General features: G+C 73.4%; 55 protein-coding genes, 1 tRNA gene, 1 pseudogene and 1 riboswitch (2 of these 58 cut by a window edge). Of the genes and pseudogenes, 31 read left to right on the top strand and 26 right to left on the bottom strand.

The window, feature by feature from the left end:
• Positions 1-197: the beginning of an MFS transporter gene (locus BMY61_RS26790; protein WP_052438883.1), read on the bottom strand. Its footprint begins 1081 nt before the window's first position; 197 of the gene's 1278 nt are visible here — the first part of the coding sequence; the start codon lies at positions 195-197; the stop codon falls past the left edge of the window.
• A gap of 148 nt (positions 198-345) precedes the next feature.
• Here BMY61_RS26790 and BMY61_RS26785 point away from each other — a divergent pair, with 148 nt between their 5' ends.
• Together BMY61_RS26785 and BMY61_RS26780 are read left to right on the top strand one after the other, a co-directional pair.
• On the top strand, positions 346-1173 hold the full coding sequence (locus BMY61_RS26785; protein ID WP_042450504.1) for a site-specific integrase: 828 nt from the start codon (positions 346-348) through the stop codon (positions 1171-1173).
• Positions 1174-1247: 74 nt separating this feature from the next.
• The gene (locus BMY61_RS26780) at positions 1248-1769 is read left to right on the top strand and encodes a PTS sugar transporter subunit IIA domain-containing protein (protein ID WP_342342538.1); all 522 of its coding nucleotides are present in this window, start codon (positions 1248-1250) and stop codon (positions 1767-1769) included.
• 6 nt (positions 1770-1775) lie between these two features.
• Here the strand turns inward: BMY61_RS26780 and BMY61_RS26775 are convergent, their stop codons facing one another.
• The gene (locus BMY61_RS26775; RefSeq protein ID WP_042450506.1) at positions 1776-2222 is read right to left on the bottom strand and encodes a MarR family winged helix-turn-helix transcriptional regulator; all 447 of its coding nucleotides are present in this window, start codon (positions 2220-2222) and stop codon (positions 1776-1778) included.
• Between the two features lie 124 nt (positions 2223-2346).
• Between BMY61_RS26775 and BMY61_RS26770 the strand changes: the two genes are divergently transcribed.
• The gene (locus BMY61_RS26770) at positions 2347-3270 is read left to right on the top strand and encodes a quinone oxidoreductase family protein (RefSeq protein WP_042450508.1); all 924 of its coding nucleotides are present in this window, start codon (positions 2347-2349) and stop codon (positions 3268-3270) included.
• Positions 3271-3451: 181 nt separating this feature from the next.
• On the opposite strand, the gene BMY61_RS26765 is transcribed toward BMY61_RS26770, so the two are convergent.
• Together BMY61_RS26765 and BMY61_RS26760 are read right to left on the bottom strand one after the other, a co-directional pair.
• A complete protein-coding gene (locus BMY61_RS26765; RefSeq protein ID WP_042450510.1) occupies positions 3452-4474 on the bottom strand; it encodes an NAD-dependent epimerase/dehydratase family protein in 1023 nt (340 codons plus the stop codon).
• Between the two features lie 43 nt (positions 4475-4517).
• Positions 4518-5018: an NUDIX hydrolase gene (locus tag BMY61_RS26760; RefSeq protein ID WP_042450511.1), complete on the bottom strand. Its 501-nt coding sequence runs from the start codon at positions 5016-5018 to the stop codon at positions 4518-4520.
• 269 nt (positions 5019-5287) lie between these two features.
• On the opposite strand from BMY61_RS26760, the gene BMY61_RS26755 reads away from it, so the two are divergent.
• Entirely contained in the window at positions 5288-6190 is a 903-nt protein-coding gene (locus BMY61_RS26755) for an O-antigen ligase family protein (protein ID WP_042450659.1), read from the top strand.
• A gap of 36 nt (positions 6191-6226) precedes the next feature.
• Here the strand turns inward: BMY61_RS26755 and BMY61_RS26750 are convergent, their stop codons facing one another.
• Complete coding sequence (locus BMY61_RS26750) at positions 6227-6922, bottom strand: TetR/AcrR family transcriptional regulator (protein WP_042450513.1); 696 nt, start codon at positions 6920-6922, stop codon at positions 6227-6229.
• A gap of 175 nt (positions 6923-7097) precedes the next feature.
• On the opposite strand from BMY61_RS26750, the gene BMY61_RS26745 reads away from it, so the two are divergent.
• The gene (locus tag BMY61_RS26745; protein WP_425314711.1) at positions 7098-7598 is read left to right on the top strand and encodes a nitroreductase family deazaflavin-dependent oxidoreductase; all 501 of its coding nucleotides are present in this window, start codon (positions 7098-7100) and stop codon (positions 7596-7598) included.
• 17 nt (positions 7599-7615) lie between these two features.
• On the opposite strand, the gene BMY61_RS26740 is transcribed toward BMY61_RS26745, so the two are convergent.
• Positions 7616-8188: a nucleosidase gene (locus tag BMY61_RS26740; protein WP_174514511.1), complete on the bottom strand. Its 573-nt coding sequence runs from the start codon at positions 8186-8188 to the stop codon at positions 7616-7618.
• Positions 8189-8254: 66 nt separating this feature from the next.
• Here BMY61_RS26740 and BMY61_RS26735 point away from each other — a divergent pair, with 66 nt between their 5' ends.
• Complete coding sequence (locus tag BMY61_RS26735; protein ID WP_042450663.1) at positions 8255-8929, top strand: O-methyltransferase; 675 nt, start codon at positions 8255-8257, stop codon at positions 8927-8929.
• A 77-nt stretch (positions 8930-9006) separates the two neighbouring features.
• Here BMY61_RS26735 and BMY61_RS26730 read toward each other — a convergent pair whose 3' ends face one another.
• Positions 9007-9903 carry a spermidine synthase gene (locus BMY61_RS26730; RefSeq protein WP_425314710.1) on the bottom strand — a complete coding sequence of 299 codons (897 nt, stop codon included), beginning with the start codon at positions 9901-9903 and terminating at the stop codon, positions 9007-9009.
• 238 nt (positions 9904-10141) lie between these two features.
• On the opposite strand from BMY61_RS26730, the gene BMY61_RS46465 reads away from it, so the two are divergent.
• Positions 10142-11050, top strand: a complete 909-nt coding sequence (locus BMY61_RS46465) for a polysaccharide deacetylase family protein (RefSeq protein WP_174514512.1) — start codon at positions 10142-10144, stop codon at positions 11048-11050.
• Between the two features lie 13 nt (positions 11051-11063).
• Here the strand turns inward: BMY61_RS46465 and BMY61_RS26720 are convergent, their stop codons facing one another.
• On the bottom strand, positions 11064-11705 hold the full coding sequence (locus tag BMY61_RS26720) for a TetR/AcrR family transcriptional regulator (protein WP_042450517.1): 642 nt from the start codon (positions 11703-11705) through the stop codon (positions 11064-11066).
• A 108-nt stretch (positions 11706-11813) separates the two neighbouring features.
• Here BMY61_RS26720 and BMY61_RS26715 point away from each other — a divergent pair, with 108 nt between their 5' ends.
• Positions 11814-12248 carry a DUF4345 domain-containing protein gene (locus BMY61_RS26715; protein ID WP_042450519.1) on the top strand — a complete coding sequence of 145 codons (435 nt, stop codon included), beginning with the start codon at positions 11814-11816 and terminating at the stop codon, positions 12246-12248.
• A gap of 19 nt (positions 12249-12267) precedes the next feature.
• On the opposite strand, the gene BMY61_RS26710 is transcribed toward BMY61_RS26715, so the two are convergent.
• On the bottom strand, positions 12268-13026 hold the full coding sequence (locus BMY61_RS26710) for a glutamate racemase (protein ID WP_042450521.1): 759 nt from the start codon (positions 13024-13026) through the stop codon (positions 12268-12270).
• Positions 13027-13216: 190 nt separating this feature from the next.
• Between BMY61_RS26710 and BMY61_RS26705 the strand changes: the two genes are divergently transcribed.
• Positions 13217-13645 (top strand): DUF4234 domain-containing protein, encoded by a 429-nt coding sequence (locus BMY61_RS26705; protein WP_236656092.1) that lies wholly within the window; start codon positions 13217-13219, stop codon positions 13643-13645.
• A gap of 79 nt (positions 13646-13724) precedes the next feature.
• Entirely contained in the window at positions 13725-14930 is a 1206-nt protein-coding gene (locus BMY61_RS26700) for a glycosyltransferase (protein WP_082015166.1), read from the top strand.
• A gap of 80 nt (positions 14931-15010) precedes the next feature.
• On the opposite strand, the gene mshC is transcribed toward BMY61_RS26700, so the two are convergent.
• From mshC to BMY61_RS26675, 5 genes are all read right to left on the bottom strand, one after another.
• The gene (gene mshC, locus BMY61_RS26695; protein WP_042450523.1) at positions 15011-16237 is read right to left on the bottom strand and encodes a cysteine--1-D-myo-inosityl 2-amino-2-deoxy-alpha-D-glucopyranoside ligase; all 1227 of its coding nucleotides are present in this window, start codon (positions 16235-16237) and stop codon (positions 15011-15013) included.
• 119 nt (positions 16238-16356) lie between these two features.
• Positions 16357-17100, bottom strand: coding sequence for a DUF6585 family protein (locus BMY61_RS26690; protein WP_042450524.1), 744 nt, complete (start codon positions 17098-17100; stop codon positions 16357-16359).
• A 110-nt stretch (positions 17101-17210) separates the two neighbouring features.
• On the bottom strand, positions 17211-18047 hold the full coding sequence (locus BMY61_RS26685; RefSeq protein ID WP_042450526.1) for an SCO1664 family protein: 837 nt from the start codon (positions 18045-18047) through the stop codon (positions 17211-17213).
• 20 nt (positions 18048-18067) lie between these two features.
• Complete coding sequence (locus tag BMY61_RS26680; protein WP_042450528.1) at positions 18068-18634, bottom strand: DUF3090 domain-containing protein; 567 nt, start codon at positions 18632-18634, stop codon at positions 18068-18070.
• Positions 18635-18741: 107 nt separating this feature from the next.
• A complete protein-coding gene (locus tag BMY61_RS26675; RefSeq protein WP_042450530.1) occupies positions 18742-19464 on the bottom strand; it encodes a histidine phosphatase family protein in 723 nt (240 codons plus the stop codon).
• A 69-nt stretch (positions 19465-19533) separates the two neighbouring features.
• On the opposite strand from BMY61_RS26675, the gene BMY61_RS26670 reads away from it, so the two are divergent.
• From BMY61_RS26670 to BMY61_RS26650, 5 genes are all read left to right on the top strand, one after another.
• Complete coding sequence (locus BMY61_RS26670; protein WP_042450533.1) at positions 19534-20079, top strand: DinB family protein; 546 nt, start codon at positions 19534-19536, stop codon at positions 20077-20079.
• 14 nt (positions 20080-20093) lie between these two features.
• Complete coding sequence (locus tag BMY61_RS26665) at positions 20094-21155, top strand: toxin glutamine deamidase domain-containing protein (RefSeq protein ID WP_052438885.1); 1062 nt, start codon at positions 20094-20096, stop codon at positions 21153-21155.
• 68 nt (positions 21156-21223) lie between these two features.
• Entirely contained in the window at positions 21224-22180 is a 957-nt protein-coding gene (locus BMY61_RS26660; protein WP_042450537.1) for a GlxA family transcriptional regulator, read from the top strand.
• 128 nt (positions 22181-22308) lie between these two features.
• Positions 22309-23310, top strand: a complete 1002-nt coding sequence (gap, locus tag BMY61_RS26655) for a type I glyceraldehyde-3-phosphate dehydrogenase (protein WP_042450540.1) — start codon at positions 22309-22311, stop codon at positions 23308-23310.
• 88 nt (positions 23311-23398) lie between these two features.
• Entirely contained in the window at positions 23399-23800 is a 402-nt protein-coding gene (locus tag BMY61_RS26650; protein ID WP_042450542.1) for a VOC family protein, read from the top strand.
• Between the two features lie 12 nt (positions 23801-23812).
• Here the strand turns inward: BMY61_RS26650 and BMY61_RS26645 are convergent, their stop codons facing one another.
• Positions 23813-25261, bottom strand: coding sequence for a cellulose binding domain-containing protein (locus BMY61_RS26645; protein ID WP_042450543.1), 1449 nt, complete (start codon positions 25259-25261; stop codon positions 23813-23815).
• A gap of 225 nt (positions 25262-25486) precedes the next feature.
• On the opposite strand from BMY61_RS26645, the gene BMY61_RS26640 reads away from it, so the two are divergent.
• The 5 genes from BMY61_RS26640 to BMY61_RS26620 all read left to right on the top strand — a co-directional run bounded on the left by BMY61_RS26640 (position 25487) and on the right by BMY61_RS26620 (position 30989).
• On the top strand, positions 25487-26791 hold the full coding sequence (locus BMY61_RS26640; RefSeq protein ID WP_063773288.1) for an extracellular solute-binding protein: 1305 nt from the start codon (positions 25487-25489) through the stop codon (positions 26789-26791).
• Positions 26792-26793: 2 nt separating this feature from the next.
• On the top strand, positions 26794-27771 hold the full coding sequence (locus BMY61_RS26635; protein WP_082015168.1) for a carbohydrate ABC transporter permease: 978 nt from the start codon (positions 26794-26796) through the stop codon (positions 27769-27771).
• Positions 27768-28598 carry a carbohydrate ABC transporter permease gene (locus tag BMY61_RS26630; RefSeq protein WP_042450545.1) on the top strand — a complete coding sequence of 277 codons (831 nt, stop codon included), beginning with the start codon at positions 27768-27770 and terminating at the stop codon, positions 28596-28598. The genes BMY61_RS26635 and BMY61_RS26630 overlap by 4 nt, the downstream gene beginning before the upstream one ends.
• Positions 28599-28659: 61 nt before the next feature.
• Entirely contained in the window at positions 28660-30189 is a 1530-nt protein-coding gene (locus tag BMY61_RS26625; RefSeq protein WP_042450547.1) for a beta-N-acetylhexosaminidase, read from the top strand.
• Positions 30190-30242: 53 nt separating this feature from the next.
• Positions 30243-30989, top strand: a complete 747-nt coding sequence (locus BMY61_RS26620) for a GntR family transcriptional regulator (RefSeq protein ID WP_042450549.1) — start codon at positions 30243-30245, stop codon at positions 30987-30989.
• A gap of 75 nt (positions 30990-31064) precedes the next feature.
• Here the strand turns inward: BMY61_RS26620 and BMY61_RS26615 are convergent, their stop codons facing one another.
• From BMY61_RS26615 to BMY61_RS26605, 3 genes are read right to left on the bottom strand one after another with little or no spacing between them, the layout of a single operon-like run.
• A complete protein-coding gene (locus tag BMY61_RS26615) occupies positions 31065-31811 on the bottom strand; it encodes an ABC transporter permease (protein ID WP_236656093.1) in 747 nt (248 codons plus the stop codon).
• The gene (locus tag BMY61_RS26610; RefSeq protein WP_042450551.1) at positions 31808-33355 is read right to left on the bottom strand and encodes a hypothetical protein; all 1548 of its coding nucleotides are present in this window, start codon (positions 33353-33355) and stop codon (positions 31808-31810) included. The genes BMY61_RS26615 and BMY61_RS26610 overlap by 4 nt, the downstream gene beginning before the upstream one ends.
• Complete coding sequence (locus tag BMY61_RS26605) at positions 33352-34290, bottom strand: ATP-binding cassette domain-containing protein (protein ID WP_042450554.1); 939 nt, start codon at positions 34288-34290, stop codon at positions 33352-33354. The genes BMY61_RS26610 and BMY61_RS26605 overlap by 4 nt, the downstream gene beginning before the upstream one ends.
• 120 nt (positions 34291-34410) lie before the next feature.
• Between BMY61_RS26605 and BMY61_RS26600 the strand changes: the two genes are divergently transcribed.
• Entirely contained in the window at positions 34411-35610 is a 1200-nt protein-coding gene (locus tag BMY61_RS26600) for a sensor histidine kinase (RefSeq protein WP_042450556.1), read from the top strand.
• Positions 35607-36284, top strand: coding sequence for a response regulator transcription factor (locus tag BMY61_RS26595; RefSeq protein ID WP_042450557.1), 678 nt, complete (start codon positions 35607-35609; stop codon positions 36282-36284). The genes BMY61_RS26600 and BMY61_RS26595 overlap by 4 nt, the downstream gene beginning before the upstream one ends.
• Before the next feature lie 361 nt (positions 36285-36645).
• On the opposite strand, the gene BMY61_RS26590 is transcribed toward BMY61_RS26595, so the two are convergent.
• Together BMY61_RS26590 and BMY61_RS26585 are read right to left on the bottom strand one after the other, a co-directional pair.
• Positions 36646-37359, bottom strand: coding sequence for an IclR family transcriptional regulator (locus BMY61_RS26590; protein WP_042450558.1), 714 nt, complete (start codon positions 37357-37359; stop codon positions 36646-36648).
• Between the two features lie 138 nt (positions 37360-37497).
• A riboswitch (SAM riboswitch) is annotated at positions 37498-37640 on the bottom strand.
• A 555-nt stretch (positions 37641-38195) separates the two neighbouring features.
• Positions 38196-39257: an LLM class F420-dependent oxidoreductase gene (locus tag BMY61_RS26585; protein ID WP_042450559.1), complete on the bottom strand. Its 1062-nt coding sequence runs from the start codon at positions 39255-39257 to the stop codon at positions 38196-38198.
• A gap of 263 nt (positions 39258-39520) precedes the next feature.
• Between BMY61_RS26585 and BMY61_RS26580 the strand changes: the two genes are divergently transcribed.
• Both BMY61_RS26580 and BMY61_RS26575 read left to right on the top strand, forming a co-directional pair.
• On the top strand, positions 39521-40504 hold the full coding sequence (locus BMY61_RS26580) for an aldo/keto reductase (protein WP_042450561.1): 984 nt from the start codon (positions 39521-39523) through the stop codon (positions 40502-40504).
• Positions 40505-40589: 85 nt separating this feature from the next.
• Complete coding sequence (locus BMY61_RS26575) at positions 40590-42779, top strand: ATP-binding domain-containing protein (RefSeq protein WP_052438887.1); 2190 nt, start codon at positions 40590-40592, stop codon at positions 42777-42779.
• Between the two features lie 366 nt (positions 42780-43145).
• Here the strand turns inward: BMY61_RS26575 and BMY61_RS26570 are convergent, their stop codons facing one another.
• Positions 43146-43736: a hypothetical protein gene (locus BMY61_RS26570; RefSeq protein WP_042450563.1), complete on the bottom strand. Its 591-nt coding sequence runs from the start codon at positions 43734-43736 to the stop codon at positions 43146-43148.
• Between the two features lie 214 nt (positions 43737-43950).
• On the opposite strand from BMY61_RS26570, the gene BMY61_RS26565 reads away from it, so the two are divergent.
• Positions 43951-44163 carry a DUF5703 family protein gene (locus BMY61_RS26565; protein WP_042381717.1) on the top strand — a complete coding sequence of 71 codons (213 nt, stop codon included), beginning with the start codon at positions 43951-43953 and terminating at the stop codon, positions 44161-44163.
• A 32-nt stretch (positions 44164-44195) separates the two neighbouring features.
• Here BMY61_RS26565 and BMY61_RS26560 read toward each other — a convergent pair whose 3' ends face one another.
• From BMY61_RS26560 to BMY61_RS26550, 3 genes are all read right to left on the bottom strand, one after another.
• Complete coding sequence (locus tag BMY61_RS26560; protein WP_052438888.1) at positions 44196-45077, bottom strand: chaplin; 882 nt, start codon at positions 45075-45077, stop codon at positions 44196-44198.
• A 245-nt stretch (positions 45078-45322) separates the two neighbouring features.
• A complete protein-coding gene (locus tag BMY61_RS26555; RefSeq protein WP_042450569.1) occupies positions 45323-45565 on the bottom strand; it encodes a chaplin in 243 nt (80 codons plus the stop codon).
• A 175-nt stretch (positions 45566-45740) separates the two neighbouring features.
• The gene (locus BMY61_RS26550) at positions 45741-47105 is read right to left on the bottom strand and encodes a M20/M25/M40 family metallo-hydrolase (protein WP_425314709.1); all 1365 of its coding nucleotides are present in this window, start codon (positions 47103-47105) and stop codon (positions 45741-45743) included.
• A gap of 224 nt (positions 47106-47329) precedes the next feature.
• On the opposite strand from BMY61_RS26550, the gene BMY61_RS26545 reads away from it, so the two are divergent.
• A tRNA-Leu gene (locus tag BMY61_RS26545) sits at positions 47330-47412 on the top strand.
• A 163-nt stretch (positions 47413-47575) separates the two neighbouring features.
• A complete protein-coding gene (locus tag BMY61_RS26540; protein ID WP_042450571.1) occupies positions 47576-49243 on the top strand; it encodes a SpoIIE family protein phosphatase in 1668 nt (555 codons plus the stop codon).
• 250 nt (positions 49244-49493) lie between these two features.
• Here the strand turns inward: BMY61_RS26540 and BMY61_RS26535 are convergent, their stop codons facing one another.
• Positions 49494-50837 (bottom strand): serine hydrolase domain-containing protein, encoded by a 1344-nt coding sequence (locus tag BMY61_RS26535; RefSeq protein ID WP_042450573.1) that lies wholly within the window; start codon positions 50835-50837, stop codon positions 49494-49496.
• A gap of 106 nt (positions 50838-50943) precedes the next feature.
• Between BMY61_RS26535 and BMY61_RS26530 the strand changes: the two genes are divergently transcribed.
• Complete coding sequence (locus BMY61_RS26530) at positions 50944-51618, top strand: PhzF family phenazine biosynthesis protein (RefSeq protein ID WP_042450574.1); 675 nt, start codon at positions 50944-50946, stop codon at positions 51616-51618.
• Positions 51619-51715: 97 nt separating this feature from the next.
• On the opposite strand, the gene BMY61_RS26525 is transcribed toward BMY61_RS26530, so the two are convergent.
• Entirely contained in the window at positions 51716-52534 is an 819-nt protein-coding gene (locus BMY61_RS26525; protein ID WP_042450575.1) for a TIGR02452 family protein, read from the bottom strand.
• Between the two features lie 80 nt (positions 52535-52614).
• Here BMY61_RS26525 and BMY61_RS26520 point away from each other — a divergent pair, with 80 nt between their 5' ends.
• The 3 genes and pseudogenes from BMY61_RS26520 to BMY61_RS26510 all read left to right on the top strand — a co-directional run.
• A complete protein-coding gene (locus BMY61_RS26520; protein WP_042450577.1) occupies positions 52615-53217 on the top strand; it encodes a histidine phosphatase family protein in 603 nt (200 codons plus the stop codon).
• 100 nt (positions 53218-53317) lie between these two features.
• Entirely contained in the window at positions 53318-54826 is a 1509-nt protein-coding gene (locus tag BMY61_RS26515; RefSeq protein ID WP_042450579.1) for a peptide MFS transporter, read from the top strand.
• 38 nt (positions 54827-54864) lie between these two features.
• Positions 54865-55404 (top strand): annotated as a pseudogene (locus BMY61_RS26510) (CocE/NonD family hydrolase) (it continues 1496 nt past the right edge of the window).

The raw sequence follows: 55404 nt of genomic DNA, 5'->3' as shown, positions 1-55404 counted from the left end.
ATCACCAGGCCCAGCGCGTCGGCGCCGCGGCCGGTGGCGAGAACGGCGAAGGCCAGGCCGACGCTCGCCATCGAGGAGCCGGTGAGCGAAGCGGCCTGGGCCCGGACGAATCGACGGAACGGGCGACCGGGACCCTGCGCCTGACGTGCCGACGGCACTGGTCCGGGGCGCCGGCGCAGCAGCGCGGCGAGATCCATACGGCGAGCATGCAGGGCCGGGAGCCGCCGCTTCAAGGGAGAACGAGGATTTTGTTCGCAATAATCGGATATTCTTTTACCGTATCTGGTGTGCCGCAGTAAATTCTCGAATTTACTGCGGCGGTGGAGTGGTGTGGGAGGAGTGCGGATGCCGGCGCCCGTGGAGTTCGCCGTCGCCGTCGAGCGGTATCTCGAGGCCGCCTCGCTGACCGAGGGGTCCCGGCGCGTCTACCGGATCGCGCTCACCGCGTGGGCCTGGACGCTGGTCGGGGAGGCGCCGCCCGCCGGTCGCGCCCGCCGCGGCGCCCGGCCGCCGGTGGTGCCGCTCGCGTCACTGGAGGACCCGTCCGCGGCCGGACGCGTCCGCGCCGCCCTCGCCGGGCGCGGTGCGCGGACGCGCGACCGGGAGCTCTCCACACTGCGCAGCGCGGTGCGTTGGTGGTGCGCCCAGGGCTGGCTGACGGGCGATCCGCTGGCGGCGTCGCGGCCGTCCACCGAACACGTGGCGCCGCAGCCCGGGCCCGCAGTCGAGCCGCTGACGGCCGCCCAGCTGCGGGCCGTCCTCGGCCTGCGGGCGACCCTGCGGGAGCAGACGCTCTGGCACCTGCTCCACGACACCGGCGCCGCGGCCGCCGAGGTGCTCGCACTGGACCTCGCGGACCTGGACCGGCGCCACCGCCGCACCCACGTCCGCACCCACGGGCGCGGCCTGCCCAGGCTCACCTGGACCGACACGACGGCACGCCTGCTCGGCCTGCTGCTCCAGGGCCGCACCTCCGGCCCGGTCTTCCTCACCGACCGCCGCGCGCCGACGGCCACGCCCGCGACGGATCGCTGCCCGCTGACCGGCCGTGGTCGGCTCTCCTACCGGCGCGCGGCCGAACTGTTCACCGCCGCCACACGCCCGCTCGACCCGGCCGGGCGCGGCTGGACCCTGCACCGCCTGCGCCGGCCGCCGGAGCCCGACGCGCCGTGAGCCGGTGCCGTGGCCGTGTCGCGCCGTCGCCCGATCCCCGGACCGCCGCACTACTCTGGGCACGGAGGTTCTGGGTGTCAGAGGACGGAAAAGCCGACGTGGTGCCGCTGCGGCCGCCCGGAGGCGAGGGTGACGGGGCGACCGGACGCGCACCGCTGCGGGTGCTGACACTGCCCGAGCGGGACCGGGTGGGAATCGTGCTGGTCTGCCGCAGCCGCGCGCTGGCGCAGGCGACCCTGGACGAGTGCGTCCGCCTGCTGCCGGGTGCCGATCCCTCGCCGGTCGCCGCCGTCGGGACCGCGCCGGAGGGTGTCGTCGCGGCCGCGCGCCAGGTGGACCAGGGCATCGGGGTGGCGGTGCTGTGCGACCTGCCGGAGACGGCCCGGTCCGTGCTGGAGCTGCTGGACCGGGCGGAGGAGCTGGCGCTGCCGTTCCCGATCCGGTTCTGCGACGCCCCGCTCGTGGAGGGTGCCGTCCCGGCCGTCGCGACGGCGACCGCCGGGGGCGACCTGGCCGCCGTGGCGGAGGCTGCCGAGGATGCCTACCGGGTCCGCAAGACGCCCCCGCACCACCCGCCGCACCTGCTCGGCAACTGATCCGGATCAGTCCTCCGCGACGCGGGCCAGCAGGGAGACGAGCGTGCGTCGCTCATCAGGGCCGAGCGAGGTGAGCAGGCGGTCGTTGGCCTCGTCGGCCAGGCGGGCGCAACGCTCCAGCACGGCGGCGCCCATCGAGGTGAGCGTCACCGCGTTCTTGCGCCGGTCGCGCGGATCCGGCTCGCGCACGAGCAGGCCCTGGCGCTCCAAGTGGTTGAGCATCAGCACCACGTCCTTGGCGTCGAACCCGAGCCGACGCACCAGATCGGCCTGCGCCATCGGCCCCTCGTCGGCGACGGCCGCGAGCACGGCGTGGTGCGGGAGTTTGAGACCCTCGGCCGCGATCGCCTCGGCGACCAGATCACGCCCACGCGCGGCCACCCGCCCGGCGAGCCAACTGGGGAGCGACTGGATGTGGTCGAGGGCGCGCGGTGGCGGTTCGGGCCGGCTCATGGGGAGAGCCTACTCGAAACCATTGGACCTCCCAATGAATCCCGGCCTAGACTGCGGATCACCGAAGCCGTTGGGGCTCCCAATGATTTCGACGTCCATCGGTCAGCCGAACCTGGAGGTACCCGTGCGCCGCGTCCGCTACGAGAAGAACGGCGGCCCCGAGGTCCTCTTCGTCGAGGCGGTCCCCACCCCGACGCCGGGCGTGGGCGAACTGCTCGTGCGCAACGAGGCCATCGGGGTCACCCTGCCCACGGTGCGGAAGGTCCGCGAGGGCTCCGAGCCCGGCCCGCTCGGCGGCGAGGTCGCCGGAACGGTCGTCGCCGTCGGCCCCGAGGTCACCGGCTTCGCGGTCGGTGACCTCGTCACGGGCCTCGCCTTCGCCGACGGCTACGCCGAGCTGACGCTGCTGCACCAGGCCATGTCCTCCCACGTACCGCAGGGCGCGACCGCCGTCGACGCGGTGGCGCTGGTCCGCAGCGGGCTCGTCGCCCGCGGCGCCCACGAGGCCGGCCGACCCCGGCCGGGCGAGTCGGTGCTCGTGACGGCGGCGGCCAGCACGGTCGGCGCGTTCGCCGTCCAGCACGCCAGGAACGCCGGCGCGACCCGCGTGGTCGCGGCCGTGAGCGACCTGGCCAAGGCCGATTTCGTGCGCGCCCTCGGCGCCGACGAGGTCGTTCGGTACGACGACGCCTCCTGGGGCGAGCCGGTGGACGTCGTCCTCGACGGTGTCGGCGGCGAGTTGCTCGGCCCCGCCGTGCGGGCGCTCGCCGCCGGCGGCCGGCTGGTGGCGTTCAGCTCCGGCGGCGGCTCGGTCGACGCCTACGAGCTGCTGGTCCGCAGCGCGTCGGTCACCGGCTTCCAGATGGCCGCGATCGCCCGCAACCAGCCGGACCTGTACGCCCGCTGGCGCGACGAACTGTGGGCGGCGTTCCGCGCCGGCACCGTCCGCCCCTCCGTCCACACCACGCTCCCCCTCACCGACGCCGCCCACGCCCACGCCCTGATCGAGGCGCGGGCAAACCTCGGCAAGGTGGTACTGGTGCCATGAGCACGACCCGGTCAACACCCCGCCCCGGCGGAATCCCCACACCCGCACCCCTGCCCGGGGCCGGGGGCGGAGGCTCAGGCCCGAGACCATGGCCGGAGGCCGGGCCCCTGGCCGGACGCTCAGGGCCGAGGTGCAGGCCCGAGATCATGGCCGGAGGCTGGTGGGTGGGTGGGTCCGCGCGTTAGGTGGAAGGCGCGTCGATGGCCAGGGTGCGCAGCAGGTCGGTTTCTCGCTCGGGTGCGAGGCCCACCGGCGGGCGGTCCGGGCGCTGCGGGGCCGTGCCGCCGACGGACTGCAGCCAGGCCCACGTGTCGGCGACCGTCTCCGCGACCGGGCGCACCCGCAGGCCCGCCGCCAGCGCCTTGTCGACCGAGACGCCGTGGAGCGTGTCGTGCTCCTCCCCCGGCGGCAGCCAGATCGGCAGGTCCGTCCACGGCTCGATGCCGGCGGCGAGAATCGGCTCCGGATCCGTCCACCGCAGCCGGGCCGCCGAGCCGGTGACGGCGAGGCAGGTATCCAGCAGCTCACCCATGGTCGTCGCGCCGGGCGGACCGACCAGGTTGTAGGCGCCGCCCAGACCCGCCGCGACGGCGTCCAGCAGCCACGCCGCCAGATCCCGCGCGTCGATGTACTGCAACGGCAGCTCGCGCGGCCCCGGCGCGAGCACCGTGCCGCCGCGGGCGATCCGGCCGAGCCACCACGGAAGCCGGCCGATGTTCTCGTGCGGGCCGAGGATCAGCCCGGCCCGGCCGAACAGCGCCCGCTCGCCGAAGACCTCAAGCAGCGCCAGCTCGGCGCCGCGCTTCGCCTGGGCGTAGGGCGCCTCGGTCGCGCCCGGGTCTGCGTCGACCACCGGCGCGGACTCGTTCGCACCCGCCGGCTGCGGGAAGGTGTAGACGGACCCGCTGGAGACGTAGGCGTAGCGGTCGACGTGGTCGGCCAGCAGCCGCGCGGTGGCGCGGACCGCGGCCGGCGCGGCGGACCAGGTGTCCACGACCGCGTCGAAGCGGCGCCCGGCCGCCACCGCCTGTTCCAGGGCGGCGAGGCCCCCCGGGGCGATCCGGTCACCGTGCAGCACGTCCACGCCGTCCACGGGGGCGTGGTTGCCCCGGTGGAACAGCGTCACCTTCCAGCCTCGAGCCAGCGCGTCCTCGGTCAGGGCGCGGCCGACGAACTCGGTCCCGCCGAGTATCAGAAGATCCATGGACCCACCCTGCCCGAGGGAGGCGACGCCGCGCGGCCCGGTGTCACGACATGCCGGGCGTGATCGCCGAGAGCGCAAACCAGGTGCGGTCGGTGTCGGCCAGGCAGAGCCGGATCTTCTCGCGCTCGTCCGCCGTCACGTCGTCCGGCAGCTCGTCGAGCGGGAACCAGCGCACGTCCAGCGACTCGTCGTCGTTGACCCTGGCCTCGCCACCCAGGTGACGGCAGCGGAACACCAGGGCCAGATACCGTGCCTGGTCACCGTTCGGATAGACCGTCAGCCTGTCGTAGGCCATCACCGCGGCCAGCCGCTCCGGGAGCACGCGCACGCCCGTCTCCTCCATGGCCTCGCGCACCACGGCGTCGGCCGGCTGCTCCCCCGGCTCCAGGATGCCGCCGAGCAGCGCCCAGCGACGGGTGTCCGCACGGTGGGTGAGCAGGACCCGGCCGCGACCGTCGAGGATCACCGCGACGACCCCGGTCAACGACAGCGGGGCGTGTCCCACGTGGCGGCGCAGCTCGCGCACGAACTCCGGTACAGGCATGAGTTCCAGCCTAGACGCGTGCTCCCTGGCACCGCCAAGGCCACGCGGGCGGCGACGCGGGCGTCAGGACGGTGCCGGGATACTGCGGGGACGGTGACATCCGGCCAACTCCGGGTCTACGGTTGACCGGCCGGTGCAGGACGGGGCGATCAGGGGGAACGCCGATGCCGGACACGGCCATGCCGCTCGGACCTGACGTGCCCGCGTCCGACGTGTCGGAGACAGAGGGCACCTCCCGGCCGGGGGCAGGGGGAGAGACCGTCTGCGACGTGGCGGGATTCCTGCTGCTCGCGGCGTGCGCCGCATGGACGGACTACTGCGCCGCCGGGCGCGAGGCCCACCCCGAGGGCGTGCTGCTGGGCCTGCTGGCCGTCGCGGCCGGCTACGCGACCGGCAGGATCGCCGGCGCGCTGCTGCCGATCGCCGCGCTGCTCGTCCCGGCCGCGGCCGTGGCCGTGTTCGCGCCGACGGCAGGCCCGCACGTGCTGGACGGCGACAGCCTGGCGGCGCTTCTCGGCCTCGCAGTGGGCGCCGCCTGCTGCGGCGGCTACGCGGCACGCGCCCGCGGCCTGCGCTGGACCGCCCGCGCCTCCGTGCTGATCGCGCTGCTGCTCGCGGCGGAGTCGCTGCTGACCGATGCCACCGTCGGCGCGCTCGCCTGCGGCGGCGTGCTCGTGGTGGCCGGATCCGTGCATCGGCCCCGGCATCGCCGCCGGGCGCTCACCCTGCTCGCCCTGTGCGCGCTGCTGGCCGTGGCGGCGGTGCTGGTACTGGCCCACGGCAGCAACGCCGGCGGCACGCCCGCGGCCAGCGGGCCCGGTACGCAGGTGTCCGCGCAGCGGCTCAGCCTGTGGCGGGACGCGTTGCGAGAGGCGGAGCAGCACCCCTGGCGGGGCGTCGGCCCTGGCGACTTCGTCGACGGCAGCGCCTCCTCCGCGCCGCTGCAGCAGGCTGCCGAGCAGGGGTGGCCGGGGCTGGCACTGCTCGGCGCCGCCTTCGTCTGGAGCCTGTGGTCGCTGGGCCGCTCGCCGCGCCCGACCCCGGCTGTGCTCAGCGCGGCCGGTGCGCTGACCGCGCTCGGCGCGCAGGCCGCGGTGACGCCGGTGCTCAGCGTCCCGGCGGTCGTCGTCGGTACCGGGCTGCTGCTGGGCCTCGGCGCCGCCCGTCCCTGACGCGCCTCGCGCGGGCTCGCAGGAGCGGACTGCGCGTCACGGCAGGCCGACGAAGTCGGCCATCTCCTCGACGCTGTGGGCGAAGAACTCGTCGGCCGGGTCGAACGAGCCCACGAGGTGGCCGAAGAGCTCGAAGCTGATCATGCCGAACAGCTGCGTCCAGGCCACCACCGCGCGCGTGAGCACGCCGGCGCTGACCTCCGGGGTGAGCACGGCGACAAGCCCGGCGGCCTGCTCGGCGAGCGCGCCGCGCAGCGGGCGGACCGGGGTGCGCAGGTCGAGGTGGTGGGCGGCGCCGCGCAGCACGGAGAGCAGGGCGAGGATCACCCGCAGGGCGGCGGTGACCGTCTCCTCGGGCGCGCGGTAGCCGGGGACGGGCGTGCCGTACAGGAGCGCGTACTCGTGCGGGTGCTCCTTGGCCCAGTCGCGGACGCTGCCGCACAGGGCGCGCCAGCGCTCGCGCGGGTCGTCGGCGGGAGCGGCCGCGACAGCCGCCTCCGCGCGCTCGCCCAAGGCGTTGTAGGCGTCCATGATCAGCGCCGTGAGCAGGTCGTCCCGGCTCGGGAAGTAGCGGTAGAGCGCCGAGGAGGCCATGCCGAGCTCGCGGGCGACGGCGCGGAGGGAGAGGCGCTGGGCGCCCTCGTCCGCCAACTGTCGACGGGCCTCCCGCTTGATCTCGAGCGTGAGCTCCTCGCGGGCGCGCTCGCGGGCGGTTCGGATGACTGGTGCCATGCCGGACAGTCTGCCACAGCGGAGAGCAGTGCACCCATACAGGTGCACCGATCAGAAACGAGAGCACTGCTCTTGACACGGTGCACGGCTCGAGGGATAGTCGAAGCACGGAAACGAGAGCACTGCTCTCGAAACGGATCTCCGATCTCGCACATCGGACACGGGAGGAAGAATCATGAACGCCACCGCCGCCGCCAGCGCCACGCCGAGCACCACCGCCGCCCCGCGTCTGGTCAAGCCGCAGGGCCGGTTCATGGTCGCCCTGGACAAGGTCACCCGCGACCTCATCACCTGGCTCACCTACCGCGGCGTCAGCGTCTACGGCTCCCGGGTCCTCGCGGTCCGCGGCCGAAAGAGCGGCGAGTGGCGCACCACCCCGGTCAACCTGCTGGTCATCGACGGCCGGCGCTACCTGGTCGCGCCTCGCGGCCACACCCAGTGGGTCCGCAACATGCGCGCCGTCGGCGGCGGCGAGCTGCGCCTTGGCAAGAAGGTCGAGACGTTCGACGCGACGGAGCTGACCGACGCCGACAAGCCGGTCGTGCTGCGCGCCTACATGAAGCAGTGGGCCTGGGAGGTCAGCTACTTCTTCGGCGACGTCAACGCCGACTCCCCCGAGGCCGAGCTCCAGCGCATCGCCCCCGGGTTCCCGGTCTTCCGCATCGACGCCGCCTGACCACGGGCGTCACAGCGTCAGAGGTTCTCCGCCACCCAGAGCGCGAGCTGCTTCGCGCAGTCGTCGACCGACTCCCGCCAGCTCTGCGCGGCGCCCTCGCCCGCTTCGTCGCTCACGTGCTTCACCAGCCGCACCGGGAGCCCGAACTGACGCACCGCCTGCGCGACGGCATAGCCCTCCATGTCGACCAGGTCGGCCGCCTCAGCCAGCCGGGCCCGCGCCGCCTCGTCGGCGACGAAGACGTCACCGGTGGCGAGCACCGGCCCGCGGCCGGTCAGCCCGATCGGAGCACCGTAGGTCACCCCGGTGAGGGAGGCCAGCACCGCGGAGTCCAGGTCGTGCTGGATCACCGAGCTCACCTCGTGGGTCAGACCTCCGAAGCCCGGCTTGAGGGCCCCCGCCGTCCCCAGGTTGACCACCGCCGTCGGACGCGGGCCCCGCGCGAGCACCGAGGCCACCGCGGTCGCGGCGTTGACCTTGCCCATGCCGGTCAGCAGGACCGGAAGGCGGTCGTCCAGATGGGCCGCCTCCTCGGCGGCGGCGAGGACGAGCAGGGGACGGGTGGGGTCGATCTCTCCGACGATACGCATGAAGCCCATGCTAACGAGGCCGGAAATGCCCGCCGAACAGCACGTCCAGCGGCTAGCGTGGCCGTCATGAGCACCCATGAGACCTGGACCGCAGTCGACGCCTATCTCAGCTCCACTCTCGGCCTGCAGGACCCGGCCCTTGAGAACGCGCTCAAGGCCAGCGAGGCCGCGGGCCTCCCCCGGATCGAGGTGTCCGCGCCGGCCGGTCGGCTGCTGCGGCTGCTCGCCCAGATCCAGGGGGCGCGCCGGGTCCTCGAGATCGGCACCCTCGGCGGCTACTCCACCATCAACCTCGCCCGCGGCCTGGCCGAGGGCGGCCGCGTCGTCACCCTGGAGTACGACCCCCGCCACGCGGAGGTCGCCGCCGCGAACATCGCCGCCGCCGGCCTGGCCGAGCAGGTGGAGATCCGCGTCGGCAAGGCCCTGGACACCCTGCCTCAGCTGGAGCTGGAGGGCCGCGAGCCGTTCGACCTGGCGTTCATCGACGCGGACAAGGCCAACAACCCCCACTACATCCGTTGGGCGCTGCGGCTCTCGCGCCCGGGCGCGCTGATCGTGGTCGACAACGTGATCCGCAACGGTGGCGTGCTCGACCCGGACGGCAACGCCGACATCCAGGGCACCCGCGCGGCCCTCGCCCTGATCGCCGAGGAGCCGCGCCTGGACGGCACCGCCGTCCAGACCGTCGGCGCGAAGGGCTGGGACGGCTTCGCGCTCATCAGGGTCCTCCCGGAGAGCTGAGCCCCCACCACCTCACGCCCACCGTCCCGGCCGACGGGCTTCCGAGCCTGGCTGCGGGCCGTCGGGCCGTCGGGCCGTCACACCGCGAACGCACCCGTCGGAGGGGGCGGCGAGGGGACCGCGTCGGCGTCCGTGACGACGGGTGCGCGGCGGGCGAAGGCCACGAGGCGCTCGTCGGCGACCACGCGTGCGGGGAACGGGTCGCCCGCGGTGCGGCGGGTCAGCGCCTCGACCGGCAGCGGGCGGTGCGAGGCGACCAGGACGAGGTTGCCGTAGCGGCGCCCGCGCAGCACGGAGGCCTCGGCGACGAGGGCCAGCTCGGGGAAGACCGCCGCGGCCGTGGCCACCTGGCCGCGGACGAAGTCGAGGGGTGCGCCGTCGGCGAGGTTGGCCGCGTAGACGCCGTCGGGCCGGAGCGCGGCGGAGGCGGCGCGCAGGAACTCCAGTGAGGTGAGCGTCGCCGGGACGGTGTGGCCGCCGGAGCCGCCGAAGACGTCGGTGACGATCAGGTCGGCGCTCGCCGCGGGTGCCGCCTCCAGGCAGGCGCGGGCGTCCGCCGCCTCGACGGCGAGCTCGGCCGCGGCGTCCCACGGCAGGACCTCGCGGACCAGGGCGATCAGGCCCGCGTCCAGCTCCGCGACGCGTTGGCGGGAGCCGGGGCGGGTCGCGGCGAGGTAGCGCGGCAGCGTGAGCGCGCCGCCGCCGAGGTGGAGGGCGGTGATCGGAAGGCCCGGTTCCGCGCACAGGTCGACGACGTGGGCCAGCCGCTGGACGTACTCGAACTCAAGGTGCCGCGGGTCGTCGAGGTCGACGTAGGACTGCGGGGTGCCGTCCATCGTGAGCAGCCAGGCGCGGGAGCGGTCGAGGTCGGGCAGCAGCCGGGCGAACCCGAGGTCGACCTGGCGGAACACGGGAGTGTCCTCGGCCTCCTGCAGCGACTCCTGCGGAAGCCGCGCTTCTTCCGGTTCGCTCACTGCTTCCTGTCGATCCTGTCGCATGGCTTCCGCCCGGGCCTGCTCGTTCATACGCTCATTGTCCGCGGTCGCCGCGCCGGCGGGGAAACCGGCCGGAGAACCGGCCGCTCACGCTCCGCACACCATCCGCACACCGAGCCCCGACGAAATCGGCACGAAAAGACGTCGCACCGCGTACAACCATCAGCGGCCGACGGATGTCTTCCATGTGTCCGACGCACTGACGGAAGGAAAGCCTGTGCGACAGCCGACCCTCGCCTCACCTGTGCCGCTGCTGCGCGCACGGACCAGTCGGCGGCTCGCGGTGCTGACCTTCCGCGAGGTGCGCGACCGGGGCGTGTTCGCCGCCCAGCTGGACCGGGTGCTGAAGTCCGCCACGCCGGTGTCGGCCGGGCAGGTGCAGCGGGCGATGTCCGGCGGGGCGCCGCTGCCGCCGCACAGTGTGCTGATCACGTTCGAGCACGGCCACCGCGACGTGGTCACGCAGGCGCTGCCGGTGCTGGCGGCCCGTGCCGTGCCCGCCGTGGTGTTCGCCGTGGCGGGTCTGGTCGACACGGACGACCCGTACTGGTGGGACGAGGCGGAGTTCCTGGTCGGCGAGGGCGGCTGGGCCCGCAGCCTCTCCGGTCGCGCGGGCGGCTCGGTGGCCGCAGCGCTCGCGGCCCTGCCCGACCCGGACCGGCGCCGCAGCCTGGCCGAGCTGCGGGTGACGGCCCGCCACCGGACCCCCTCCGCTCCGCAGCTCACCAGCGCCGATCTGCACCTGCTGCTCGACGCGGGCATCTCGGTCGGCAACCACGGCCTGGACCACGCCCGCCTGGACCGTTGCGACGACTACACGCTGCGCGAGGAGGTGCGCGGCGGCCACGACCGGCTGGCCAAGCTGACGGGCGTGCCGATCACCTCCTTCGCCTACCCGGACGACGTGCACGACCTGCGCGCGGTGGCGCTGCTGCGCGAGCTCGGGTACGGCAGCGCGTTCCGCAACGACGGCCGCCTGGTCGATCCGACGTGCGGCCTGCCGGACCAGCTCTGCATCAGCCGGATCCGCGTCGAGGCGCGCACGGCCCGGGCCCGCCTGGACGCGGCCCTGTCGGCGTGGGCGCCGGCCACCTCCCGCCGCCTGCGCGGCGCCGAGGTGGTCTGAGACCCCCCGCCCCTCACTCGGGCGCCGGGGCCCCCGGCCGAACCGGTGGCAGCGCGGCGGCGGCCACGTGGGCGGGGAGCAGCGGCTGCAGCGCGCCGAGCAGGGAGCCGACGAAGACGTCGCGCAGCGCGGCGCGACTGCAGGTCTCCTCGGTGAGCCAGTCGACGACGAGGACCTGGACGAACACCAGCCAGGCGCGCACCACCGCGGAGACCGCGGCCCGGGTGGTCTCGTCGGCGAGGTCCAGGACGGTGAGCAGGCGTGCGCGCAGGGCGTCCAGCTCGCCGTTCATGATCGTCTGAATGACGGGGTCACCGGCCAGGACCCGGTTGGCGGCGAGCACGGCGTTGCGGTTGGCGATGAAGTAGTCCAGGTGCACGTCCATGCCCTGGACGATCTGGTCGAGCAGGGAGTCGGCCGGGTCGAGGCGCGTCTCGGTGAGCAGCCGGTCGGCGGCCTCCTGGTAGACGGCCGCGAAGAGCTCGTGCTTGCTGGAGAAATGACGGTAGAGCAACGCCCGGGAGACGCCCGCCTGCCCGGCGACCTCCTCCATCAGCACGTCCTCGTAGGGGTGCTCGGCGAACAACCGCGCGCCGACCGAGAGGAGCTGGGCGCGACGGTCGGCCGGATGGAGGCGCTGACGGGGTGACGGCACGCGACCACCTTACTTGACACGCGTCTACTTACGGGCCCACGCTGGAGCCAGGACTAGTAGACACACGTCAACTTAGTACGCCTTCGGGCGACGAACGGGGTGGTGGCCATGGCCCGGACTCTGCGCCTGCTCCTCCAGCTCATGGGCTGGTCCTGCGTGGCGATCGGCATCTTCCACGTCCTCCTCGGCAACGCCGCGATCCCGGGCGCCGCGCACGCGGGCACCACGGTCGACAGCTGGGGACGCTTCATGGGCGCGAGCTTCGTCGGCTACGGGCTGGCGTGGCTCTGGGCCGCCCGGCAACACCCGATCCCGGCCGCGGCGGTCCGCCTGCTGGCCGGGGTCTTCCTGCTCGGTGGGCTGGGCCGGCTGCTCTCCCTCGCCCTGCACGGCTGGCCGCAGTGGTTCCAGATCGCCCTGACGGTGATCGAACTGGGCCTGCCGCCGGTCTACTTCTGGCTCGCCTCGGCGGACGAGCGGGCCACCCACGACAAGACCGCCCGCCGACCGCGAACCGCCACGCCCACCGGGGCGGGCTCCTGACTGATCGGCCGGGTCGACCTCACGCCAGGAGCGCGCGGCCCTCGGGGTAGACGAGCGCCTCGGCGGGCAGCGACTCCTCGCGGCCGCTGCGCAGCACGGTGAGGCTCCCCTCCCCGGTCTCGCGGAGCGGCCGGGCCCGGCGCAGCGCCTGCTCGACGACGGCGCGGGCCGAGCCGAACAACTCCAGCCCCGGGCAGCTGTCGGCCAGCGCGGCGGCGATCTCGGCGGCGACCAGCTCGTAGTGCGTGCAGCCCAGGACGAGCGCGCGGGTGCCTGCGGGCGTCTGCGCCGCGGCGGCCGCGACGATCTCGGTGATCTGCTCCGGCCGCGCGTATTCGACGGCGTCGGCCAAGCCGGGGCACGGGATCTCGGCGACGTCCGCGCCGGACGCGAAGTCGCGGATCAGGCCGCGCTGATAGGCGCTGCCGGTGGTGGCCGGGGTGGCCCAGATCGCGACGGATCCGCCACCTGCCGCAGCCGGCTTGATCGCGGGGACGGTGCCGATCACGGGAATGTCGGGCTCCAGCTCCGCGCGGATCGCCTCCAGGGCGTGCACGGTCGCGGTGTTGCAGGCGACCACGAGCGCGTCCGGCTTCTGCTCGGCCGCCGCGCGGGCCACCGCGAGCGCGTGCTCGATGATGCCCTCGGTCGTACGGGGGCCCCAGGGCATGCCGTCGGGGTCCTGTGACAGCACGAGGTCGACGTCGGGACGCAGCGCACGCAGCACGGCAGCCGCGGGGAGCAGGCCGATTCCGGAGTCCATCAGTGCGATCTTCACAGCGTCCGACCCTATCCGATCCCCGCTCACGACGGCTCGTGTCGGACCTCGGCGGCGCTGCCACCCCGGCCAGAGGTGAACGTTGCACGACACCAAGATCACGTTCTGGCAACCTCGCACACGGACTCCCCGCGCAGCTGGAACGCTGAGCGCCGCCCATCAGAACGATCAACGATCCTTGGAGCAATTCGTGCAGCAAGCCACCACGACCACCCCCCTCACCGGCCTGGCGATGAAGCGCCGTGGCTCGGTGGCCGTCTGGCTCGGCCTTCCGATCATCACCCTCGGCATCTACCCGCTGGTCTGGTACTTCAAGATCCACAAGGAGCTGAAGAACTTCGACCAGCGCCTGGAGCTCAGCCCCGGCGGCAGCCTCTGCGTCCTGCTCTTCCTGGGCTGGACCTGCGTGGCGCCGCTGGTCTCGTACTACAACACGGGCAAGGCCGTGGCCGCGGCCCAGCGCGCGGCCGGCATCCCGGTCACCTGCAGCCCCGCCGCGAGCTGCTGGCTGGCCCTCGTCTTCGGCCTGAACGTCTGGTACATCCAGAAGGAGCTCAACCTGGTCGTCGACGCCTACCAGGGCGCCGCCGAGGGCACCCAGGTCACCCTCGCCGCCTGACCGACGGCCCCCGCGTCCGGCACGCCGGACGGGACGCACCCGGCCCCGACCCGGGGCCGGGTGCGGCATACTCGCGCGCGTGACGGTACTGACCTTGATCGCGTGCCTGTCCCTGCTCACCTGGCTGTGGCTGACCTTCTGCCAGGGCGGCTTCTGGCGCACCGACGTGCGGCTGCCACCGGGGCGGGCCGACGGCCCCCGCCCGAGCGTGGCCGTCGTCGTCCCCGCCCGCGACGAGGCGGAGGTGCTGCCGCTCAGCCTGCCGTCGCTGCTGGCCCAGCGGTACGCAGGCGAGGCCCGCGTCGTCCTCGTCGACGACGGCAGCACCGACGGCACCGGCGAGCTGGCCCGCCACCTCGGCGCCGCGCCCGGCGCGCTGCCGCTGACCGTCACCTCCCCCGGCGAACCGCCGACCGGCTGGACCGGCAAGCTCTGGGCCCTGCGCCACGGTGTCGAACTGGCCGGGGACGTCGACTACCTGCTGCTCACCGACGCCGACATCGCCCACGAGCCGGACTCCCTGGAACGTCTGGTCGCCTCGGCCGAGAGCGGCTACGACCTGGTGTCGCAGATGGCGCGGCTCAGCGTGCGCACCCGCTGGGAGCAGTTGATCGTGCCCGCCTTCGTCTACTTCTTCGCGCAGCTGTACCCGTTCCGCTGGAGCAACAAGCCGGGCTCGCGCACCGCGGCCGCGGCCGGCGGCTGCACGCTGGTGCGCCGCGAGGCGCTCGCCCGCGCCGGCGGGGTCGCCGCGATCCGCGGCGCGGTGATCGACGACGTCAACCTGGCCCGCCTGGTCAAGCGCGGCGGCGGCCGCACCTGGCTGGGCCTGGCCGACCACGTGGACAGCGTCCGCCCCTACCCCGAGCTCGGTCAGCTCTGGCGGATGGTCTCCCGCAGTGCGTACGCGCAGCTGCGGCACAACGTGTTCCTGCTGATCGGGACGGTGCTGGGGCTCGTCCTGGTCTACCTGGTCCCGCCGGTCCTGACCGTCGTCGGCGCGCTGGTGCTCGCACCGACGGTCGCCCTTCCGGCGCTGGCCGCGTGGGCCCTGATGACGTACACGTTCCGACCGATGCTCGCCTACTACGGCCGCCCGGCGCGCGAGGCGCTGCTGCTGCCGTTCACGGCCGCGCTCTACCTGCTGATGACCGTGGACTCGGCGATCCAGCACTGGCGCGGCCGGGGGGCCGCCTGGAAGGGACGGACGTACCCGGCGCCGATGCGCGAGGGGCGCGAGGAACTGCGCGAGCAACCACCGTGTGCGGATGGCCCTGCTCGCTGAGCGACTCACCACGCACGGTGGCTTGTCGCGCAGTTCCTCGCGCCCCTCGATCGTGCAACTACAGGCGGGAGCGAAACCGACTACAGGGCGACGCCCAGCAGCGCGTCGGCCAGGCGGGAGACGAGCCCTGGTGCGCTGGTGTCCTCGCCGCCGTCCGTGGACTGCTTCGCAGCCCAGGCGTCGATCAGGGCGAGCGCCCGCGGGGCGTCGAGGTCCTCGGCCAGGGCCGCGCGGACCTCGGCGAGGAGCGCGGTCGCGTCGGGGCCGTCCGGGCGGGAGACCGCCGCACGCCAGCGGGCCAGGCGGTCCTGCGCGCCGCGCAGGTCCCCGTCGGTCCACTCCCAGTCGCTGCGGTAGTGGTGGTTGAGCAGCGCCAGCCGGATCGCGGCGGGGTCGACGCCGTCCCGACGCAGCGCGGAGACGAAGACGAGGTTGCCACGCGACTTGGACATCTTCTCGCCGTCGAGGGCGACCATGCCCGCGTGCACGTAGTACTTGGCGTAGGGGTGCGTGTCGCTGTGCACCTGGGCGTGCGAGGCGCCCATCTCGTGATGCGGGAAGACCAGGTCGCTGCCGCCGCCCTGGATGTCGAAGCCCATGCCCAGGTGCTGCAGGGCGATCGCCACGCACTCGACGTGCCAGCCGGGACGGCCGTGGCCGAGCGCGGTGTCCCAGGCGGGCTCGCCGGGGCGCTGCGCGAGCCACAGCAGCGGGTCGAGGCGGTTCTTCTTGCCCGGACGGTCCGGGTCGCCGCCGCGCTCGCCGAAGAAGCGGAGCATCTGCTCCGCGTCGTAGCCGGAGACCTCGCCGAAGTGCTTGTCGGAGGCGACGGAGAAGTAGATGTCGCCGTCGAGCTCGTAGGCGGCACCCTTGGCCAGCAGGTCCTGGATGATCGGCACGATCAGCGGGATCGACTCGACCGCGCCGACGTAGTGGGCCGGGGGCAGCAGCCGGAGCGCCGTCATGTCCTCACGGAACAGCGCGGTCTCACGCTCGGCCAGCGCCACCCAGTCCTCACCGGTCGCGACGGCCCGCTCCAGCAGCGGGTCGTCGATGTCGGTGACGTTCTGCACGTAGACGACCTGGTGGCCCGCGTCCAACCAGATGCGCTGCACCAGGTCGAAAGCGTTGTAGGTGGCCGCGTGGCCGAGATGGGTGGCGTCGTAGGGGGTGATGCCGCAGACGTACAGCCGGGCGGTCTGCCCGGGTGTGGTCGTCCGCAGCTCGCCCGACGCGGTGTCGTGAATGCGCAGAGGGTGCCCCTTGCCTGGTAGCAGGGGCACCTCGGAAGCGGGCCAGGCATGCATATGTCTGACTCTAACCGGACGATCATTCGATCCGCTAACGACCTTCTCGGCCAATCGGCCCGGCGACCGGCCGAAACCGGACGAACACTCCCCTTCTCCCCCCACCCGGACGGGTGAGGTCAGCCCTGGGTGGCGCGGACGTTGCTGACCAGCGCCAGGAACAGCGCGAAGTTGGGGATCTCGTGGATCGGCTTGGCGACCAGCGCGGTACGGCGGCCGTGCACCATGATCCGGACGGTGCCCGAGGAAACCACGACGCGGTCGAGCAGCGGCCAGGTGACCGTGTGCTTCTGGCCGCAGACCAGCCCCTGCGGGGTGACCGTGAACGGGCCGAAGGTGACCGGGTAGCCGGCCTGCGCGGTGGCCACGGCCCGGCCGAACTGCGCGTCCATGACGCCCTGCTGGAGGGCCTGGGCGAGGTGGCCGATGTTGTCGTAGAACTGCGTGATCTTGGAGCTGCGGCCGTCCGCGCCGGTCACCGTCAGCAGGTAGGCGGTGCCGGTCTTGAAGCCGTTGTAGTAGTTCTCGGTGATCCGCTGCGCGACCGATATCTGGTCGAAGCGGTAGGCCGCCACCAGCCCCTGCTCCTCATGGAGGGCGATGCCGTGCTGGTGCAGGTCGATGCGCTTGGCCCGGGCCTTCCTGGAGAAGTTGGGGCTGCGGAAGAGCATGACGCCGAAGAGGATCGCGAGCGGGCTGAGGATGATCGAGACCAGCGAGATCACGATCATGAACCAGCCGGAGAACAACCGCCACTTGCTCCAGCGCTTGGCCCAGTAGGTGAAGACGCCCGGCCCGAGCTCGCTGACGTCGACGGAGGGCGGGTACGGGGAGGTGGCTGCGGGGACGTACGGAGCAGTCATCGGTCGGGTCTTCCTCGGGCTGGCACGGCCGTGTGGGCGCGGACACTATGCCGGACCGCACCCCGACGCCGCCAGTCGCCGGATCGGCCGCCCGTGGGATCGGCGCACCGTCAGATCGGCGGCCAGGGGACGGCCGGCCAGTCCGCCGAGGGGAGGGGGTGATGGCCGTCCTTCAGCAGGTGGTCCACCCGCGCGGCCGTGGCAGCGATCTCCTGCGGCGTCAGCAGCGGCGCCAGCGCCGCGCCAAGGGCGCCGTCAAGATCGGCACGCAGCCGTCCCAGCACCTCGGCGGCCTCGGACGTCAGCGGTTCGCCGGCCCAACCCCACAGCAGCGTGCGCAACTTGCCGGGGACGGCGAAGGTCACCCCGTGGTCGATCCCGTAGAGGCGGCCGTCGGCCGCCGTCAGCAGGTGGCCGCCCTTGCGATCGCCGTTGTTGAGGACGGCGTCCAGGACCGCGAGACGGCGCAGCCGCTCGTCGTCGGCGTGGACGAAGAGCGCGGTGCGGCCGGGCTCGATCTCGGCCAGGCCGATCGCGTGCCAGCCCGGCGCGGCCTCCTCGCCGGGCTGGAGGCTCAGTAGCTCGGGTGCCTCCGGGTCGGGCTCGACCCAGGTCTGGCACATGCCCAGGCCGAACGGCCCCTCGCGCAGCACCGTCGGCGGGACCAGGCCCCAGCCGGTCGCGGCGGCCACCAGGTAGGCCGCCGTCTCCCGGCGGGCCAGGGTGCCGTCGGGAAAGTCCCACAGCGGGCGCTCGCCGCGCACGGGCTTGTAGACGCAGATGGCGCCGGCGTCGTCGGCCCCGTCCGACACGCTGCAGTAGAACGCGGCGTTGGACGCGTCGGTGATCCGGCCGTGGACGGTCAACTCGCCGTCGCGCAGCAGCGCGAGGGCACGCGTCGGGTCGGCCGCGAGCGCCGCGCACGCGGCGGGGTCGGCCTCCGGCACCGCGACGGGCTCGGCGGCGCTCAGCGTCGGTAACCGTTCTGACGCGGGCACACGTGGCCCTCCGGATCCAGCGGCAGGCTGCAGAACGGGCACGGCGGCCGGCCGGCCGCGACCAGCTCCAGCGCCCGCTTGGCGAAGACACGGGCCATCGCCCCGTTCAGGCGCACCCGCAGCAGTGAGGGGCCCTCCTCCTCGTCCTCGTAGAGGGTGGCCTCGTCGGTCTCCTCCTCGCCCTCGACGGCCTCCTGGGCCTCGACGACGAGCATCTGCACGGTCTCGTCCCAGGCCAGAGCCATCGTCCCGACCCGGAACTCCTCCTCGACGGGCGAGTCCAGCGGGGCCGAGTCCATCATCTCGGGCGGGGCCAGCGCGGGAACGGTGGTGCTGCCGCCCGAGCGCCGGACCACCTCGTCCAGCAGCTCGTCGACCCGCTCGGCCAACGCCGCGACCTGGCCCTTCTCCAGCAGCACGGTGGTGATCCGGCCGCGCGCGCTGGCCTGGAGGTAGAAGGCGCGGTGGCCCGGCTCGCCGACCGTTCCGGCCACGAAGCGCTCTGGGGGGTCGTAGAAGAACACCTGGCGGGGCACGATGACTGCTCCACGGAGTCGGAGGTTGCGTGGGGAAGGGAGAGAGGGGCACAGGTCCGGGTCGGGGCGGCCGAGGATCACACCGCCGGTTCCACCCTACCCACTGGTCACCGGGTTCCGGTGTCGCCGCCGATCACCGCGTCGTCGCGACCACCGCCGTCCTCGTCGTCCGCGCCCCCGGCGGGACGCGGACGCGGCGCGAGACCGGCGAGGTCGCCGGTCTCACCGAGACGCAGCAGGTAGGGGCGGACCGGGGTGAACCGGATCGCGGTGACCGAGGCCGGCTCGACGGAGATGCGCTGGAAGAGGTCGAGGTGCAGGCCGAGGGCGTCCGCGACGATCGCCTTGATCACGTCGCCGTGGCTGCACGCCAGCCAGACGGCGTCCGGCCCGTGCTCGCGCTCGATCTCGGCGTCCCACTCGCGCACGCTCTCCACCGCCCGGTGGCTCAGCTCGCGCATCGACTCGCCCTCGGGCCCGGGGAAGGTCACGGCGGAGGGCTGCGCCTGCACCGTCGACCAGAGCGGCTCCTTGGCCAGCTCCGCGAGCGGCCGGCCGGTCCAGTCGCCGTAGCGGCACTCCCCCAACCGCTCGTCCATCCGCAGCGTCAGCTCCGGGCGGGCGGCGAGCAGGGGGGCGACGGTCTGCCGGCAGCGGTCCAGCGGGCTGCTGACCACGGCCTGCAGCGGCAGCCCGGCCAGGCGCTCGGCCAGCGCCTTGGCCTGCTGCTCACCGTGCTCGTCCAGCGCCACGCCCGGGCTCCAGCCCGCGAGCACACCCGAGGAGTTGGCGGTGGAACGGCCATGGCGGACCAGCAGCAGCGTCGGCATGCGGCCAGCCTAATGCCCCTCGCCACCTCACCCCGCGGGTTGTCGGTGCGGGCTGCTACGTTCACGCACATGACGACTCTCGGCACCTCGCCCCACACGGGCACGGAGAAGGAGATCCTCCTCCACAGCATGGAGCGCCACCGCGCGGCCGTCCGCTGGAAGCTGGAAGGCCTCGACGACGAGCAGCTGCGCCGGCAGCTGGTCCCGTCCGGCTCGTCGTTGCTCGGGCTGGTCAAGCACCTGGCGGCGGTGGAGTACGCCTGGTTCTGCCAGACCTTCGGCGTCGAGACGGAGCCCCTTCCGTTCGTCGAGGACGACGAGGACGCCGACCTGCGGGTCGATCCCGGCGAGACGACCGCCGATCTCCTCGCCTTCTACGACCGCGCCTGCGCCGCGGCCAACGCCGTCATCGAGGCCTCGGATCTGGACCTCACGGGCACGGTGTCCTGGACGGGCCGGACGGTCTCGATGCGCTGGGTCCTCGTCCACATGATCGAGGAGACGGCGCGCCACGCCGGCCATGTCGACATCCTGCGCGAGCTCATCGACGGCGCGGCGGGCGACCATCAGCGCACCCCGGCACCGGCCGAGGCCGCCGACGGGGCCTCGGCCTGACGGGAGCGGCACGGATGACCAGGCAGCAGGCGGTGGCGGCGGTCCGGGCGTTCCTCGGCACGCGGTACCCGGTGGCGCCGCCCACCGTCGTGGTGCGGGAGGAGTGGGCCGAGGAGTTCGGCTGGGCCTGGCGCGTCACCATGGACGTCCAGGAGTTCCTGGACACCGGCGACGCCCGGCACCGGCCGTTCTCGCGGGCGCTGTACGTGCGCAAGGAGACGGGCGAGGTCGCCTGGGTGCCCACCGCGCTGTCGACGGAGCAGTCCGCGCGCTTCCTGGAGACGGGTGAGTGGCCGTTCCGCCCGGCCACCGCCCCCGCTGCGCCGGCGCCCGCACCTGCGGCGCCGGCCGCCGCGGGCCCGCCCGACGAGCGGGCCCGCGCCTGGTTGCGGGAGGTGCACGGATCGGCGGTCGAGCTGGCCTCGCCGAGACCGGTCGCCGAGGGCGGTGAGGCGTGGTGGTTCGCGCTGCGGCCGCTCCCGCAGCCCGGACACCCGACCACACCGATGCTCAACGCCTCCCTCGTCGTCCCCCGGGACGGTTCCACGCCCTTCCATCCGGGCAACGGCGACCCGTGGGGCGACGTCGCGGCCCTGACCGCAGACCCGCGCCCGCGGCTGCGGGCCGACTGGGAGCGGCGGGTGAACGCGCGCGGCTGCGTGGTGGCCGTGGACGCGGGCACCGACGGGGTCGCCGCGACGGCGCTGCCGTGGCAGCCCGTCCACGAGGCGCCGGGCTGGTGGGAGCGCCTGCTGTACCGGCACTTCCCCGGTGCGCAGGTCGCGGGCTGCGCCGACTGGAACCAGGTCCTGGCCGCCGTCGGCGCGGGCGGCCCGGGCACGCGCGGCGTGGTCCGGGTCCACCGGGAGCTCGGCGGCCTTCCGGCCACGGGGCATCTGCTCTACGCCCTCAACGACGGCCACCGCGTCGTGATCCTCGACGGCCAGACGGGCGGCCTGGCCCGGCTCGACACCCTGGCCGTCCGTGGCCTCACCCTCGCCCGGTTCCACCGCCCACTCGCCCACACCCCCTCCGCACCCCCGGGCCCGCCTTCGGCCTGGCCGGGGGTCCGCTGACCCCGCGCCCGCACACCCGCGCCAGGGCCACCGCGCTGCCGCGGCCGACTCCTCCCTAGGCTGGGTTCGTGTCCGAATCCCGCCTCCGCCGTGTCGCCGTGCTCGTCCTCGACGGGGCCAAGCCGCTCGACGTCGGCATCCCCGCGCAGGTGTTCACGACGAGGGCGAGCATGCCGTACGAGGTGCGGGTGTGCGGGGCCGCACCGGGGCTGGTGACCGGCGGCGACGGGCTGTCGTACCACGTCGCCCACGGGCTGTCCGCGCTGGCCTGGGCGGACCTCGTCTTCGTCCCCGGCTACCGGCACCCCGACCGCGACGAGCCGCCCGCGGCCGTGCTTGCGGCGCTCGTCGCCGCGCACGAGCGCGGCGCCCGCCTCGCGGCGATCTCCACCGGCGCGTTCGCGCTGGCCGCGACGGGCCTGCTGGACGGTCGGCGGGCCACCACCCACTGGCACTACACCCGCGCTCTCGCGGCCAAGCACCCGGACGTCCGGGTGGACGAGAACGTGCTCTTCGTCGACGAGGGCAGCGTGCTGACCTCGGCCGGCGCCGCCTCCGGCATCGACCTGTGCCTGCACGTGCTGCGCGGCGACCTCGGGATCGCGGCGTCCAACCACGCCGCGCGGCGGCTGGTCGCCGCGCCGTACCGCAGCGGGGGTCAGGCCCAGTACGTGCCGCGCAGCGTGCCGGAGCCGATCGGCGAGCGGTTCGCGGCGACCCGGGAGTGGGCGCTGCACCGCCTCGGCGAGCCGCTGACCGTGCCGGTCCTGGCCCGACACGCGGCCGTCTCACCGCGCACCTTCTCGCGGCGCTTCGTGGAGGACACCGGCTACACGCCGATGCAGTGGATCCTGCGGGCCCGCGTCGACCTGGCCAGAGAACTGCTGGAGCGCAGCGAGCGCGGTGTCGAGCAGATCGCCGCCGACGTGGGGCTGGGCACCGGGGCCAATCTGCGGCTGCATTTCCAGCAGATCCTCGGGACGACGCCCAGCGAGTACCGCCGCACCTTCACCCAGGGCGAATAGCTGCTGGTCAGCGCCCTGAGGCGGCGGTTTGGCACGATCCTTGCGGACCATGGCACAAAGGCCACTGCCCAGGTCGGACGCGGTGCGCGAGGGTTGAGGCGTCCACCCACAGAAGGGACTCCCCCACCATGACCCGCATCGCCGTCAACGGATTCGGCCGCATCGGACGCAACGTGCTCCGCGCCCTGCTGGAGCGCGACAGCAAGCTGGAGGTCGTCGCCGTCAACGACCTCGGCGACCCGGCCTCCCTGGCGCGGCTGCTCGCCTACGACACCACGGCCGGCCGCCTGGGCCGCCCGGTGACCGTGGACGGCGACGCCCTCGTCGTCGACGGCCGCCGGATCACCGTGCTCGCCGAGCGCGAGCCGGCGAACCTGCCGTGGGCCGAGCTCGGGGTCGACATCGTGCTGGAGGCGACCGGCCGCTTCACCTCGGCCACCGCCGCCCGCGCGCACCTGGACGCCGGCGCCCGCAAGGTGCTGGTCTCCGCTCCCTCCGACGGCGCGGACGTGACCCTCGCGCTCGGCGTCAACACCGAGGCCTACGACGCGGAGCACCACACCGTCATCTCGAACGCGTCCTGCACGACGAACGCGCTGGCGCCGCTCGCCGCCGTCCTCGACGAGCTGGCCGGCATCGAGCACGGCTTCATGACGACCGTGCACGCCTACACGCAGGAGCAGAACCTGCAGGACGGCCCGCACCGCGACGCCCGCCGGGCCCGCGCCGCCGCCGTCAACATCGTGCCGACCACGACCGGCGCCGCCAAGGCGATCGGCCTGGTCCTGCCGCAGCTGGACGGCAAGCTCTCCGGCGACTCGATCCGCGTGCCCGTGCCGGTCGGTTCCATCGTCGAGCTGAACACGACGGTGAGCCGCGAGGTCACCCGCGAGGAGGTCCTGGCCGCCTACCGCGACGCCGCCGCGGGCCCGCTGGCCGGTGTCCTGGAGTACTCCGAGGACGCGCTGGTCTCCGCCGACATCGTCGGCAACCCGCACTCCTCGATCTTCGACGCGGAGCTGACCCGCGTCGACGGCCGCCACATCAAGGTGGTCGCCTGGTACGACAACGAGTGGGGCTTCTCGAACCGCGTCGTGGACACGCTGGAGATGCTGGCCCAGGGTCTCTGATCCGAGCACCTTCGTGCGAGAGGGTGGGGATGCCGACGACCGGCGTCCCCACCCTCTCGCACGAGCAGCCCCGAGGTGCACACCCGTCATGCAGAAGATCACGACGTTCCTGATGTTCGAAGGCCGGGCCGAGGAGGCCATGACCTTCTACACCTCGCTCTTCGACGACGGCGAGATCCTCTCGATCGACCGATACGGCGCCGACGGGCCCGGGGCCGAGGGGACCGTCCGCCTGGCGTCGTTCGCCCTCGCCGGGCAGCAGTACCGCTGCGTCGACAGCCCGGCGAAGCACGCCTTCGGCTTCACCCCCTCGGTGTCGCTCTTCGTGGAGTGCGACACCGAGGAGGAGATCGACCGTCTCTACGGCCTGCTCGCCGAGGGCGGCCAGGAGTTGATGGCACTCGGCGACCACGGGTTCAGCGCCAGGTTCGGCTGGGTCAACGACCGTTTCGGCGTCTCCTGGCAGCTGAACCTGCGGCAACTGCCGTGACCGGCCCCGGCGCTACTGGACGCTGTCGGTGAAGTGCGTGCCGGCGGCGTAGTAACCGTTGACGGCGCTCTGCACGTCGGCCGGGGACCGGGCGACCCCCTGGGCGAAGTACACCCAGTTGACCTTCTGGTCCCAGCTGCGCGCGCCGGTGAACGGCAGGTCGATGAACCACTCGTTGAAGTCGATGGTCATCGCCTCGCGCGGGTAGTACTTGCCGGTGCTGGAGAAGACCTGCTTGCCGTCGATGAAGTAGGTGACGCTGCCGCCGTGGACGGTGGCGACCAGGGTGTGCCAGCCCTGCAGGCTGCCCTGGGTGTCGGTGGTGACCCGGTCCATGGCGTCGGCGCTGTACCAGGTCGTGGTGTACATCGAGTTCGCCGGTCCGCCCCAGCCGCCGTTGGGCAGGTACTCGAAGTCGTCCTCGCTGTAGAGCGAGTTGTCGGGCGTGATGGCGTAGAACGTCTCGTTGACGTGGTCGCCGTTGGCACCGCTGGTCGGCGCGTCGTTGAAGTAGACCCGGGCGGCGTAGGTGCCCTCGAAGAACTTCTGCTGGACGGTGTCGATCTCGGCCTGCGTGGTGCCCGCGGTCGTGCCGTCGGTGGTGGCGGTGAGGTCCATGACGTGCCCGCCCTGGGCGCTCGGGTCGGCGGGGAAGCTGATGCCGCTCGCGGACCAGCTGTTCTGGACGCCCGGGCCGCCGGCGCCGGTGCGCACCTTCCAGTCGTGCGCGGCGAGGTTGGGGTCGTTCGGACCGGTGTAGCTGAAGTCGTCGAACATGGTGGCCCCGGGTGGCGTCGTGCCGGTGGCCGAACTGCTGGGCGAGGCGCTCGCGCTCGCCGAACTCGACGCGGAGGCGGAGGCGGACGCGGAGGAGCCGCCACCCGGTTCGACGCCCCACACCAGGCTGCCGCCCACGTACGCGGTGACCTGGTTCCACGGGGTGTACGCCGTGTCGTTCAGGTTGAACGAGTAGTCGTTCGCCTGGTTCACGTTCTGCCAGTCGGCCCGGTACAGCCGCAGTTGCAGGTCACCGGTGGAGGCGCCGGGCTGGAGGGTGCCGGCACCGGAGGTGAAGGAGATCTGCAGGTAGTGGTCGGCGGTGGCGGTGGGGGTGGCCATCGCGACGACGGTGCCGGTCAGGTTGGCGCAGCCGGGCACCGCCCAGGCGCACTGGAAGGTGTAGGGGCCGGTGGTGTCGGCGGTGAAGTAGTACCGCAGCGTCACCGTGCTGAGCGCGACCGGGCCGGTCCCGGTGTTCACCACCTCCATCCAGGGGTCGATCTCTCCGGCGGAGGCGGAGGTGGTGGTGGTCTTGTAGTCGACCGTGAGCGCCGGCGTGGTGTCCGCGTGCGCCTTGGTCAACGTGGGGAGGAGCACGGTCGCCGCACAGGCGAGAGAGGCCGCGGCGAGCAGCGCGGTACGCCGGCGGCCGCTGTGCGCATGGGGGTGGACGTGACCCATCGGTTCTCCTAGCGAGGAAGGGGAGGTCCGTAGCTTTACCAGTGGTCAGTCATGCGGCCGCCGACTGCGCTCCAAGGTGACGGGCCCTCAGCCTGCTGTCAAGCCCTGAATTTTGGGAACTTGCGCGCCCGGCGATCGCCTTGCGCAATCTCTTGACCTGACCAGTGGTCCTGTGTGAGGGTCTGCTCCCACCACCACCTCACCACTCGCCTTGAGGGAGACCTCGTGCGCACCAGATTCCTCGCGACGGCAGCCTGCGGAGTGACTGTCGCCCTGCTGACCACGGCCTGCGGGAGCAGCGGCACCGCCTCCGGCGCCGGCGACTCGACCGCGACGTCGAAGACACTCACCGTGTGGCTGATGGACGGAGACCTGACCCAGACCTCCGTGAACGCCGTCAACGCCGCCTTCGAGAAGGCCACCGGCGCCAAGGTGAAAGTCCAGATCCAGGAGTGGGCCAACATCAACACCAGGGTCAGCACCGCCCTGGCCCAGGACAACCCGCCCGACGTGATCGACATCGGCAACACCGACGTCCCGCTCTTCGCCGCCAACGGCGCCCTGGCGGACATCACCGCGCAGCGCGCGGACCTCTCCGCCGGACAGACCTGGCTGCCCGGCCTGGTGGACCCGGCCACCATCGACGGCAAGCTCTACGCCGCACCCCTGTTCGCCGGCAACCGCGCCGTGGTCTACAACAAGACCCTCTGGGCGAAGGCCGGCATCACCTCCCCGCCCGCCACCTTCGCCCAGTTCACCCAGGACCTCGGCAGGATCGGCGCGAGCGAGGCCGCCCCCGGCTTCTCCGCGATGTACCTGCCCGGCCAGTACTGGCACGCCGCCCTGCAGTTCGTCTGGGACGCGGGCGGCCAGCTGGCCACCAAGGACGCCTCCGGCAAGTGGGTCGGCGGGCTCGAATCCCCGGCCGCACAACAGGGCCTGACGGCGTGGAAGGCGTTCCAGAACGCCTGGTCCCCCGCCGCGTCCCGCAACACCGACACCAAGACCCCCGACCAGGACGCACTCTTCGCCCAGGGCAGGACCGCGACCATCGTGGACACGGGCATCAACACGATCCTCAAGGACAACCCGGCCCTGGGCAGCCAGATCGGCACCTTCGCCTTCCCGAGCGTGACCGGCTCCGGCACGACGCAGCCCGTCTTCCTCGGCGGCTCCGACCTGGCGATCGCCGCGAAGAGCCCGAACCAGCAGCTGGCCCTCGCCTACCTCAAGGCGGCCACCAGCCAGGCCGTCCAGACCAGCGCGATCGTGGGGACCGACCACTGGACGCCGGTCTCCACCCAGCTGCTCGACTCCACCAAGGGCCTGCTGCCGCTCACCTCCGCCGCCTTCCTCGCCGCCGCGCACAACAGCGTCGGCACCCCCGCCACCCCCGGCTGGGCCACGATCGAGAGCGACCTGAGCATCAACCAGTTCTTCGCGGACATCGCCACCGGCCGCAAGAGCGTCGCCCAGGCCGCCAAGGACTTCGACGCCCACCTCGACCAGGCGCTCAACGCCGGCCAGTGACCATGACGACCACGACCCGATCCCCGCGCCCGTCCGCCGCCCGCACCCGGGCGGCGGCCCGGCCGACACGGCGCGCCCGGCGACCGCGCCGCGAACCGCGTGCCCTGCCCTACCTGCTCCTGCTGCCCGCCACGGCCGTGCTGGCCCTGGTGCTCGGCTACCCGCTGACCCGGCTGGGTGTGATCTCGTTCCAGGACTACGGCCTGCGGGCCCTGTTCACCGGCCAGGTCGGCTGGGCAGGCCTGGCCAACTACCGGGCGATCGCCGACGATCCGCAGCTGGTCCCGGTTCTGCTGCGCACCGCCGGGTTCTGTGCGGCGCTCGTCGCCGGCACCCTGGGCGTGGGGCTGGCCGTCGCGTTGATGATGGTGCGGCTCGGTCCGGCGATGCGTCGGGCCGTCACCTTCTGCCTGATCGCCTCCTGGGCGATGCCGCCGGTCGCCGGGACGCTGGTGTGGCAGTGGCTCTTCGAGCCGGTCTACGGCGTGGTCAACTGGGCGCTCACCCAGACCGGGCTCTTCGGCGACCTCAGCCAGCACGACTGGACCTCCTCACCGCTCTCGGCGTTCGCACTGGTGTGGCTGCTGGTCGTGTGGCAGTCGGTGCCGTTCGTCGCGCTCACCCTCTACGCCGGGCTGTCACAGATCCCGCGCAGCTACTACGAGGCGGCCGCACTCGACGGGGCCGGGCCGTGGCGGACCTTCCGGGTCATCACGCTGCCGTTCCTGCGACCGATCCTGGCGCTGGTGACGATCCTCTCGGTGATCTGGGACTTCAACGTCTTCACCCAGATCTGGATCCTCACCCAGGGCGGGCCCAACCAGGGCACCACCACCCTGGGCATCTGGTCCTTCACCAAGGCGTTCAGCAGCGACTCCTTCGGGCAGGGCGCGGCCGTCGCCGTCGTGTCCGTGCTGCTGCTGTTCGGGATCACCGTCGTCTACGTGCGCCGACTGGTGCGGTCGGGAGAAGAGCTGTGACCACCTCACCCTCGGTACGCCGACTCCTGAACGTGACGGCCGCCGGATTCTGCCTGGTGTGGATCTTCCCCGTGTACTGGATGGTCAGCACCGCCTTCAAGCCCTACGGCGACATCCTGCGGACCACCCCGCACTTCCTGCCGTTCCCGCTCAGCCTCGGCAACTTCGCCGACGCCGTCGGCAAGCCCGGGTTCCTCACCGACCTGGGCAACAGCCTGCTGGTCACCGCCTCGGTGGTACTGCTCGCGGTCGTCGTCGCCTTCCTCGCCGCCGTCGCGCTGACGCGGTTCCGCTTCGCCGGCCGGCGCACCTTCCTGATCACCGTGCTGGTCCTGCAGATGGTGCCGCTGCCCGCGCTGGTCATCCCGCTCTTCCTCGGCCTGCGCAGCGCCCACCTGCTCGACAGCCTCTTCGGCCTGGCGCTCACCTACGTGGCGATCGTGCTGCCCTTCACGATCTGGACCCTGCGGGGCTTCCTGCACGGCATCCCCGTCGAGCTGGAGGAGGCGGCCATGGTCGACGGCGCCGGCCGGATGACGGTCGTGCGGCGGATCCTGCTGCCGCTGGTCGCCCCCGGTGTCATCGCCACCAGTGTGTTCGCCTTCATCACCGCCTGGAACGACTACCTCTTCGCCGACGTGCTGATGAAGGACCAGGGACACCAGACGCTGCCCGTGTGGCTGGTCTCGTTCAGCACCGCGACCGGCACCGACTACGGCGGGCTGATCGCCGCGTCGACCCTGTCCGCGCTGCCCGTGGTCGTCTTCTTCATGGTCATCCAGCGCCGCCTGGTCGCCGGCATGACCGCCGGCGCCGTCAAGGACTGACCCCTCCCCTTGAACCGTCGAGCCCTCGCACCGTGGAAGGCCGACCCGTCGAAAGGCAGACGTGATCATCCCACGCCCGAGCGACCTGACCGAGCTCCCGGGACGCTTCGTGATCGGACCCGCCCTGCACCTCGAGGCCGGACCCGGCACCCGGCCGGCCGCCGACCTGCTGGCCGACTACCTCGGCGCCGACCGCCCCCGCACCACCACCGGGCCCGTCGTCCGCCTCCACCTCGCCCCCGAACTCATGCTCTCGCTCGGCCCGGAGGGCTACCGCCTGGAGATCCGCCCACGGCGGGTGGAGCTGACCGCGCCCGCCCCGCAGGGCCTGCTCAACGGCGTCCAGACGCTGCGGCAGCTGCTGCCCCCGGCCGCGCTCGACCCGGCCACCGCCCCGGCGGACGCCTGGTGGTGGCCCTGCGTCAGCATCCGCGACCGACCGCGGCTGGCGTGGCGCGGCCTGCTCCTGGACGTGGCCCGCCACTTCATGCCGCTGGACTACCTCTACCGCACCGTCGACCGTCTGGCCCTGCACAAGCTCAACGTGTTGCACCTGCACCTGACCGACGACCAGGGCTGGCGCGTCGAGATCGACGGCTGGCCCCGGCTCACCGAGGTCGGCGCCTGGCGCACAGGCCCGACGGCCGACGGCGGCCCCGGCGGGCCCTACGGCGGCTACTACACCGCCCGGGAGCTGCGCGACCTCGTCGACCACGCGGCCGCGCGCGGCGTCACCGTGGTCCCGGAGATCGAGATGCCGGGCCACGTCCGCGCCGCCCTCGCCGCCTACCCGCAGCTGGGCAACCGGCCCCGGCAGCAGCTGCCCGTCTGGGACCGCTGGGGCATCAGCGAGGACATCCTCGCCGTCGACGACCACGTCCTGGACTTCTGCCGCCAGGTCCTCGACGCCACCGCGGAGATCTTCCCGTCGCGCCACCTCCACATCGGCGGCGACGAGTGCCCCACCACGGCGTGGGAGACCAACCCGGGCGCCCGCCGACGCGCCGCCGCGCTGGGGCTGGGTGGCGTGCGCGGCCTGCACGCCTGGTTCCTGACGCAGATGCACGACCATCTCGCCGCACGCGGCCGCCGGGCCATGAGCTGGGACGAGACCGGCCACAGCCCCGGCCGGCTGCCCGCCGGGGTGGCCCTGACCGCGTGGCGCGACCCCGCCCACGGGGCCGCCGCCGTCGCCCGCGGCCATCAGGTCGTCATGGCCCCGCACACCGCCACCTACCTCGACTACCCCCAGAGCGGCGACCCGGACGAACCCGCCGGACAGCCGGGCGGGACCGTCACGCTGGAGACCGTGCACGCCTTCGACGCGCTGGCCGGCGGCCTCACCGCGACCGAGCCCGGCTCGCGGAGCCCGGGGGTCCTCGGCGTCCAGGCCCAGCTGTGGACGGAGTACGCCGCCACGCCCGCCCACGCCGACTACCTCGCCTACCCGCGCCTGTGCGCCCTCGCCGAGAACGCCTGGTCCGGGCGACGGACCGGATTCGCCGAGTTCCTCACCCGCCTGCACCCGCACCGCGAGCGGCTGCGCGCCCTCGGCGTGGCGTCCGCCCGCCTGCCCACTGCGACACACTGAAACCACCGTCCGCACCCACCCACCCGCGTACCCGCTCAGAGACGATTGGCCTCATGACCAGCAACGCCAAGCCCGCCCCGCGTGCCACCGCCAAACGCGACCTGGTGCGGGCCCACCTTCTCGACATCATCGAGAAGTCCGGGCCCGGCACCAGCCTCACCGCCGAACGCGACCTCGCCACCGAGCTCGGCGTCTCCCGACCCACCATCCGCGCCGCGATCGAGGACCTGATCCGCAGCGGCCTGCTGGTCCGCCAGCACGGCCGCGGCACCTTCACCGCCCCGCAGAAGGTCACCCAGGAGATGACCGGCACCACCACGAACGCCCTGGCCGTCCCCCCGGCCGAGGGCGAGTGGACCAGCCACGTCGTCTCCTTCGCCGCCACCCCGGCCGGCCCCGCCCGCGGCACCCGCCTGGGCCTTGACCCGGACGACCCGGTACTGCGCGTCGTCCGGGTCCGCTACGTCGACGGCGAGCCCATGTCGATCGAGCGGCTGGAACTCCCCGCCCACCTCGTCGAGGGCCTGCAGCCCGCGGACCTGGAGAGCGGCAACTTCTACCACCTGCTGCGCGACCGCTTCCAGATCACCGTCCTCGACGCGGTGCAGACCGTCGAACCCACCGTCGCCAACCCGGAGCAGGCCGACCTGCTGGACTGCCCCGTCTACGCGCCGCTGCTCCAGATCGAGCGCGTCACCCGCGACACCACCGGCCGCACCGTCGAACACGCCCACTCCGTCTACCGCGGCGACCGCTACCGCATCACCTCGAAGCTCCGCTTCGACGCCGACTCCGGCTGAGCGACCGGACCGAGCAGCCCGACCACGGCGGGCGGGCCAGGGCGGACGGGCCAGGGCGGGCAGGTCTGCCTGCGGTCACGCGTCACGTCGGCGCAGCAACGCCTCGCCCACGGCCAGCGCGGCGGCCGCCCACAGCGCCAGCACGCCGAGCCCCGGCCACGGGCCGATCGGCAGGTGCCGCAGGTCCGTGGTCGCCTGGACGGCCAGGCCCGCCGGCATCGGGCCGAGCCGGGCGAGTTGGCGCTGCAGCCACGGATCGGTGACCACGTGGGCCAGCAGCGGGAAGAGGTAGAGCAGCGCCAGCACGGCACCCGACGCCGCGCCGCCGTCGCGGATAGCGAAGGCGACGCCGAGGGCCAGCAGCGCGACCAGGACCAGGTAGAGCACCGAGCCGACCGCCGCCCGCAGGGACGACCCGTCCGTGAGGGCGGGGGCGCCCGGCAGGAGCAGGTGCCCGGCGAGCAGCGAGCCGAGGACGGCGACGCCTCCCGACACCGCGACGAGCGCGCTGAGCACCGCCGCCTTCGCGGCCAGGACCGTCGCCCGCGCGGGCACGGCGACGAGGCTCAGCTGGATCATCCCGGTGCTGTACTCACCTCCCACGCCCAGCACCGCCAGGACGGCGACCACGGCCTGACCGACCGTCACCCCCGCCAGGGCCGTCCGGGCCGGGTCGGCGACGGTCCGGGCCGTGCCGGACGCGGCCGCGCCCACCGCGACGGTCACGGCGACGACGCCGAGCAGCAGCCACCACGCGCCCGGCTCCGTCCGCAGCTTCGTCCACTCGGCGCGGCACGCGCGCCGCAGCACCCGGGTGTTCACGCGTCCCTCCGCCGCAGCACCGCGGTCGCGACCGCGAGCATGCCGACCGCCCACAGCGCCAGGACCGCGAGCCCGCCCCACGGGGGCAGCGGGAAGTAGCCCGTGGCCGGGGCGTAGACGGAGAGCACCTGGTCGTAGCGGGGCAGGGTCTGCTGGACCGCGAAGCCCGCTGCCGGGGTCAGTCGCAGCAGCCACCCGGCGGGCCCGGCGGGCAGCAGACCACCGACGGCCAGCAGGTAGGGCAGCACGGTCGCGGCGACGAGCACGGTGATCGCCGTCGCGCTGCGCCGCAGCAGCACCGCGAGGGCGAGGCCCAGCACCGCCGTCGCGGAGAGCAGCAGGCCGGTGCCCAGGACCGCGCGCACCTGCTCCGGAACCGGGACGGTCAACACCGCGAAGTGCGCGGCTCGGGCCCGACCCTGCCCGAGCGGCAGGCAGACCGCCGCCGCCCCGGCGCCGACCACGAACGCGACCGCCGCGACGACGAGGGCCTTGGCGCCGAGCACCCGGCCGCGGCGCGGGGTCGCGGCCAGGGTCAGGCCGAGCAGGCCGCGCCGGAACTCGGCCGCACCGAACTGGACGGCCACCACACCGATCACGATCAGCCCGGCGAACGTGCCGACCAGGAACGTCCCGACGCTGAACACCGGACCGCCGGCCGGTCCGCCGACCACGGGCGCGATGTCGCCCGCGCCGGTGACGGTGAACCCGCCGTCCGCGCTCGGCCGGGAGCCGTCACCGGCCCCCGGCACGGGGCTGCCGGAGCTGCCCGCGTCCACCCCCACCTGCGTGTACGTCCAACCACCCGGCTGCCAGGTGCCGGTGACGGCGGGGGCGTCGAAGGCGGCGGTGGCCGAGGCCGGGGAGCTGCCGCCACCTCCGGTCGGGTCGATGGCCGCCGGCGAGGTGACGAAGAGACCCGCCTGCAACGGTCCGCCCGGGAGTGACGCGGTGCCGATCGCGTTCCAGTGGACTCCGTCCGGCGAGTCGTAGCCGGTGACGGTCGTCGCGGCCGTCCCGGTCGTCCCGGTCGTCCTGGTCGTCCCGGTCGTCGCCGCGCGGACCAGCCGCAGCCACTGCGGTGCGCCCGGCGTCGCGGCGCCGGTCAGGTCACCGGCGCGGTCGTGGACGTAGTCGTGCTGCATCCGCACCCCGTGCGCGCCGGTCGTCGTCACGGCGACGTAGGACGAGCCCTGTCTCAGGCCGGACTTGACGATGATCCCGGCCTTCGCCCAAGGCGTGACACCGGGCGAGGTGCGGCCCGGGCCACCGCGTCCCGGGTCGGTGAGCACGCCGGTGAACGCCGTGATCCGCACGGTGAGCGAGCCGTCGCCGGTGAGCGTGCGGTGCACGAAGGAGAAGCTGTCGTTGACCGCCTCGCCGTCCGAGCCGACAGGCAGGGCAGCCGCAGCCCCCGCGTGCTGGTTCGACGAGACCGTGCCGACCAGCAGGAACAGCAGCGAGGCCAGCGCGGCGCCGACCGCGCCCACCGTCCAGCCGCGCACGGTCCGGAACTTGGTCCACTCCGCGTGCAGGACCCTCATCGCTCGACCTCCTGCTCCACCGAGCCGCGGTACTGGACGGCGTCCCGCGTGAGTTCGAGGTACGCCTCCTCCAAGTTGGCTCGGTGCGCCGCCAGTTCGGCGAAAGGGACGCCCGCCTCCATGAGCCGGGCGACGATCGCCTCGCCGGGCAGACCGGTGACGGTCAGCGTTTCCGGGCCGGTCGGCTGCACGGTCGCGCCCGCCGGGGCGAGGACCTCGACCGCCGCGAGCGGCGCGGCCGTCCGCAGCGTCACACGTCCGCCCGCGACACCGGCCAACAGCTCGCGCACCCCGGTGTCGGCGACGACCCGGCCCCGGCCGACCACGACCAGGTGGTCGGCGACGCCCTCCAGCTCGCTCATCAGGTGCGTCGAGACCAGCACCGCGCGACCGTCGGCGGCCAGCGAGGCGAGCAGCGCGCGGATCCACCGGATGCCCTCCGGGTCCAGCCCGTTGAACGGTTCGTCGAGCATTAGCGCGGGCGGGTCCCCGAGCAGGGCGGCCGCGATGCCGAGCCGTTGGCGCATCCCGAGTGAGAAGCCGCCCGCTCGGCGCCGCGCGACCTCGGCCAGCCCCACCCGGACGAGGACCTGGTCCACCCGCGGCGCCGGCAGACCCTGCGTGTGGGCCAACCAGAGCAGGTGGTTGCGGGCGCTGCGGCTCGGCTGCAGTGCGCCCGCGTCCAGCAGCGAGCCGAGCCGGCACAGCGGCTCGGCCAGCGCGCGGTAGGGCCGCCCGCCGACCAGCGCGCGGCCCGCGTCGGGCGCGTCCAGACCCAGCACCACCCGCATCGTCGTCGACTTGCCCGCGCCGTTCGGGCCGACGAAGCCGGTGACCCGGCCCGGCCGCACCGTGAAACTCATCCCGTCCAGGGCCTGCGTCGCACCGAAGCGCTTCCGCAGCCCGTCCACCTCGATCCCTGCTTGCGTCGTCATGGGCTCCACGCTGCCCGGGCGGGGGTGACAGCGCCGGAACGGCCGCCGTCATGCCGCTGTTAGGTCCGCTCGCCTAGCCTGATCACGCAGGTCCGGTAGCAGGACGAGGGAGGAACGCCGGTGCAGGACGACGACGGCCTTTCCGGACGACGGACGCCGCGGCGGCGCAGCGTGCGCCGACGCTTCGCCACCCTCTACGCGGGGCTGTTCCTGGCGTCGGGCACGGCGATGCTGGCGGTCGTCGCCTTCTTCGCGGGCGGCTCGATCCAAGCCGTCCCCGGCCCGGGTTCCGGAGCGGCGGTGCCGGGCGTGTCGGCCGCCGCGGCGGCGCGGATCGCCAGCCTGGAGCACCAGCTCACGCAGGCGCAGTCACGGCAGACCCAGCAACTGCTGCTCGGCTCCGCGGTCGGGCTGGTGGTGATGGGCCTGCTCTCGCTGCTGCTCGGCTGGTACGCCGCGGGCCGGGTGCTGCGGCCGGTGCGCGCGATGACCGCCGCGACCCGCCGGATCTCCGCCGACAACCTGCACGAACGCCTCGCCGTCGACGGCCCCCACGACGAGCTGCGCGACCTCGGCGAGACCATCGACGAGCTGCTCGGCCGACTGGAGCGCTCCTTCGCCGCCCAGCGGCGCTTCGTCGCCGACGCCTCCCACGAGCTACGCACCCCGTTGGCCACCATGCGGGCCGCGGTGGACGTCACGCTCGGCAAACCCGGCCCGCTGCCCGAGCAGACGCGCGTCCTGGCCGGCCGGGTGCGCACCGAACTCGACCAGGTCGACGGGCTGTTGGACGGACTGCTGACGCTGGCCCGGGCCCAGCACGAACTGCCGTCGCCCGAGGCCGTCCCGCTCGGCGAGCTCGCCGCCGACGCGCTGGCGGCACGGGAGCTCTCCGCCGCCCGGGCGCTGGACGCCGCGCCCGTCGCGCCCGTGCGCGGGAACCGGACGCTGCTGCGGCGATTGGTGGAGAACCTCGTGGACAACGCGGTCGTGCACAACGAGCCCGACGGCTGGGTCCGCGTCACCGTGCGGGAGACCTCCGGAGTGCCGGCGAGCGTCGAACACGTCGAGCACGTCGAACTCGTCGTGGAGAACAGCGGCCCGACCCTGACCCACGAGCAGGTCGAGGAGCTGACCCGCCCGTTCCGCCGGGCCGGCCCCGACCGGACGGGCGGCAGCGGGGCGGGGCTCGGCCTCGCGATCGTCGCGGCCGTCACCGAGGCACACCACGGCCGCCTGGACCTGCACGCCCGTGAGGACGGCGGCCTGCGCGTCGTCGTCACCCTGCCCGCGGCCGTCGGAACGGAGGTGCAGGCATGAGGGTGCTCGTCGTGGAGGACGCCCGCGCGCTCGCGGACCTCGTCGTCGAGGGCCTGCGCGACCAGGGCATGGCCGTCGACGTCGCCTACGACGGCCTGCGGGCCGCGGCGAAGCTCGACGTCAACGCCTACGAGGTGGTGGTGCTGGACCGCGACCTGCCGGGCCTGCACGGCGACATGCTCTGCCAGATGATCACCGAGCGGGACGAGCGGCCGATGGTCCTGATGCTGACCGCCGCCGACTCCCCCGCCGACCGCGTGGGCGGCCTGGGCCTCGGCGCCGACGACTACCTGGTCAAGCCGTTCCACTTCCCCGAACTGGTGCTGCGCGTCCGGGCTCTGGCGCGTCGCCGCCCGTACGCCAAGGCCCGACTGCTGCGCGTGGCGGGCCTGGAGCTCGACCCGGTCCGACGCAGCGCCACCCGCGAGGGCCGCCACCTCGACCTCTCCGTCAAGGAGTTCGAGGTCCTCGCGGCGCTGCTGCGGGCCAGCCCCGCGTTCCTGAGCGCGGAAGCGCTGCTGGAACAGGTCTGGGACGAGCACGCCGACCCGTTCACCAACACCGTCGCCGTCACCGTCGGCCGCCTGCGCCGCAAGCTCGGCGCCCCGCCCGTGATCACCACCGTCCCCACGGTCGGCTACCGGATCGCCGAACCGGAGGCGCCGCTCTCGTAGGACTCCGTCAGGTCGGACTCCGGTCGGTCACCCCGAGCGGCACCACGGCTGCCACCCGGTCGGCGACGACACCCCTGCGGGGCGCCAACCGCGGCGGGAAGGACACCGACAACACGCCGGCCGCGCAGGTCGACTCGTTCGGCCCGCCCGGACGGCTCCCCGATCCACGTCATCCTGGACACCCTGTCCGCCCACGAGGGCGACGGCCGGCAAGGCCGTCAGAAGTCGTTGGCGGCCCAGAGGTGCACGACCCTCAGGCCGGACTGGTCGCAGTCCACGAAGAGCAGTATGCGCGTGGCCCGTCCGCAGCCGACCCGGCGAACAGTCCCGGTCAGGGCACTGACCGGAGCTCGACCGGGGCTCACCGCGGGCTCAGGGCCGCGGAGAGACTGGCGGCTGCCTCGACGACGGCCTTGGCCAGGTGCGCGCCCGGGTGGCGGGTGAGCCGCTCGATCGGTCCGGAGACCGAGACGGCGGCCACGACCCGGTTCGACGGGCTGCGCACCGGCGCGGAGACCGACGCCACATGGGGCTCCCGCTCACCGACCGACTGGGCCCAGCCGCGCCGCCGCACCCCGCTCAGCGCGGTGGCGGTGAAACGGGCGCCGCGCAGCCCCCGGTGCAGCCGCTCCGGTTCCTCCCACGCGAGCAGGATCTGCGCGGCGGAACCGACCTGCATCGGCAGCGTCACCCCGACGGGCACGATGTCCCGCAGCCCCGAGAGCCGCTCCGCGGCCGCGACGCAGATCCGCACCTCGCCCTGCCTCCGGTAGAGCTGGGCGCTCTCCCCGGTGACGTCCCGCAGGTGACGGAGCACCTCGCCGGACGCGGCCAGCAGCCGGTCCTCACCGGCCGCCGCCGACAACTCCCCCAGCCGCGGGCCGAGCACGAACCGGCCCTCCATGTCCCGGCTGACCATCCGGTGGCGCTCCAGGGCGACGGCGAGCCGATGGATCGTCGGCCGCGCCAACCCCGTCGCGGCGACCAGCCCCGCCAGACTGCTCGGCCCGGCCTCCAGTGCGCCGAGGATCGTGGTGGCCTTGTCGAGCACACCGACGCCGCTCGTGTTCTCCATGATTGGGTACTCCAGTCTCGGTCAGCGGGAACAGGCCGCAGAAGACGGCCGATTGCCTGCGCCGAACACGAGACGAGTACGCGGAAAGACCAGGGCGGAGGACACCTGGACGAAGCACAGCACCGAAAGCACCGTTTCTCCTCATCTTTACCCGCGCCACGTTGGCGGCAGGCCGGAGTTGGCACTGACCCCTGCGGCGGGGCGTGCATTGCGCACACCACGTCCACCGGGGAGTTGCCGGGGCTTCGTAGGGCCGGTCCCTCCACCCCTCTGGATGATTCGGGAGGAACGATACAAGACACCCGGGGCCTCCGACCAAACCCCCTCATGGCCGAGGCCACCGCCCCACCCCTCCGTGCGCCGGCACGGAGCAGGTCGGCCACGTCACCCCTGGCATCCATGCAACCTGGCAGCGTGCAACGCCAGTGCGACGGCCAGTGCGCTCCGGCACAGGGCATCCAGGTCCTGACCTTCGATGGCTCGGCCTCCTACGGAGCCCTCGCCAAACCGACCCTGACTACCCGTCAGAATCGTGTTCACGCCCACCGAGCCGTGAACGGGAAGGGCGCCCACCTGGTCATTCCGGGTGGGCGCCGTCACGTTCGAGTCGACCTCGCACAAGGAGGTCGTACGGATCCGTCCCGCGCCCACAGGCTGTCATGCCCGGCCGACGAGGCGTCGCCGTGCTGCACGACGGGGTCGGAGACCTGCCGGGCGCCGCCCACCCGGACTCGTGCGGGGGCTGTCCCGTCCAGGTCAGGATCTCGCACCGGGGCGGCGCCCCTGGTCGCTGCCCCCTACCAGGGCTCACCGGGGGTCACCGCCCTGCCCAGCCGTCAGGCGAGGCCCGCCAGCTCCACGGCTTCGGCGGCCGTGCGGAGCGCGAGGATGCGCTCGTCGAGGGTGAAGCCGCCCGGGGCGAGGTTGACCGTGGTGACGCCGGCGGCGGCGTAGGCCTGGAGGCGGTCGGCGATGCGCTCGCGGGTGCCGACGAGGGTCGTCGAGTCGATGAGCTGCTGCGGGACCGCGGCGGCGGCAGCCGCCTTGTCGCCGGAGAGGTAGAGCTTCTGGATCTCCTCCGCCGCCTCCTCGTAGCCCATGCGGCAGGCGACGCGGTTGTAGAAGTTCTGCTCCTTGCTCCCCATGCCACCGACGTAGAGGGCGGTGTAGAAGCGGAAGATGTCCGCCGCCGCGGCGAGGTCCGCCTCGCTGTCGCTCGCCGCGACGGCGATCGGGACGTTCGGGGCCACGTCGAAGCCGTCGAGGGTGAGGCCGGCCTTCTCGCGGCCCGCGCGGACGGAGGCGAGGGAGAGCTCGGCCTGCTCCGGGGCGAAGAAGATGCCGAGCCAGCCGTCGGCGATCTCGCCGGTCAGCTCCAGGTTCTTCGGGCCGATGGCGGCGATGTAGAGCGGGATGTGCTCGCGGACCGGGTGGATCGTCAGCTTCAGCGGCTTGCCCGGGCCGCCCGGCAGCGGGAGGGTCCAGTTGGCGCCCTCGTGGGTGACCCGCTCGCGGGCCATCGCCTTGCGGATGATCTCGACGTACTCGCGGGTACGGGCCAGCGGCTTGTCGAACTTGACGCCGTACCAGCCCTCGGAGACCTGCGGGCCGGAGACGCCGAGGCCGAGGCGGAAGCGGCCGCCGGAGAGGGTGTCCAGGGTGGCGGCGGTCATCGCCGTCATCGTGGGCGTGCGGGCCGGGATCTGGAAGATCGCCGAGCCGACGTCGATCCGCTCGGTCTTCGCGGCCACGTAGGCCAGGACCGTCGCGGCGTCGGAGCCGTAGGCCTCCGCCGCCCAGCAGGCGGCGAAGCCGAGCCGGTCCGCCTCCTGCGCGACGGCGATGTTGTCGGCGTCGTTGCCGAGACCCCAGTAGCCGAGGTTGATCCCGAGTCGCACGCTGCTGCCTCCTGACGGGCGGACGGACGGCGCCTTGTTCGGTGTCGATGTGGACGGCGCCTGGGCCGACTCTAGTCCGCAGGTCGGCTCGCGGCTACTGGCGGGTAGCCTCCCTGCGGGCAAGGCCCCGTAGGGACACGCCGCCAAGCGGGTGATCGCCGGTGCCCCCGGGGGCACCCCGATCCGCGTAGGCTCGCCCCGCGTCCACCGCATCCACCGGATCCCCACATCACCCGCACCACGGACGAAGGAAGGCAGCCTCCGTGCAGCAGCGTCATCTGGGCCGTACCGGCCTGCGCGTGTCCCGCCTCGGACTGGGCACCATGACCTGGGGCCGGGACGTGGACGAACACGAGGCGGCCGACCAGCTCAAGGCGTTCGCGGACGCCGGCGGCACGCTCGTGGACACCGCCGACGTCTACGCGGACGGCGGCGCCGAGTACCTGCTCGGTCGGCTCACCGAAAGCCTCGTCCCCCGCGCGGAGCTGGTGATCGCCACCAAGGCCGGCAGCGTCCCGGACCGCGACCGCCGCTTCGACGGCTCCCGGGGCCACCTGCTGCAGGCGCTCGACGCCTCCCTCAGCCGCCTCGGCACCGACTACGTCGACCTGTGGCAGGTCCACGCGTACGACGAGGACACCCCCATGGAGGAGACCCTCCAGGCGCTCGACCTCGCGGTGTCCAGCGGTCGCGCCCGCTACGCCGGCGTCAGCAACTACTGCGGCTGGCAGCTCGCCAAGGCCGCCACCTGGCAGCGGGCCGTCCCCGGCCGGACCGCGCTCGCCGGCACGCAGATGGAGTACTCGCTGCTCCAGCGCGGCATAGAGCGCGAGGTGCTGCCCGCCGCGCTCGACGCGGGCATCGGGGTGCTCGCCTCCTCCCCGCTCGGCCGCGGCGTGCTGACCGGCAAGTACCGGCACGGCACCCCGCCGGACTCGCGCGGCGCCTCGCCGTCCTTCGGCGCGTTCGTGCAGCCGTACCTGGACGAACGGGGCCGGCGCATCGTCGACGCGGTCACCACCGCCGCGGACGGCCTGGCGACCACGCCCATGCAGGTCGCGCTCGCCTGGGTGCGCGACCGCGTCGGCGTGACGGCGCCGGTCCTCGGCGCGCGCACCGCCTCGCAGCTCCAGGCCGCGCTGCAGGTGGAGCGTCTCGTCCTGCCGACGGAGATCCGCGCCGCCCTCGACGACATCTCCGCGCCGGTGCACGTCTATCCCGACCAGCACTGGACGGCGCTGTACTGAGCCGGACCGACCGTTGTCGGTTCTGTCAGTGCGGACCGATAGCGTGCTCGGGTAAGGAACAGCCCCGACCGAAGGGTCACCACCGATGACCGACAGCGCCACGACGGACTCCTCTGCCGTCGTCACCGAGCAGCTCGCCGAGGCGATCCGCGCCGCGGACGGCCGGGCGCAGGACGTCGACGCGCAGGCGCGGGACGCGCTGGCGGACACGGCCGCGGTGCTGGGCGCGGGCGGCGCGCCCGCGCAGCTCGCGGGCCCCGCGGTGGCCGCCCTCGGCGAGCGCGCGGCGGAGGTCCTGCGGGAGGATCCGTGGGCGGTGCTGAGCGTGCCCGGCGTCCTGCCCGCCAACGCCGACGCCTTCGCCCGCGGCGTCCTGGGCGCGGACGCCGCGCCCGGCGACGCGCGCCGTGCGAACGCCCTGGTCCAGTGGCTGCTGGAGCGCGCCGCGCTGCACGGCCACACGGCGGTGGAGCTCCCCGACATCCGCGCGGGCCTCGCCCGCGAGGGCGTCCCCGACCCGGACGGGGCGCTGCTCGCCGTGGTGACGGAGGGCCGCGTCATGACCTTCCAGGAGGAGGGCGACGACGAGGACGAGTCGGAGGACGGCGCCGTGGGCCGCGCCCTGCTGGCGCTGGACCGCTTCGCGTTGGCGGAGGAGAGCCTGGCGGACGGGCTCGTCCGCCTGGTCTCCACCTTCCCCGGCCGCGACGCCGCGCCGGGCGGCCCGGAGTGGGTCGCGGCGGACGAGGACGCCTTCGGAGCAGAGGAGTTCGCAGAAGAGTTCGGCGGGGGCGGGTTCGGGGCGGACGCTTTCGACGGGGGCAACGGCAACCCGGCAGCGGGCGAGAGCGAGGGCGACAGCGAGGCCGCAGGCGCCGAGACGGGCGGCACCCCGGCCGACGAGGCGGCGGCTTCCGCGCCCCGGGCGGACCAGGCCGGTCAGGGCGCCGCGGGCGCCGAGACAGGCGGCCTGCCCGAGCCGGGTGCGGCGGACGTGGACGACGCGTCCACGGGCGCCGGGTCGACTGAAGCGGCGGGCCTCGGCGACGCCGAGCCGGGTGGCGGGACCGACGCCGAGGGCGTGGCGCGGCCCGGTTGGGACGAGGTCGCGGCCGCCGCGCCGAACTCCTCCGCCGCGGCGCTGATCCGGGCCGTCGCCGAGGCGTCGCTGGTGCTGCACACGGGCGGGGAGACCGCCCGCAACGAGCCTGTCGCGCTGCTGCACGCCGCGCGCCGGCTGGGCCTGCGGGCCGCGCTCGCCGCGGCGCACGCCGACAGCGCGCGACGCCTGGACGGCGGCGAGGGCGGCCAGGGCGGTGAGGGCAGCCAGGGCAGCCAGGACGCGCCCGTTGCCCTGCCGTTGGCGCAGGTCCTCGCGACGACTCCGCACGACGCCGACGGCTCCCTCGCGCTGGACCTGCTGATCGTCTGCGACGCGCCCGCGTTGGACGTCGAGCTCGCCGCGACACTGGTGGAGTCCCTGCCCGACGGCGCCCGGCTGGTGCTCAGCGGGGATCCGGGCGAGCTGTGGTCCCCCGGGCCCGGGCGCGTCTTCGCGGACCTGCTGGCGGCCAAGCCGGGGCCGGTCGTGGCCTCGCGTCAGCCCGACTTCGGCCCCATCGGCGAGCTGGTGTCGGGGATCGGCATCGGCGAGTTCGAGCCGGTCGCCTCCCCGGACAAGGAGGTCGTCGTGGTGGAGGCGCGGGATGCGGCGGAGGCGGTCCACCGGGCCGTCCAGTTGGTCGTCGACTCCATCCCGCGGGCCCTCGGCATCCCGGTGGAGCAGGTCCGCGTGCTCACCCCGGTCCATTCCGGACCGACCGGCACTCGCGCGCTGAACGCTGCGCTCAAGGCCCGGCTCAATCCGGGGCCGGGCCAGTTCGGCGGCTTCGACGCGGGGGACGCGGTCGTTCACGCGCCCACGCCGAGCGCGCTGCGCGAGGGCGTCGTGCGCCGGGCGGTCCCGGAGGGCCTGGAGATCGCCTTCGGCGACGAGACGGCGGTCGTCGCGCGCGAGCGCATCGGTGAGCTCCGCCATGGCTGGGCGCTGACCGCGCACCAGGCGGTGGGCCGCCGTTGGCCGGGCGTGGTGGTCGTGGCCACGTCGGACGCGGGCCCGGAGCTCACCCGCCAGTGGCTCTACACCGCCTGCGGCCGCGCCGAGCGTCACCTCTCGCTGGTCAGCGCCTTGGGCCCGGGCCTCCCCCAGGCCGTGGCCACCCAGGTCGCCCGCCCCCGCACCACCCGCCTGCGCGTGATCCTGGCCGGCGAGTAGCGGCACCAGGGCCTCCGCGCCTGAGGCGGCACCGGGCCTCCGCGCTCCGCGCGGCCCAAGGCCCGGGCCCGGCCCTGCGGAAACGGCTGCATGGCCCGCCGGAGCACCCGATACCAGCCAGGCGGCGCAGGGCCAGGGTCTCGGCGCGTCCGGGCCGAGGACGGCGCGGCGCAGGCGCAGCGTGGGCGGCGGCAACCTCCGCGAGGGACCACCCCGACCTCGGGCCAGGAGCGGATCGTCCGAACCGGCAGTCCGGTCCGGCGCGCGAGATCGCCGATGGTGAGGAGCGGGGCGGTGACCATGGCTGGGGTCCGCAACCTCCAGCCGGTGGAGGTGCAAGCCCGGGGGTCTCCGGGGGACGAGGCCTCAGCTGGGGTCCGCGGGCTCCAGCAACTCGTCGTCGTAGTCCTCGATGACGTCGAAGCGGCAGATGAGCAGGTCCTCGTCGGCGACGTCGAACGGCTCCGCCAGCCACTCCCCCGGCTCGGTGACCGGCTCGTTGGCGACGACCCAGAGCGTGGAGTCGCCCTCCTCCAGGCCGAACTCGGACGCGTGGTGGGCCACCCGGTCCGGCTCGTACTCGCCGAAGAGCGCGCGGAGCGAACCGGAGACGGTCGAGCTGCCGACGGTCTCGCGGAGGCGACGCGGGTCGGCCACGGTGTAGTCGCGGCGGATCAGGACGGAGACGGCCTCCGGCTCGATGCGGTCCGGCAGGCCGATGCCGCTGCTGCGCGGGACCTCGAAGGGGGTGAACTCGTCGTAGACGCTGTCCAGCAGCTCGTCGTAGCCCTCCGCGGCGTCGGCCAGGGCCTCGTAGGTGCCGGCGACCACCGGGTCGCCCGCGCCCGCTCTGCCTTCCACGGCGGCGAGGTGCGCGTCGATCGCGGCCTTCACCGCTTCCGCGGCAGTGCGTACCTGGGCGATCTGAGCTTCCGTGGGACGCGCGACATCAGACATGCCACGCACGCTAGTCGGTTGCGGGCCTTCTGCGCATCGGTGTTATCCGGGTCGTAGTAAACCGATCACGGGAACTCCGCACACCGGTTGCCGTGACGCCGCCCTGGGCAGCCTTATCTGAACCGGGTCCGGACCGGTCGTAGGCTTACCCCCATGTAGGTTCGCGGGAGGAAGTGACTTGACCCCACCCTTGAGCAAGCCGCCGCACAAGATCGTGCGACAGCCCGAGTACGAGTTCCGCTCGCTGCTGCTGCCGCGCACCGTCTCGCGCAACGAGGCACGCGCGCTGCTGACCGAGCAGGCGGAGTACGGTCATTGGGAGCTCGACCGCCTCCGCCTCTACCCGGACGGGCGCCGCAAGATCACGCTGAAGCGCCGGATCATCCGCCAGGTGCGCAGCCCTCTGAGCAGCTTCCTGGACGACTAGCCGACCAGGGCCTGTTCGGCGAGGGCGAAGGTCTACGCCCGCCGACGGCTGCGGCGGACGAGGAGGGCGCCGCCGGCTGCGACCAGGACGCCCGCGGGCGCCAGGAGCATCGCGTCGTCGCCGCCACCGGTCTCGGCCAGGTGGCCACCATTCGAGCCGCCCGTGGAACCGCCGGTGCCCGGCGCGGGGCTCGGGCTCCCGGTGTCGGAGACCCCGGTGCTCGGCGAGGAGCTGGGCGTACCGCCGTTCTGCGGCGGCGGGGGCTGCTGACCGCCCGTGGAGCCGCCGTTGCCGCCGCCACCGGTGGTGCCACCCGTGCCGCAGCCGCCGTTGCCTCCGTTGCCGCCGCCCATGCCGCCCCCGCCGCCCATGGGCCCGGTGCAGGTGACGGTCGGGCTGGGCACGGGCTGGCCGCCGCCGGCGTGGTCGCCGCCGTTGCCGCAGGAGTTGCCGAAGGCCGGGTTGACGGCGCCCGGTGCGTTCGCCGTGTTGCCGCAGAGGTTGACCGGTACGTCGACCGGGATCTGCACCGCGTTGCCGGAGCCGACGCCCGGCGAGCCGTGCGCGCCGCCCTGGGCGCTGCTGCCCGAGCCGGAGCCGCCGGAGCCGGAGCCGCCGTTGTCGCCGGACCCGGCCGAACCGCCGGACCCGGCGGAGCTGCCGGACCCGCCGCGCGAGGAACCGCCGACGTTCGCGCAGTGGTTGCCGTAGGCCGGGTTGAGTGCGCCGATCACGTTGACGGTGTTGCCGCAGGCGTTCACCGGCACCGAGACGGGCACCTGGACCGCGTTGCCCGAGCCCACCCCCGGCGAGTCACTGGCCGTGCCGCTCGCACCCGAGTCGGCGAAGGCGGCGCCCGCCGCAAACCCTGCCGTCATGCCCGCGGTGGAGGCCAGCACGCTCCCGGTCGCCATGACCGTGAGCAATCCGCGTTTGGCCGCTTGTCGCATGTGTTGCCCTGCTCTCAGTCGTGCTCGTGCTTCTTGCTTCCGCCCCGTGGCCCCCGTACCAGACCCAACGAGAGTGAGGCGTACGGGGCACGGTTGACTCCACATCAGCTCCACAAACGCCCCCCACAGCCAAGGCGGCCCCGGGAGGACGGATGCCTCCCGGGGCCGGACCTGAAGCGCTCACATCCCCCGGGTCAGCGGGGACGGGCTCAGTTGTTCTCGCAGTGGTTGCCGAACGCCGGGTTCAGCAGGCCGATGACGTTGATGGTGTTGCCGCAGACGTTCACCGGGATGTGCACCGGAACCTGGATGACGTTGCCGGACAGCACGCCCGGGGAGTTCCAGGCCGCACCCTGGGCGCTGGCACCGTCGTTGGCGCTGGCGATGCCCGCGCCCGCCAGGCCCAGGGCACCCGCGGTGGCGACGACGGCGGCGATCTTCTTGACCTGCATGGTCTCCTCCTTCAGTGGAACAGCCCGTTCGGTGAGCTGCATATGGGTGAACGACGCTGCGGCAAACGGGGTACGAGAGCCCTGCAACCTTCACCCGCTGGAGTGAGAAACCCGAAAGTCAGACCGAATCACCAATCCCGCAGGAACGAATCAGCATCTCCGTCCTCAAAAGGCCTCAAGAAGCGTCGATGAACCGGTCGAGCACCCGGACGCCGAACTTCAGCGCGTCGACCGGCACCCGCTCGTCCACGCCGTGGAACATCCCGGCGAAGTCGAGGTCGGCGGGCAGCTGCAGCGGCGCGAAGCCGAAGCAGCGGATGCCGAGCTCCGAGAAGGCCTTGGCGTCGGTGCCGCCGGAGAGCGTGTACGGCACGGCGCGGGCGATCGGGTCCTCGGCACGCAGCGCCTTCTGCATCGCCTCGACCAGCGGGCCGTCGAAGTCGGTCTCCACCGCCTTGTCGCTGTGCACGTCCTCGCGCTTCACGCGCGGGCCGAGGACGGCGTCGAGCTGGGTGAGGAACTCCTCCTCGTAGCCGGGCAGGAAGCGCCCGTCCACGTGTGCGGTGGCCTGGCCCGGGATGACGTTGACCTTGTAGCCGGCGCCCAGCATGGTCGGCTGCGCGGTGTTGCGCAGCGTCGCGCCGATCAGCTTGGCGATGCCGCCGAGCCGCTCCAGCGTGGTGTCCATGTCCTCCGGGTCGAGCTCGACCCCGAGCGCGTCGGAGAGCTCGTCGAGGAAGTGGCGGACGGTCTTGGTCACCCGCACCGGGAACTGGTGCCGCCCGAGGCGTGCGACCGCCTCGCACAGCTCGGTGATGGCGTTGTCCTTGTTGGTCATCGAGCCGTGGCCGGCGGTGCCGTCGACGGTCAGGCGCATCCAGTGCATGCCCTTCTCCGCCGTCTCGACCAGGTAGAGCCGCAGCTGCTCGTTGACGGTGAAGGAGAAGCCGCCGACCTCGCCGATCGCCTCGCTGACGCCGTCGAAGAGGCCGGGGTGCCTGTCGACGAGGTGGTGCGCGCCGTAGACGCCGCCCGCCTCCTCGTCGGCGAGGAAGGCCAGCACGATGTCACGCGGGGGCTTGCGCCCGCTGCGCAGGCGGTCGCGGACGACCGCCAGGGTCATCGCGTCCATGTCCTTCATGTCGACGGCGCCGCGGCCCCAGACCATGCCGTCGGCGATCTCGCCCGCGAAGGGGTGGTGCGTCCAGTCCGCCGCGTTGGCCGGAACGACGTCGGTGTGGCCGTGGATCAGCAGGGCCGGACGGGAGGGGTCCTCGCCCTCGATCCGCGCGATGGTGCTGGCACGGCCCTTCTCCGACTCGATGATCTGCGGCTCCAGGCCGAACTCGGCCAGCTTCTCGGCGACGTACTCGGCGGCGGCGCGCTCCCCGGGGCCGGAGCCGTCGCCGTAGTTGCTGGTGTCGATCCGGATGAGGTCCCGGCACAGCTCGGCGACCTCCGCCTCGCCGAAGCCCTCCCCCACCTCTTTGCCCGGACGATCCACCTTGCCCCGACGGTCCGCACCCTCTGTCTCGCTCACGCTGCTCCGCCTCTCCATCGAAGATCTCCTGGATCTCTTCGTGCCCCATCCTCCACCGGGCTCGCGCACCACCCAAGCCCCCGCGTCCAGCGCGCCGCACATCGGCGCAGGTCCGCGCATGATCACGGTCGGGAAACGTGGTTCGGAACCACCGCTGATCTTTGCTATGGTTAACCCCGTCAGCGAGCGAGGCCGCAAGGCCGAAGCGAACGGACAGCTCCGATGCGCGGGTGGCGGAATGGCAGACGCGCTAGCTTGAGGTGCTAGTGCCCTTCGGGGCGTGGGGGTTCAAGTCCCCCCTCGCGCACGCATCGGATTCGGCCGACCCGGCCTCGTCGGGTCGGCCGATCTGTTTTTCGAACCCTCTGCGGAAGCCCGACTGTGGAAGTCCGGCCGATTCCCTGCGTTTTCCCAGGCGGTGAGTTCCGGAGCGAGCAGCGGCCCGGCTCCACTGATGGGAAGATCAGCCCATGAGTCCGGCGGACGGGTGGGCAGCCCGCAGTGGCCTGACGCGGCAGGTGATGGACGCCGCGGTGTTCGGCATCGCCCTGCTCGACACCGAGCTGCGCTTCACCTACGTCAACGAGGCCCTCGCCAAGGTCAACGGCGTGCCGGTCGCCGAGCACCTGGGGCGGCGGATCGCCGAGGTCGTGCCGGGCATCGACGTCGAGGCGGCCGAGGCTGAGCTGCGGGCCGTCCTGGCGGACGGCAAGCCGCGCCACCACACCGTCGAGGGCACCACCGCCGCCGACCCCTCCGGGGAGCTGCGCTGGTGGCACAACGCCTACAGCCGCCTGGAGGACTCCTCCGGCCGGGTTCTGGGCATCGTCGGCATGGTGCTGGAGATCACCGAGGACCGCCGGATCCGGCAGGCGCTGGACCGCGCCCGCACCCGGCTCGCCCTGCTGGACGAGGCCGCGACATCCATCGGCACCACCCTCGACGTCCAGCTGACCTGCAAGGAGCTGACCAGGCTGCTGGTGCCGCGGCTCACCGACGTGGCCGTGGTGGACGTGATCGAGCAGGACGAGCGGCCCGGCAGCGAGCTGCGGCTGCGCCGCCTGGCGATGAGCACCACGCCCGCGCTGGTGAAGGCCGGCCGCTGGTTCGGCGCACCAGGCTCGGTGCACAGCCCGCAGGCGACGTCGGTCGCCGCGCGCTGCGTGGCCGAGGAGCGGCCGATCGTCTCGAACTCCCCCGGCGACGAGCAGATGGCGCTGGCCGCACCGGAGGCGGGCCGGGTGGCCCGCTACCGCCGCCTCGGCATCCACTCGTCGCTGGTCGTGCCGCTGCGGGCCCGCGGGCGCGTGATCGGCGTGGTGAACCTGATGCGTGCCGGCGAGTCGCCGCCGTTCACGGCGGAGGACGTGGAGCTCGTCGGCGAGCTGGCCCGGCGGGCGGCGAACAGCATCAGCAACGCGCAGCGGTTCGCCCACGAGCACGAGACGGCGCTGGTGCTGCAGCGCGCCCTGCTCTCGGAACGGACCCGCCCCCACGTCGACGTCGAGTGCGCCGGCCGCTACCTCCCCGCCGGGAAGACCGCGGAGGTCGGCGGCGACTGGTTCGACTCGATGGCCCTGCCCGGCGGCCGCACCCTGCTGGTGGTCGGCGACGTGATGGGCCACGGCCTGGAGGCTGCCGCGTCGATGGGCGAGTACCGCAGCCTGATGCGCGCGCTGGCGTTCCAGGGCTGGGGTCCGGAGAAGATCCTCTCCGAGGCCCAACGCACGGTCGAGGCCCTGGGCCTCGACCGCGTCGCGACCTGCCTGGTCGCCGAGATCGACCCGGCCGCAGGCACGGTCACCCTCGCGGGCGCGGGTCACCTGCCCCCGCTGCTACTGCGGCGCGGCCTGGGCGCGCAGTTCGCCGCGCTTCCGGGTGACCCCCCGCTGGGGGCCGGGGTCGGCCACTACCGCAGCACGACGCTGCGCCTGCCGCCGGGCTCGGTGCTGCTGCTGTACACCGACGGGCTGGTGGAACGGCGGGGCGAGGACATCGAGGACTCGTTGCAGTCGCTGGCCGCGCTGGACCTGGACCCGGAGACACCGCTGGAGCGACTGCTGGACACGGCACTCAGTCGCCTCTCGGTCTCCCCGGCCGAGGACGACGTGGCCCTGCTCGCTGCGCGCCTGCGGTAGTTGCACGACCCAGGGGCGCGAGGAACCGCGCGGCAAGCCACTGACGGCGGATGGTCCGCAACGTGCAGGGCCATCCGCACGCCTGTGGTTTCTCACGCAGTTCCCCGCGCCCCTGGCAGAGTGCAACCACCTGCGGGAGACTTACCGACCCTGGTCGCGCCCACGCGGCGGAGCCGCAAATCGGCAGAGCCTCGCGCCCCTGGAAGGTGCAACCACCTGCGGGAGCCCTGCCGACCCCGGCGGAGTGCGACTACCGGCGGGTGAAGAGGCGGCCCGCCAGGTCCACGCCCGTGATCGCGCCGGAGGAGTCGCGGGTGAAGAAGCCGCGCTGGCCCTTCATCGCGCCCGCCGTGATGATGTAGTCGTCGCCCGTGCCCGGGAGCAGGCCGAAGGGGAAGGGCGGGTAGTCCGCCGGGATCTCCTTCTCCGAGGCGGCGCGGATCTCCGGCTTGATGACGACCTCGAGGGTCGGCGCCGCAGCGCCCTCCTCCGTGCGGATGGTGAGGGTCATGATGTCGATCTCGTAGACCCCCGCCGTCGGCGCGACCACCGCGTGGTCGTAGGCGACGGGCTCGGGGTCGCGGTCGACGACACCGAGGAAGTGCGCGAGCGCGAACTGCACGACCTCGCGGTTGAAGGCGACCCCGCCGGGACCGCCGTTGGTCATCACGGAGACCGCGAAGTCCCGTTCGGGGACGAGCAGCAGGTCCGCGAACTGGCCGTTGCCGGAGCCGCCGTGGCCGACGGTGGCGGTGCCGTCGATGTCGCGGAGGAACCAGCAGACGCCGAACGCGTCGCCCAGCGTGCTGCCGCGCAGTGCGACGGTCGGGGTCTGCATCCGCTTCTGCAGCGCGCCGTCGCCCAGATGGAACCGCGCCCAGCGCAGCTGGTCGGCGACGGTGGCGGCGATACCGCCGCCGGGGTTGTTGCCGCGGGTGTCCTTCCACTGGCGGGCGACGACGGGCGTGCCGTCCTCGTCGGCGTTGTGGCCGCAGGCGAAGCGGCGGGTCATCACCTGGTCGGTGAAGTACGCCGTCTCGTGCAGGCCCAGCGGGGTGAGCGCCAGCTCGGCGACGGCCTGCTCGAAGGTGTGGCCGGTGACGTTCTCGACGACGCGGCCGAGCAGGTTGTAGCCGGCCTGACTGTAGGAGGCGCGTGAGCCGGGCGCTCCGATCAGGTCGATCTCGTCCAGGTGGGCGACGAAGCCCGCGAGCGCGTCGTCGCCGTCACCGGTCTCGACGACGAGGCGGACGCCGAGGCCCGCGGTGTGGTTGAGCAACTGCCGGACGGTGATCGCGGCGGCGTGGGCCTCGTCGGCGAGGACGAGCTCGGGAACGTAGCGCCGCACCGGCGCGTCCAGGTCGATCCGGCCCTGCTCCACGAGGCTCATCACGACGGTGGCCGTGAAGGTCTTGGAGACGGAGCCGAGGGCGAAGAAGGTGTGCTCGTCGACGGGCAGCGGGTTCTCGACGCTGGTCACGCCGTGGTTGGCGTGGACGGAGCGGCCGCCCGCGTGGACGCCGACGGCGGCACCGGGGATCCCGAAGCGCTCGGCGGCCGCGTCGACGAACTCCTGCAAGGTCTGGTCGGACATGGGTCTGTCTCCTCGATCGTCTCCGCACTTGCACTATGTTCAAGTGAAACGGTACGAGCGACTTGAACAATGTGCAAGAGCCTGGCGCGTGCCAGGATGAGGACCCATGACTGATCTTCATGTGCTCCGCGTCTTCTCCGGTCCGGGCGGCACGGCCGGCAACGCCCTGGGGGTGGTCCTGGAGGGCGGGGCGTTCCCCGGCCGCGAGGAGCGCCAGGAGCTGGCGCGGGAGTTGGGCTTCTCCGAGACGGTCTTCGTCGACGACGCGGGCTCGGGCCGGGTGGACATCTACACCCCGAGCGCCCGGCTGCTCTTCGCCGGTCACCCGCTCGTCGGCACCTCCTGGCTGCTGCGACGGGAGGGCCTCGCCGTCGAGCTGCTCCGCCCGGAGGCCGGCGACGTCCCGGCCTGGCAGGAGGAGGACATCCACTGGATCCGCGGGCGCGCGGAATGGGCGGCGGGCAGGAAGACCCGCCGGTACGGGAGCGTCGCGGAGGTCGACGCGCTGGACGTGCCGCCACCGGGGACCGGCTGGCTGTACGCCTGGGCCTGGTCGGACGAGGCTTCGGGCTCGGTCCGCACACGGGGCTTCCCCGGCCGGGGCGACGGCGTCGACGAGGACGAGGCGACCGGCGCGGCCGCGGTCGTGCTGACCGCGGAGCTGGGGCGGGCACTGGACATCCGGCAGGGGGCGGGCTCGCAGATCCTCACCCGCGTCGGCCCGGCCGGGACGGTCGAGGTCGGCGGCCGGGTCGTGCCGCAGGAGCTGCGCAAGCTCTAGCAGGACCCCTGGGCGGTGTCGACGGCCACGGTCCGGCTTCCGGTGCCCGGCGATTGCCCGTCACCGCACAGAGGGAGCCGCGGGCGGACACCGACACTCACACCGAAAAGGCCCGCCGGAAGGCCGCGCGGTTCGCCGAGGGCTCGGCCCGGTCCCACACGGCGAACACCACGCGCTCGTACACCCCGTGGTACGCCCCGCCCGGCGCCAGCCAGGCACGGAACGCCCGCGCGACCTCGCTCGGATCGTTGCGGAAGACGCCGCACCCCCAGGCACCGAGCACCAACTGCCGTACGCCGTAGGACGACGCGACGGCGAGGACCCGACCCGAGCGGCGCTCCAGCGCGGCGCGGACGCGCGGGCCGGCCGAGGGGTCGCGGCGCAGCAGCGCGCCCGCGTTGGGCGCGGGGCTGGTGAGGAAGGACGCCGCGAACGGCTCGGCCAGCAACGCGCCCTGGCCGTCGCGGTGAACGGGGACGTCCGGGGACCAGATGACGCGGTCGCTGTAGAGCAGGTCCTCGGAGGCGCGGTGGGCGTCGTAGGAGGAACGGGCCTGGAGCAGGCAGGGATAGAGGAGCGCCTTGCGGCACAGGTCCTCCTCCTGGGCGCGGGCGCCGCCCAGGTAGCCGCCGCCGACGTTGCGCGCGGAGGCGAAGTTCAGGACCGCGACCGGCCCTTCGGCAGCCTGCCGCCGCGCCGCGGTGAGGCTGTCCTCCTCCGTGACCTCGACGACCGTCGCGAGCCCGGCCCCATGCGGCGGGGCCAGCGGCTCGTCCGGGTCGACGCATCGGGTGCCGGCCACCGCGGCGGCGAGCGCCGTGCCGATCTCGACCTCGGTGCCGTCAGGGGCGGTGTACCGGCCGACCTCCGTGATGGCCTGGTTCGCGGTCGCGATGCCGCGCAGTCGACTGCTCATGGCCCGGCACGCTAGATCAACCCCGCACCGCCGTCGAACGATTTCGGGCACGCGTGCGCACCGGCCGGTAGCGTGGCGGCATGAGCGACCTGATCCTGGTGCGGCACGGCGAGACCGAGTGGAGCCTGTCCGGCCAGCACACCAGCTGGACCGAGAAGCCCCTGACCGCGAACGGCGAGGCACAGGCGCGCGCGCTCGCGCCGCTGCTGGCCGAGCACAAGATCTGCCTGGCGCTGGTCAGTCCGATGCAGCGGGCCCGGGACACGGCGAAGCTCGCGGGCCTCGACGGAGCCGTCGTCGAGCCGGATCTGACGGAGTGGGACTACGGCGCGTACGAGGGTGTCACGACCCGCGAGATCCACCGCACCCGCCCGGACTGGAACCTGTGGACGGACGGCGTGGCGGCCGGGCCGGAGGAGCACCCGGGCGAGACCCCCGAGGAGGTGGGGATCCGCGCGGACCGGGTGATCGCCAAGGTGGAGGCCGCACTGATGAACGGGCGCGGCGGGGACGTCGTACTGGTGGCGCACGCGCACTTCCTGCGAGTGTTCACGGCCCGGCGGCTCGGCCTGCCCCCGTCCGGGGGTGCGCTGTTCCAGCTGGCCACGGGCACCGTCAGCCGACTGAGCACGGAGCACGGACGACCCGTCATCGCGACGTGGAACGAGCGCCCGAGGGACTGACGGGCACGTCCGATCGCATGTCCGTTTTGACCGATAGTGCATGCAAAGTAAGGTAAAGCGCCTTATGTCATGCATACCCGGCAGAACGGAGATCCGTCCCGTGGGCGACCACACCGGCCTCACAACGGTCCAGCACGGGACGGACGGACGCGACGACAGGGAGGACCGGGGCTTCTTCGGGCACCCCAAGGGCCTGCTGACGCTCTTCGGCACCGAGATGTGGGAGCGCTTCTCCTACCTCGGCATGGCGGCCATCCTCACGCTCTACTTCTCCGCGTCCGTCGCCTCCGGCGGCATGGGCATGAGCTCGGGCACCGCCGCCTCGGTGTACTCGGCGTACAGCACGATGATCTACCTGGTCTCCATCGCGGGCGGCTGGCTCGCGGACCGGGTGCTCGGCTCCTACCGCGGCGTGCTCTACGGCGGGATCCTCATCGCCGCCGGCCACTACGCCATGGCCGTGCCGACCCCCGCGATGACCTGGGTGGGGCTCGGCCTCATCGTCATCGGCACCGGACTGCTCAAGCCCAACGTCTCCAACCTGGTCGGCAAGCTCTACGCCACCGACGACGAGCGGCGCGACGCGGGCTTCGCCCTCTACTACATGGGCATCAACATCGGCGCCTTCCTCGGCCCGCTGGTCACCGGCTGGCTCGGGCAGAAGGTCGGCTACCACTGGGGCTTCTCCGCCGCCGCGATCGGGATGACCTTCGGCCTGGCCCAGTACGTGCTGGGCCGCCGGCACCTCAAGGGCAGCCGCCACGCACCCGAGTCCCCCCTGCCGCCCGCGGTCATGCGGACGACCTGGCGCACCATCGCCGGGACAGCCGTCTTCGTCGCCACCCTGCTCGCCGGCATGGCCTGGGGCGGGATCCTGACGATGAGTCGGTTTGTCGATATCGTGACCCTCGCCTCCGTGCTGGCGCCGATCGGTTACTTCGCCTTCCTCTTCCGCAACGACCGCGTCACCCCGGCCGAACGCGGCCGCCTGCGGCCCTACCTGGTGCTCTTCGCCGGCTCGGTCGCGTTCAACCTGGTGCTGTTCCAGTCCTACTCGACGATGAACCTGCTGGCCGCCGACCACGCCCAGACCGACCTGCTCGGCTGGCACTTCCCCTCCTCCTGGTACGCCTCGATGCTCGGCGTCTTCGAGGTGGCGCTGGCCCCCGTCGTCGCGGGCGCCTGGGTGCGGCTCGGCAAGCGGCAGCCGCACGCGTCCAACAAGCTGGCGCTCGGCGTCCTGCTCGGCGGGCTCTCGTTCCTGATCATGGTGCCCGCCACCATGGGCCGCACGGGCGACTGGATCATGTCCGGCTGGTGGCTGGTGGTCTGCTACGCCGTGCTCGGCCTCGGCGACGTGCTGCTGGAGACGACCGGCATGTCCGCCACCACCAAGCTCGCGCCGAAGGCCTTCGCCAGCCAGAGCATGGCGCTGTGGTTCCTCTCCCTCGCCCTCGCCAACGGCATCTCCGCGCAGACGGTGAAGCTCTACGGCGTCCTGTCCGACCCCGTCTACTTCGCACTCAACGGCGGCGTGGTGGTCGCGGTCGCGATCGCCATCATGGCGCTCGCCCCCTGGCTGCGCCGCACCATGGCCCCCGTCCGCTGACAGCCCCGTCCACCGACACCCACCCCCGGGAGCACGCTGTGCGTTACCGCGAGGACCTGCCGTACCGCACCACGGTCGAGGACACCTGGATCCCGTTGCCCGACGGCACGCGCCTGTACGCGCGGATCTGGCGGCCCGTCACCGACGAGCCGGTCCGGCCCTGCTGGAGTACCTGCCCTACCGGCTCACGGACTGGACCGCCCCGCGCGACGCCCAGCGGCACCCCTGGTACGCCGGGCACGGCTATGCCTCCGTCCGCGTCGACATCCGCGGGCACGGCAACTCCGAGGGCCTGCCCGGCGACGAGTACGACACGACGGAGCTGGCCGACGGCGTCGCGGTGGTGGAGTGGCTGGCGGCGCAGCCGTGGTGCTCCGGGCGGGTGGGCATGTTCGGCATCTCCTGGGGCGGGTTCAACGCGCTGCAGATCGCCGCGCTCGCACCGCAGGCGCTGCGGGCGGTGGTGACCGTCTGCTCCACCGACGACCGCTACGACAACGACGTGCACTACCTGGGCGGGTCGGTGCTCGCCGTGGACATGCACGCCTGGTCGGCGACGATGCTGGCCTTCGCGAGCC

The sequence above is a fragment of the Streptacidiphilus jiangxiensis genome (assembly GCF_900109465.1).
Taxonomy (GTDB): domain Bacteria; phylum Actinomycetota; class Actinomycetes; order Streptomycetales; family Streptomycetaceae; genus Streptacidiphilus; species Streptacidiphilus jiangxiensis.
This window is presented reverse-complemented; position numbering and strand designations above follow the sequence as displayed.

What these genes read in the sequence shown, in the direction of transcription:
- BMY61_RS26650 (WP_042450542.1), top strand. Translation starts at nt 23,399, where the DNA reads ATGCAGAAGATCACGACGTTCCTGATGTTCGAAGGCCGGGCCGAGGAG.
- BMY61_RS26690 (WP_042450524.1), bottom strand. Translation starts at nt 17,100, where the DNA reads ATGACTGCTCCGTACGTCCCCGCAGCCACCTCCCCGTACCCGCCCTCC.
- BMY61_RS26670 (WP_042450533.1), top strand. Translation starts at nt 19,534, where the DNA reads ATGACGACTCTCGGCACCTCGCCCCACACGGGCACGGAGAAGGAGATC.
- BMY61_RS26610 (WP_042450551.1), bottom strand. Translation starts at nt 33,355, where the DNA reads ATGAGGGTCCTGCACGCGGAGTGGACCAAGTTCCGGACCGTGCGCGGC.
- BMY61_RS26595 (WP_042450557.1), top strand. Translation starts at nt 35,607, where the DNA reads ATGAGGGTGCTCGTCGTGGAGGACGCCCGCGCGCTCGCGGACCTCGTC.
- BMY61_RS26750 (WP_042450513.1), bottom strand. Translation starts at nt 6,922, where the DNA reads ATGGCACCAGTCATCCGAACCGCCCGCGAGCGCGCCCGCGAGGAGCTC.
- BMY61_RS26590 (WP_042450558.1), bottom strand. Translation starts at nt 37,359, where the DNA reads ATGGAGAACACGAGCGGCGTCGGTGTGCTCGACAAGGCCACCACGATC.
- BMY61_RS26575 (WP_052438887.1), top strand. Translation starts at nt 40,590, where the DNA reads ATGACCGACAGCGCCACGACGGACTCCTCTGCCGTCGTCACCGAGCAG.
- BMY61_RS26735 (WP_042450663.1), top strand. Translation starts at nt 8,255, where the DNA reads ATGAGCACCCATGAGACCTGGACCGCAGTCGACGCCTATCTCAGCTCC.
- BMY61_RS26570 (WP_042450563.1), bottom strand. Translation starts at nt 43,736, where the DNA reads ATGTCTGATGTCGCGCGTCCCACGGAAGCTCAGATCGCCCAGGTACGC.
- BMY61_RS26555 (WP_042450569.1), bottom strand. Translation starts at nt 45,565, where the DNA reads ATGCAGGTCAAGAAGATCGCCGCCGTCGTCGCCACCGCGGGTGCCCTG.
- BMY61_RS26560 (WP_052438888.1), bottom strand. Translation starts at nt 45,077, where the DNA reads ATGGCGACCGGGAGCGTGCTGGCCTCCACCGCGGGCATGACGGCAGGG.
- BMY61_RS26715 (WP_042450519.1), top strand. Translation starts at nt 11,814, where the DNA reads ATGGCCCGGACTCTGCGCCTGCTCCTCCAGCTCATGGGCTGGTCCTGC.
- BMY61_RS26785 (WP_042450504.1), top strand. Translation starts at nt 346, where the DNA reads ATGCCGGCGCCCGTGGAGTTCGCCGTCGCCGTCGAGCGGTATCTCGAG.
- BMY61_RS26620 (WP_042450549.1), top strand. Translation starts at nt 30,243, where the DNA reads ATGACCAGCAACGCCAAGCCCGCCCCGCGTGCCACCGCCAAACGCGAC.
- BMY61_RS26605 (WP_042450554.1), bottom strand. Translation starts at nt 34,290, where the DNA reads ATGACGACGCAAGCAGGGATCGAGGTGGACGGGCTGCGGAAGCGCTTC.
- gap (WP_042450540.1), top strand. Translation starts at nt 22,309, where the DNA reads ATGACCCGCATCGCCGTCAACGGATTCGGCCGCATCGGACGCAACGTG.
- BMY61_RS26635 (WP_082015168.1), top strand. Translation starts at nt 26,794, where the DNA reads ATGACGACCACGACCCGATCCCCGCGCCCGTCCGCCGCCCGCACCCGG.
- mshC (WP_042450523.1), bottom strand. Translation starts at nt 16,237, where the DNA reads ATGCATGCCTGGCCCGCTTCCGAGGTGCCCCTGCTACCAGGCAAGGGG.
- BMY61_RS26760 (WP_042450511.1), bottom strand. Translation starts at nt 5,018, where the DNA reads ATGCCTGTACCGGAGTTCGTGCGCGAGCTGCGCCGCCACGTGGGACAC.
- BMY61_RS26745 (WP_425314711.1), top strand. Translation starts at nt 7,098, where the DNA reads ATGAACGCCACCGCCGCCGCCAGCGCCACGCCGAGCACCACCGCCGCC.
- BMY61_RS26520 (WP_042450577.1), top strand. Translation starts at nt 52,615, where the DNA reads ATGAGCGACCTGATCCTGGTGCGGCACGGCGAGACCGAGTGGAGCCTG.
- BMY61_RS26525 (WP_042450575.1), bottom strand. Translation starts at nt 52,534, where the DNA reads ATGAGCAGTCGACTGCGCGGCATCGCGACCGCGAACCAGGCCATCACG.
- BMY61_RS26535 (WP_042450573.1), bottom strand. Translation starts at nt 50,837, where the DNA reads ATGTCCGACCAGACCTTGCAGGAGTTCGTCGACGCGGCCGCCGAGCGC.
- BMY61_RS26530 (WP_042450574.1), top strand. Translation starts at nt 50,944, where the DNA reads ATGACTGATCTTCATGTGCTCCGCGTCTTCTCCGGTCCGGGCGGCACG.
- BMY61_RS26765 (WP_042450510.1), bottom strand. Translation starts at nt 4,474, where the DNA reads ATGGATCTTCTGATACTCGGCGGGACCGAGTTCGTCGGCCGCGCCCTG.
- BMY61_RS26540 (WP_042450571.1), top strand. Translation starts at nt 47,576, where the DNA reads ATGAGTCCGGCGGACGGGTGGGCAGCCCGCAGTGGCCTGACGCGGCAG.
- BMY61_RS26775 (WP_042450506.1), bottom strand. Translation starts at nt 2,222, where the DNA reads ATGAGCCGGCCCGAACCGCCACCGCGCGCCCTCGACCACATCCAGTCG.
- BMY61_RS26675 (WP_042450530.1), bottom strand. Translation starts at nt 19,464, where the DNA reads ATGCCGACGCTGCTGCTGGTCCGCCATGGCCGTTCCACCGCCAACTCC.
- BMY61_RS26740 (WP_174514511.1), bottom strand. Translation starts at nt 8,188, where the DNA reads ATGCGTATCGTCGGAGAGATCGACCCCACCCGTCCCCTGCTCGTCCTC.
- BMY61_RS26665 (WP_052438885.1), top strand. Translation starts at nt 20,094, where the DNA reads ATGACCAGGCAGCAGGCGGTGGCGGCGGTCCGGGCGTTCCTCGGCACG.
- BMY61_RS26645 (WP_042450543.1), bottom strand. Translation starts at nt 25,261, where the DNA reads ATGGGTCACGTCCACCCCCATGCGCACAGCGGCCGCCGGCGTACCGCG.